28 protein-coding genes, 4 tRNA genes, 1 pseudogene and 1 riboswitch are annotated in these 41,758 nt (G+C 74.8%); of the genes and pseudogenes, 10 read left to right on the top strand and 23 right to left on the bottom strand.

The features are described from left to right. Window positions 1–24: 24 nt before the first annotated feature. Window positions 25–228: a hypothetical protein gene (locus tag ACFV04_RS25950; RefSeq protein ID WP_360253789.1), complete on the bottom strand. Its 204-nt coding sequence runs from the start codon at window positions 226–228 to the stop codon at window positions 25–27. A 154-nt stretch (window positions 229–382) separates the two neighbouring features. Here ACFV04_RS25950 and ACFV04_RS25945 point away from each other — a divergent pair. After that, window positions 383–1,282, top strand: a pseudogene (locus ACFV04_RS25945) (aldo/keto reductase); the annotation flags it as partial. Between the two features lie 144 nt (window positions 1,283–1,426). Here the strand turns inward: ACFV04_RS25945 and ACFV04_RS25940 are convergent. From ACFV04_RS25940 to ACFV04_RS25915, 6 genes are all read right to left on the bottom strand, one after another. After that, complete coding sequence (locus tag ACFV04_RS25940; protein WP_380336855.1) at window positions 1,427–2,440, bottom strand: C40 family peptidase; 1,014 nt, start codon at window positions 2,438–2,440, stop codon at window positions 1,427–1,429. After that, on the bottom strand, window positions 2,437–3,720 hold the full coding sequence (locus ACFV04_RS25935) for an SPFH domain-containing protein (protein ID WP_380532726.1): 1,284 nt from the start codon (window positions 3,718–3,720) through the stop codon (window positions 2,437–2,439). The genes ACFV04_RS25940 and ACFV04_RS25935 overlap by 4 nt, the downstream gene beginning before the upstream one ends. A gap of 193 nt (window positions 3,721–3,913) precedes the next feature. After that, entirely contained in the window at window positions 3,914–6,433 is a 2,520-nt protein-coding gene (locus ACFV04_RS25930) for an Ig-like domain-containing protein (protein ID WP_380532723.1), read from the bottom strand. Between the two features lie 796 nt (window positions 6,434–7,229). Further along, window positions 7,230–7,305, bottom strand: a tRNA-Arg gene (locus ACFV04_RS25925). A 31-nt stretch (window positions 7,306–7,336) separates the two neighbouring features. Then, window positions 7,337–7,412, bottom strand: a tRNA-Arg gene (locus ACFV04_RS25920). Between the two features lie 251 nt (window positions 7,413–7,663). After that, window positions 7,664–7,757, bottom strand: a tRNA-Ser gene (locus ACFV04_RS25915). A 178-nt stretch (window positions 7,758–7,935) separates the two neighbouring features. Here ACFV04_RS25915 and ACFV04_RS25910 point away from each other — a divergent pair. Further along, complete coding sequence (locus ACFV04_RS25910; RefSeq protein ID WP_380532721.1) at window positions 7,936–11,487, top strand: PAS domain-containing protein; 3,552 nt, start codon at window positions 7,936–7,938, stop codon at window positions 11,485–11,487. 95 nt (window positions 11,488–11,582) lie between these two features. Here the strand turns inward: ACFV04_RS25910 and ACFV04_RS25905 are convergent, their stop codons facing one another. From ACFV04_RS25905 to ACFV04_RS25895, 3 genes are all read right to left on the bottom strand, one after another. Further along, window positions 11,583–13,244, bottom strand: coding sequence for a long-chain fatty acid--CoA ligase (locus tag ACFV04_RS25905; RefSeq protein ID WP_380532719.1), 1,662 nt, complete (start codon window positions 13,242–13,244; stop codon window positions 11,583–11,585). A gap of 271 nt (window positions 13,245–13,515) precedes the next feature. Then, window positions 13,516–14,865, bottom strand: a complete 1,350-nt coding sequence (locus ACFV04_RS25900) for a hypothetical protein (RefSeq protein WP_380336869.1) — start codon at window positions 14,863–14,865, stop codon at window positions 13,516–13,518. A gap of 62 nt (window positions 14,866–14,927) precedes the next feature. Beyond that, complete coding sequence (locus tag ACFV04_RS25895) at window positions 14,928–15,806, bottom strand: DUF1906 domain-containing protein (RefSeq protein WP_380532717.1); 879 nt, start codon at window positions 15,804–15,806, stop codon at window positions 14,928–14,930. Window positions 15,807–15,958: 152 nt separating this feature from the next. On the opposite strand from ACFV04_RS25895, the gene ACFV04_RS25890 reads away from it, so the two are divergent. Then, window positions 15,959–17,053 carry a DMT family transporter gene (locus tag ACFV04_RS25890; RefSeq protein WP_380532714.1) on the top strand — a complete coding sequence of 365 codons (1,095 nt, stop codon included), beginning with the start codon at window positions 15,959–15,961 and terminating at the stop codon, window positions 17,051–17,053. A gap of 130 nt (window positions 17,054–17,183) precedes the next feature. Here ACFV04_RS25890 and ACFV04_RS25885 read toward each other — a convergent pair whose 3' ends face one another. The 7 genes from ACFV04_RS25885 to ACFV04_RS25855 all read right to left on the bottom strand — a co-directional run bounded on the left by ACFV04_RS25885 (window position 17,184) and on the right by ACFV04_RS25855 (window position 25,112). Further along, window positions 17,184–17,969 (bottom strand): pyridoxal 5'-phosphate synthase, encoded by a 786-nt coding sequence (locus tag ACFV04_RS25885; protein ID WP_380336876.1) that lies wholly within the window; start codon window positions 17,967–17,969, stop codon window positions 17,184–17,186. Window positions 17,970–18,521: 552 nt separating this feature from the next. Next, window positions 18,522–18,851 (bottom strand): hypothetical protein, encoded by a 330-nt coding sequence (locus ACFV04_RS25880; RefSeq protein WP_380336879.1) that lies wholly within the window; start codon window positions 18,849–18,851, stop codon window positions 18,522–18,524. A gap of 454 nt (window positions 18,852–19,305) precedes the next feature. Beyond that, a complete protein-coding gene (locus ACFV04_RS25875; RefSeq protein ID WP_360253813.1) occupies window positions 19,306–20,670 on the bottom strand; it encodes an FAD-linked oxidase C-terminal domain-containing protein in 1,365 nt (454 codons plus the stop codon). A gap of 133 nt (window positions 20,671–20,803) precedes the next feature. After that, window positions 20,804–22,045 carry an MFS transporter gene (locus ACFV04_RS25870; protein ID WP_380532710.1) on the bottom strand — a complete coding sequence of 414 codons (1,242 nt, stop codon included), beginning with the start codon at window positions 22,043–22,045 and terminating at the stop codon, window positions 20,804–20,806. Between the two features lie 75 nt (window positions 22,046–22,120). After that, complete coding sequence (locus ACFV04_RS25865) at window positions 22,121–22,948, bottom strand: MerR family transcriptional regulator (RefSeq protein WP_380336884.1); 828 nt, start codon at window positions 22,946–22,948, stop codon at window positions 22,121–22,123. A 127-nt stretch (window positions 22,949–23,075) separates the two neighbouring features. Beyond that, a tRNA-Ser gene (locus ACFV04_RS25860) sits at window positions 23,076–23,166 on the bottom strand. Between the two features lie 77 nt (window positions 23,167–23,243). Further along, window positions 23,244–25,112, bottom strand: a complete 1,869-nt coding sequence (locus ACFV04_RS25855; RefSeq protein WP_380532707.1) for a S1C family serine protease — start codon at window positions 25,110–25,112, stop codon at window positions 23,244–23,246. Between the two features lie 210 nt (window positions 25,113–25,322). Next, window positions 25,323–25,469, top strand: a riboswitch (TPP riboswitch). Between ACFV04_RS25855 and ACFV04_RS25850 the strand changes: the two genes are divergently transcribed. The 4 genes from ACFV04_RS25850 (at window position 25,462) to ACFV04_RS25835 (ending at window position 29,789) form a co-directional block, all read left to right on the top strand. Beyond that, on the top strand, window positions 25,462–26,901 hold the full coding sequence (locus ACFV04_RS25850; protein ID WP_380336890.1) for a purine-cytosine permease family protein: 1,440 nt from the start codon (window positions 25,462–25,464) through the stop codon (window positions 26,899–26,901). Its footprint overlaps the riboswitch before it by 8 nt. Window positions 26,902–27,038: 137 nt before the next feature. Then, the gene (locus ACFV04_RS25845) at window positions 27,039–27,863 is read left to right on the top strand and encodes a glycerophosphodiester phosphodiesterase family protein (RefSeq protein ID WP_380336893.1); all 825 of its coding nucleotides are present in this window, start codon (window positions 27,039–27,041) and stop codon (window positions 27,861–27,863) included. Between the two features lie 417 nt (window positions 27,864–28,280). Then, window positions 28,281–28,700, top strand: a complete 420-nt coding sequence (locus tag ACFV04_RS25840; protein ID WP_380336895.1) for an ATP-binding protein — start codon at window positions 28,281–28,283, stop codon at window positions 28,698–28,700. 114 nt (window positions 28,701–28,814) lie between these two features. Further along, window positions 28,815–29,789 (top strand): DUF5926 family protein, encoded by a 975-nt coding sequence (locus ACFV04_RS25835; RefSeq protein WP_360253827.1) that lies wholly within the window; start codon window positions 28,815–28,817, stop codon window positions 29,787–29,789. Window positions 29,790–30,007: 218 nt separating this feature from the next. On the opposite strand, the gene ACFV04_RS25830 is transcribed toward ACFV04_RS25835, so the two are convergent. Continuing rightward, window positions 30,008–30,643: a bifunctional DNA primase/polymerase gene (locus tag ACFV04_RS25830; protein WP_380336897.1), complete on the bottom strand. Its 636-nt coding sequence runs from the start codon at window positions 30,641–30,643 to the stop codon at window positions 30,008–30,010. Window positions 30,644–31,259: 616 nt separating this feature from the next. Here ACFV04_RS25830 and ACFV04_RS25825 point away from each other — a divergent pair. Together ACFV04_RS25825 and ACFV04_RS25820 are read left to right on the top strand one after the other, a co-directional pair. Next, window positions 31,260–32,732, top strand: coding sequence for a PP2C family protein-serine/threonine phosphatase (locus ACFV04_RS25825; protein ID WP_380532702.1), 1,473 nt, complete (start codon window positions 31,260–31,262; stop codon window positions 32,730–32,732). 168 nt (window positions 32,733–32,900) lie between these two features. Beyond that, window positions 32,901–34,400 carry an aminopeptidase P family protein gene (locus ACFV04_RS25820; RefSeq protein WP_380532700.1) on the top strand — a complete coding sequence of 500 codons (1,500 nt, stop codon included), beginning with the start codon at window positions 32,901–32,903 and terminating at the stop codon, window positions 34,398–34,400. A 91-nt stretch (window positions 34,401–34,491) separates the two neighbouring features. Here the strand turns inward: ACFV04_RS25820 and ACFV04_RS25815 are convergent, their stop codons facing one another. From ACFV04_RS25815 to ACFV04_RS25805, 3 genes are all read right to left on the bottom strand, one after another. Beyond that, a complete protein-coding gene (locus ACFV04_RS25815; RefSeq protein ID WP_380532697.1) occupies window positions 34,492–35,727 on the bottom strand; it encodes a hypothetical protein in 1,236 nt (411 codons plus the stop codon). Window positions 35,728–35,983: 256 nt separating this feature from the next. Next, window positions 35,984–37,441, bottom strand: a complete 1,458-nt coding sequence (locus ACFV04_RS25810) for a hypothetical protein (RefSeq protein WP_380532694.1) — start codon at window positions 37,439–37,441, stop codon at window positions 35,984–35,986. Next, a complete protein-coding gene (locus ACFV04_RS25805) occupies window positions 37,438–38,115 on the bottom strand; it encodes an RNA polymerase sigma factor (RefSeq protein ID WP_380532691.1) in 678 nt (225 codons plus the stop codon). The genes ACFV04_RS25810 and ACFV04_RS25805 overlap by 4 nt, the downstream gene beginning before the upstream one ends. 235 nt (window positions 38,116–38,350) lie before the next feature. Between ACFV04_RS25805 and ACFV04_RS25800 the strand changes: the two genes are divergently transcribed. Next, window positions 38,351–39,427 carry a helix-turn-helix domain-containing protein gene (locus ACFV04_RS25800; protein WP_380532688.1) on the top strand — a complete coding sequence of 359 codons (1,077 nt, stop codon included), beginning with the start codon at window positions 38,351–38,353 and terminating at the stop codon, window positions 39,425–39,427. Between the two features lie 20 nt (window positions 39,428–39,447). Here the strand turns inward: ACFV04_RS25800 and ACFV04_RS25795 are convergent, their stop codons facing one another. After that, on the bottom strand, window positions 39,448–40,221 hold the full coding sequence (locus ACFV04_RS25795; protein ID WP_380532685.1) for a MerR family transcriptional regulator: 774 nt from the start codon (window positions 40,219–40,221) through the stop codon (window positions 39,448–39,450). 176 nt (window positions 40,222–40,397) lie between these two features. Beyond that, a complete protein-coding gene (locus tag ACFV04_RS25790) occupies window positions 40,398–41,627 on the bottom strand; it encodes a hypothetical protein (protein ID WP_380336918.1) in 1,230 nt (409 codons plus the stop codon). Window positions 41,628–41,758: the final 131 nt, after the last annotated feature.

Here is a 41,758-nt window from a genome sequence, read left to right as displayed (position 1 = left end):
GGACGAGGGTCACCCGCGCGAAGGTCACTTGACCGCCAGCCAGATGACGGCACCGAGGACGGCCACCGCGACGACGGCGATCAGCGTGACCACGCCGGTCCGGCTGCCGCCGCCGCTGCTGCGGCCGTAGGTGGAAACGTTGCCCGGCTCCTGGCGTGCCGGGGTCTCGTCGACGAACGCCCGGAACATCTGAGTGCTGCCGGCGGGGTCGTAGTCGTTGTCAGCCATGGCAGGGACTCTAACGAATCGGCCCACCTCAGGCACAGCCCGGACCCCCTTCCCGGCCGACGCCCCACCCCGACGTGCGACGGTGGTGCGACGGGCTCGTGAACACCCGGCGGCGGCCGGAATGCCCCACCACGGGATCGGGTTGACTGCGATCATGACCGGAACCCACAGCCGGGTGCGCCTCGGCACCTCCGACCTGTCCGTCTTCCCGCTCTCCCTCGGCGGCAACGTCTTCGGCTGGACGGCCGACGAGCAGCAGTCCTTCGCGGTCCTGGACGCCTACACCGCCGCCGGCGGCAACTTCGTCGACACCGCCGACGTCTACTCGGCCTGGGCCCCGGGCAACACCGGCGGCGAGTCCGAGACCGTCCTCGGCCACTGGCTGCGCAGCCGCGGCAACCGCGACGACGTCGTGATCGCCACCAAGGTCGGCATGCACCCCGACGCGAGCGGCCTCGGCGCCGCCAACATCAAGGCCTCGGCCGAGGCCTCGCTGCGCCGCCTGGGCGTCGAGCGGATCGACCTGTACTACACCCACCGGGACGACGACACGCCGGTCGAGGAGTTCGTCACGGCCCTGGACGAGCTGGTCCGCGAGGGCAAGGTGCGCGCCGTCGCCGCCTCCAACATCGGCGCCGGTCGGCTGACCGAGGCGCTGGCCTTCGCCGAGCGCGAGGGCCTGGCGAAGTACGTGGCCGTCCAGCCGCACTACAACCTGGTCTCCCGCGACACCTTCGAGGGCCCGCTGGCCGACGTGGTCGCCGAGCACGGCCTGGCCACCGTGCCGTACTACGCGCTCGCCTCCGGCTTCCTGACCGGCAAGTACCGCCCGGGCGGGCCGGGCGTGGACAGCGCCCGGGCCGAGGGCGCCGCCCGCTACCTCGCCGAGCCGCGCGGCCCCAAGGTGCTGGAGGCGCTGGACGGCGTCGCCGCCGAGCACGACGTCGAGGTCGCCACCGTCGCGCTGGCCTGGCTCGCCGCCCGTCCGACGGTCGCCGCCCCGATCGCCAGCGCCCGCACCGTCGAGCAGCTCCCGCCGCTGCTGGCCGGCGCCCTCTGCAGCGTCCCCCCGTCGCTGACCGCCCGCCGGCCCGCGGCCTCCCGCGCCAGCGCACCGTCAAGGTACCCCACCGGCCCCCCGCCCGGGCGATGGGGTGGGGGGCCCGGTGGTGTCGGCGGGGGAGTGGTGTCCGCGGGGTCACGGCCGCCCGAAGTGGGTCGGGTAGTAGCCGGCGACGAGGGTCGAGACCCGGACGGTCTTGCCCGGCCGGGGCGCCTCCACGAACGTGCCGCCGCCCAGGTATATCCCCACGTGGTGGATCCCCGAGGCGCGGCCGCTGTCCGACCAGAACACCAGGTCGCCCCGGCGCAGCTGCCCGGCGGTGATCGGCGTGGTCGCCGCGTACTGGTCGTCGGCCACCCGCGGCAGGCTTATCCCCGCGCGCCGGAAGGCCTGCTGCACCAGCCCCGAGCAGTCGTAGCCGGACGGGCCGTCACCGCCCCAGACGTACGGCTTGCCCAGCTGGGCGAGCGCGTAGTCGACGGCCGTCTCCCGGCTCCCGGAGGCCGGCGCGGTGTCCGAGGACGGACGGCCGACGGGCTGGGCGGGGGCCGGGGCCGAACCGCCGCCGGACTGCCCGGTGCGGTCCAGGTAGACGTCGTAGTGGCTGGTCCAGCGCCACTCGCCGCTGCCGTTCTTGAACCAGTACTTCGACCCGTCCCAGCCCTGGCGCGGGCCCGCGGAGGCGGCCGGTCCGTTGGAGACGGCCTTGGCACCCGACCCGCCCGACCCGGCCGAGCCGCCGGTCCGGCCCGTGCGGTCGGCGTAGACCTCGTAGTGGCCGGTCCAGCGCCACTCGCCGGCACCGTTCTTGAACCAGTACTTCGACCCGTCCCAGCCCTGCTTCCCGGCGGCGGCGTGCGCGGACCCGGCTCCGGCCGTCAGCCCGACCACGCCGGCGCCCGCCAGCACGGTGGTCGCCAGGCAGGTGCTCCGCACGGCACGGTGTATTCGGCTGCCGCCGGCCGCCGCCCCGGTGCGGGCGGTGCGCGGCCGGGGCGCGCAGTTCGGGCAACCGCAACCGGCGATCGCGGGGACGCTGCCGAGAAGCTCCTCGAAGCCGATCAGGCCTGGATCCTCCTCCGGACCGACCGAGCCGGCCGGACCGGCCGTGACGGCGGGTCCGGCGTACGAGCCGGTGGCTATCCTCATGCGGGTCGTCCTTCCTTCCGCCCGGCACGGACGGCCGGGGGCGGTACCGAGGCGGCCACTCCGGCCGGGGCGACGAAGGCGACCAGCAGCTGCTCCATCAGCGCGCTGCGGGCGGCCTCGTCCAGTTCGTGCGCGGTCGCTCGCTCCAGACGGCGGACGGCGAGCGCCGCCGCCTCCACCGCGTCGTCCACCAGCACCGTCCGCAGGCCCGCGTCCAGTTCGGCCAGCCGCCGGCGGCGCATCGACTCGGCGACCTCGGGCGCGTAGTCCAGCCCCAACGGCTGCACCGAGTAGACCTCCAGGCCCGCCGGGGCGACCTCGGCGGCCAGCGCCCTGGTCAGCTCGTCGGCGAACCACTGCCCGTCGCGCAGCGCGGGGCCGGGCGCCGCGTTGCTGTCGCAGGGCAGCGTGGACGCGGTGCGGGTGAGCACCGCCTGGACCTGCTCGCGCAGGTAGCCCTCGTGGTCCTCGATCGCCAGCAACGCCCGTGCGGTGTCCTTGACCCGCCAGACGATCAGCAGCCGAACCACGATCGGCGTGCCGGTCCGGTCGACCACCTTCACCGGCTCGCTGCGCCAGTGCCGCAGCCGCACGTCCACCCGGCGGCGGCGCAGCAGCGGGTTGACCCAGACCAGGCCGGTCCGGCGGACGGTGCCCCGGTAGCGGCCCCAGCGGGTCAGCACCCGGGTCTCGCCGCCCGGGTTGGCCAGCAGCCCGGCGAGCGCGAGCACCACCAGCAGGCCGGCCGTGCCGACCCCGGCGATCGCCGCGGTGTCCGCCTCGGCCCGTCCGCTCGCCCGCGCGGCGGGGCCGCGCAGGTCCGCGAGACGGTCCCAGTGCGGAACGACGCCGGTGCGCAGCAGCAGGAACACGACCCCGGCCAGCCCGAGCAGCACCACCAGCAGGGCGGTCCAGCCGGGCAGCGCGGTGGCGCCGTGCTCGCGCAGCGCCTGGTCGGCGCGCGGCGGACGCCGGGACGTGGCGGCGGCGGGGGCCCCGGCCGAGGCGGCGTCCAGCAGCTCGACGGTCTCCGGGGCGGCCCTCTCCAGCGGGTCCCGCAGGTCCGCCGGGCCGGCGGAGGACGGCCCGGGGACGATCGCCAGTGGGGTGGTCGCCGGTCCGCCGTCGGCCGGGCCGACCGGCTCGGCGGCCTCCGCCGTTCTGACCGCCGTGACCCTGGCCAGCGGGCTGGCTCCGGAGGCGGAACGTTCCGGCAGTGCCGGCGGGAGGCTCTGGGTCAGGTTTTCGGGTCGCTGCGAAGAGTCGCGGGTGACGTCCATGCACGGGTCCTCTGGGTCGGTGTGTCGCGCAACGGGCGGCCCGGATCTGACGGGCAGTGCCAGGGTCAGGCTAAGTTCATACGTCATCAAATGCGACATTTGAGTCGAGGTGTGTCGACATTTACTGACGAATCGTCCAAAGCCGACCTGACGCGCAGGCACATGAATGGATGGTCGGACGGTTCGGCGCAGGTCAGCGCCGTCGAGCACCGGGCCCACGGGCGAACACCCGACGGGTGATCAGCCCGATTCCGGCGAGCACCAGCAGGATCCCGGCGAGTCCGGCGCGCCGGCCGACCTCCCCGGACCCCGCGGCCGCGCTCTGCGAACGCTCCACCGGCGGCACGGCCAACGGCCGGGCCGCGCCCCTCCCGGATTCGGCGGAACCGGCGGAACCGGCGGCGGAGCCGGCCCGGGACGGGCTGACGGCAGAGGTCAGAGTCGGACTCGGGCTCGGGATCGCGGTCGGCGAGGCGGTCGCACCGCTCACCGTGGTCGCAGCGGTCGAGGGATTCGGAACGGCGGGCACGGCAGGACCGGACGGATCAGCGGACACCGGCGGAACGATGATCGGCAGCACCCCCGGCGGCACCGGTACCTCGGGCACCGCCGCGACGGACGGACCGGGACTCGCCGCGACCGGGGCGGAGGCCGACGCGGAACCCGTGGCCGCGCCCGACGCGACTGGTACCGACGCGACCGGCACCGTCGTGCTCGACACCACCGGGCTCGGCGGGACCGAGGCCGACGGCGACATCGACGGCGCCACCGACGGCGCCACCGACGACGACGGGCTCACGGCCGACGGGCTCGGAGCGGCCGGACTCGGCACCACCGGAGTCGGCACCACCGCCCCGACGGCGACCCGCACCCGCACCGCGTCCGCCGACGTCCCGTTCCCCGCCTGGTCGGTGGCCGTGACGGTCAGCCACTGCTCCCCGTCCGTCAGGTCCCGGTTGGCGGTGCAGGTCCAGCTCCCGTCGAGCGCCGCCGTCGCCCCGCACAGCACGGCCCGCTGCTCGGAGCCCGCGCTCGACCCGGCCGTGACCAGCACGTTCGCACCCGGTTCCGCCCGCCCGCCGAGCGTCGGGCGGCTGGTTCGCAGGGTCTCCCCCGGAGCCGGCGAGCGGAGCACCGGCCGGTCCGGCGCGACGGTGTCGACCACCAGCGTGACCGGCTGCCCGGCCGTCCGGTTCCCCGCCGCGTCGACGGCGACGGGGGCCAGCTGGTGCTTCCCCTCCGTCAGGCCCTCGACCGGCAGGCAGGACCACCGGCCGGCCGGCCGCACCGCCGTGCTGCACAGTTCGCCGCCCGCGGTGCGGTCGGTGACCGAGACGGTGCTGCCCGCGTCGCCGGTGCCGGTGAGCTGCAGCTCGGGGTCGTTGGTGTACGCGGGGAGGGTGAGCGCGGGGGCGTTCGGCGGGGCGGTCTTCACCGCGACCCTGACCGGTTCACCGCGCAACACCACGCCGCCGCTGGTGGTCTCCACCGGGGTGAGGCCGTGGGTGCCCGCGGCCAGTGCCGCGGCGGGGTGGCAGGACCAGTCGCCGCCGCGCCCGACCTTGGCCCGGCAGAGCGCCGTGTCGCCTTCCCTGACCTCGACCGTGGCGCCGGCCACCGCGCCGTCGCCGCTGATCTCCGGGCGGGCGTCGGCGAGGACGGTGCCGTCGACCGGTTCGGCGATCTCGGGCCTGGCGGCTCCGACGGTCAGCTTGATCCGCTGGTCGGAGACCTGCCCGGAGTCGGCGAAGCCGCCGGAGGAGACCAGCTGGCTGGTGTCCCGGGCGATCCGCAGCCGGGCCCAGGTCTCGCCGGACGCCGCGCCGGACGGGACGGTCCACTCCAGGGTCGCGGTGTCGGCGCCGGGCTGGACCTCGGTCTGCACCCGCTCGGCGGGCTCGAAGCGACCGGTGTGCCCGAAGTCGATCCAGCCGGCGAGGGTGGCGGGCTGGTCGCCGACCTCGACCGGGACGGTCAGCCGGTAGTAGCGGCCGATCGCGGCCTCGGCGGGGAAGCTGATCGACGGGTCGGCTCCCGGGTACTCGCCGCGGCCGGGTTGCAGCTTGGGCGGCGGGCCGGCGAAGGGGCTGCGCAGCGAGGCGCCGTGGTCGAGCCGGACCAGCGGCTCGTCGCCCGCGGCCCCGGCGGACCGGTCCCCGGCACGCCGCGTCGGGTTGGTGGCGTCGGCGCCGAGGAAGAGGTCGGAGACCACGTGCGAGGCGTTGCCGTAGGCCTGCGGCGCGGTGCCCACGCCCTCGTCGACGGTGACGGTGTACGCCTGGCGCAGGACGGGCGGGGCGGTGGTGCTGCCGGCCCGGGCGGTGGAGCGCTGCTCGACCCGGAACGCCGCGGTGCGGACGGTCCCGGCGAGTTCCAGGGAGCCCTCGGCCGCGGAGCCGGGCGCGCCGTCGGAGGTGCCGTCCCGCCCCGCGGGGGCGAGGGTGCTGCCGTCGACCGTCCAACCGGTCCAGTCGGTGCGGCCGACCAGGGCGGGGGCGGCGGGCGAGCCGTCGGTGAGGCTGAGCCGGGTCGCGGTGCCGGTGGTGCCGGATTTCCCGGTGGCGGTCGCGGCGAGGCCGCTGAGGTGCAGCCGGGGATTGCGGACCGGCCGGGAGAATGTCAGCCGGAGCGTTCCGGCGGTGTGCCAGGAACCGTCCGGCTGCGGACCGGCCGGAGTGATGTCGAAGGTCTGCGCGGGATCTCCGGGGTGCATTCCGTCCGCATAACGGGGTCCGGCTTGCCCCCCTCCCGGCCGTTCCGCCAATTCTCCCGCTCCGGCGACGGAACCCACTCCGGGAGAGGCGTCGAAATCGATCCGGACGGAAAGTCCCGAGGGCAGCACCGCGCGGTGTTCCCCCGACCAGGCGTCAGGGGATTGGCGGGCCGCCGAGAGCGGAGCGTTCCAACCGGTCAGCAGCCCGGCCGTGAGGACGGCCAGGGAGGCAGCGGTACGGGGGAACTGTCGGCTCATCCGGCTCTCCTTCACGGTCGGCTGCCGGGAGGCAGGTGTGGACACAAGATCCGACAAAAAAATCACGGTGTCGGAGCGGCCGAACAACGACACCGGCGCTTTCAGCCGCGTCCCACCCGTTCGGCGGTCATCCGGGCGGCAGGACGGGATGTACCCGAAACGGCTGCATTTCATCCGTTGGGAGGCGCTCGATACCACCCGGACGGACGCGGGAATGGGAATTCCCGGCCTATCCGACGGACACCGGCGTCCGGCACCTGACCATTCATCGGGGAACTCCGTACGAATGGCTCGTCTCACCGGGGGGAGCGCCCCGGAACGGGTGGCCGCCGCACCCGTCGGGAACGGTCCGGGCCCCGCCGCTCGCCCGTCACCTCGACCGCGGGTGCCGCCGGCCCTTCCGGCGGACTCGACGGGACCACCGGGACGCACCACGCACCGCGCACGACGGGCCGGCGCAGACCGGCCGGCCGGGCGGACCCGGAAGGAGGAGCCGGAAAACGGAGAAGCCCCCGGCCGGTGGCCGGGGGCTTCTCGTTGGTGCGCTCAGCAGGATTCGAACCTGCAACCTCTTGATCCGTAGTCAAGTGCTCTATCCGTTGAGCTATGAGCGCAAGGAACGGGCGAACCCGATCTTGCAGTGGTTGGTGCGCTCAGCAGGATTCGAACCTGCAACCTCTTGATCCGTAGTCAAGTGCTCTATCCGTTGAGCTATGAGCGCTCGCCCCGGTGAACCGTGCCCCCGGGGCGTTGCGGGGACAACATTACATGACCTGCGACGTGGGGCGAAATCGATTACCCCGGGGCCGCTCCTGGCCTGCTCCCGCCCGGTCCGCGACCGGTCCGCGACGGGGCCGCGACGGGGCCGGGGAGAGGGGGAACGGGGCGCGGGAGCAGGTGCGGGCCGGACCCGACCTGCCCCGGGAATGCGAAGAGCCCCCGTCGACGTGATCGTCGACGGGGGCTCCCGACTGGCGGAGGCTGAGGGATTTGAACCCTCGATCAGGAATAACCCCGAAACCGCATTAGCAGTGCGGCGCCATAGACCGGACTAGGCGAAGCCTCCCCACATGGACCGCACCCGCGCGAAGCGGAGCCGTTCCGTGTGTCAGTGATGATGCCACAACCCTGGGGCTCGGCACCAACCACCGCCAACGTTACTAGGCGGGTCGTCCCCGCCGCAAAGAAGAATGAGATACTGCCGTCTCCGGAGGAGCTGCCCCGAGCCGAGGAGACCTGTCGACGTGAGCAGCAGGCCGATCCGAGGCGCTGCTCGCCTCGCCGCCATACTCGACGCCCTGCCCGACGCGTTGTTGCTGGTGAACAGCAACGGCACCGTCGTGGACGCCAACAGCGCGGCCGTGCAGGCCCTGCAGGCGCCCGGCACCTCACTCGTGGGCATGGGCGTGCTGGGCTTGCTGCCCGAGTTCGACCCCAGTCGGATCCCCGGCTCGATGCGCCCGGCCACCCGCGACGGCGACGCCCTCGACCGCCCGGTCCGGATGACCGCCCACCGCACCGACGGCACCACCTTCCCGGTCGAGGTCTCCGGCAACGACTTCGCCGACGACAACGACACCAGCCGCGGCTACGCGCTCTCCCCCCTCGTCCCGTACGACCCGTACCGCGAGGGCTCCCGTTCGCCGTCCTCCTCCGACCTGCTCCTGCTGCTGGTCCGCGACCTCTCCGGCCGGCTCGGCGTCGAGGCCGAACTGCGCCGCCAGCACAAGCAGACCGAGATGATCCTGCGCGCCGCCGCCGAGGGCGTGCTCGGCGTGGACCTCGAAGGGCGCTGCGTGCTGGTCAACCCGGCCGCCGCGCACATCCTGGAGTACCGGGCGAGCGAACTGGGCGGGCGTGAGCTGCACCCGCTGATCCAGCACTCCCGGGCCGACGGCAGCCCGCTGGCGCTGGAGGAGTCCGCGCTGCTGGACACCCTGACCTCCGGGCGCAAGCACCGGGTGCGCGGCACGGTGCTGTGGCGCAAGGACGGCCGTCCGGTCACCGTCGACCTCACCACCGCCCCGGTCCGGGACGGCGACCAGCTGGTCGGCGCGGTGATGACCTTCACCGACCGCAGCCGCGAACTCGCCCTGGTCGCCCGCAACGAGCACCTCACCGCCGTCCTGGAGAGCGAACTGGGCGGCGCGCTGACCGCGCTGAACCAGCGGCTGGACGCGCTCGCCGCCGACCCGGCCGGACAGCTCTGGCCGGAGGCCAACTGGACGCTGCGCCGGCTCGCCGCCGAGTGCCGCCGCTTCGGGAAGCTGATCGACGGCGTCCTCGACCACCAGCGCTCCGAGGCCGGCGAGGGCGGCACGGCGGAGGCCAAGGACGGCAAGGAGTCCGGGGACGGCAAGGAGTCCGGTGCCGCCGAGCCGGGCAAGGACGGCAAGAGCCGGCGCAAGGCCGCCGCCCGGGTGCCGGTCGCCCTGGACAAGGTGGTCCGCCGGGCCGTCGAGGAGGCCGGCGAGCTGGTCGGCCCCGGCCGGGTCCGCTTCTCGGTGCACGCCGCCGCGGTCGAGGTGATCGCCGACGAGCGCCGGCTCGCCCAGGCCCTGGCCCACCTGGTCGCCGACGTCAGCGGCGCCCGCCTCGACCTGGACCCGCCCGCCGCCCCCTCCCCCGGCCTGACCGTGCCCGGCCTGGCCGGCGGCGCCCCCGCGCTGCCGCCGGCCCCCGAGGTGCCGACCGTCGTCCTGGCCGCCGCCCAGCGCGGCGAGGTCGCCCGGGTCGAGATCCGCGGCCCCGGCGTCGGCGGCAGCCCCGTCCACCTGCCGATAGCCCGCTCGGTGGTCGAGCGGCACGGCGGCGTGCTCCAGCCGCACGAGCTGCCCGGCAAGGCCGGCACCACCTACGTCGTCGAACTGCCGCTGGACCCGGCCGCCGCGAAGGCCGCCGCCGAACGCGCCACCGCCGAGGGCCGCTCCGACCGGCCCAAGGAGAGCGACAGCGCCGTCCTGCCCGAACTGCCGGGCATCCCTCAGCTGCCCAGCAGCGGCGAGACCGCCGACACCGCCGAGTCCGGCCGACAGCCGGGCCGCGAAGCCCCGGCCGCCGAGCGGACGCCCGCCGAGGAACCCCCGGCCACCGAGCGCCGCGGCCGCCGCGGCCGCCCCGCCGGCGAGACCCCGGCGCCCACCCCGCCCGCCGCTCCCGACGTCCCCGCCGACCAGTGGCCGAACGCCCCCGCCCGGGTCGAGCGGGCCGTCCCCGAGCAGTGGAACGGCACCGGCAACGACCCCGCGTACGGCCGCCAGGGCCTGGCCGGTCCGGACGGCGCGCAGAGCGACCCGTGGGGCAAGGACGACGGCCGCTCCGGCCCCGCCTACGCCGTGCCCGTCCAGGGCGAGCGGGCCCAGCAGAACCGGTCCGGCGGCCGCGAGCCGCTGGCCCTCGGCCCGGGCCCGACCGCGTCCCAGCCGGCCACCCCGGCCGCCACCCCGGCCGCCGCTCCGGCCGACGCCCCCGCCGCCGACGGCACCCCACCGGGCGGCACCCCCACCGACGGGACCGCCCCGGACGGGTCCGCCGGCGAGCCCAAGCCCCGCCGCCGACGCGCCCTCCCCTCCACCGAGGACTCCTCCGGCGGCTTCGCCCTGCCCGGCGCGACCGACACCCCGGTGTACCCCGGCCTGGAACACGCCCTGCCGGCCGGCCCCGCACCCGCACCGCCCGAGCAGGCCGCCGCCGCGCCCACCGGCCGCCGCCGCCGGCTGGCCGTCCCGCCGGGCCCCGGCCCGGACGCGTCGACGGGCGCCACCGCCCCGTCCGCGCCCCCCGTACTGCCCGCACCGTCCGGTCCGTCCGGTCAGGAGACGGGTGCGCCCGGCACCGCGCTGGAGCCCGCCCGGCCCGCGCTGCCCGCCGCCGAGGAACCGCAGGCCCCGCGCCCGGTCGGCACCGGCCTGGGCGAACTCACCCCGCCGCGACCGCTCGGCGCCCCGCCACTGCCCGCCGTGCCCGCCGAGGCCCGGACCGCCCCGCGCGCGATGGCCGAACTCCCGGCCGCCGACGAGCGGCCCGTCCCCGAGCAGTCACCGACCGGCGGCGGCGAGCTGGCCAACACCCGGCGGCTGCTGGTCTGGCCCGAGCCCGACCCGGCGACCAGGCAGGCCCTCCAGGCGCGCGGCTACCTCCCGGTGATCGTCAGCTCCCGCGAGGAGGTCGACGCCCAGGCCTCCGGCTTCCCCGCCGCCCTCTTCGTCGACCCGCTCACCGGCCCGATCACCCGCACCGCACTGCAGTCGCTGCGCACCGCCGCGCTCAACCGCCGCGTCCCGGTGCTGGTCACCGCCGGCCTCGGCCAGTCCACCCGGGACGCCGTGTACGGCGCCGACCCGGCCGTGCTGCTGCGCGCCCTCGCCCCGCGCGACGGCGAGCACCACGCCCCGCGGGTCCTGCTGGTCGAGGGCGACCCGGACATCGCCGCCGCCATGATCAGCAGCCTGGAGCGGCGCGGCATGCACGTCGAGCACGCCGTGGACGAGAACGACGCCGTGGCCCGCGCCAGCAGCGTGCAGCCCAACCTGGTGGTGATGGACCTGCTGCAGATCCGCCGCCGCCGGGTCGGCCTGCTGGACTGGCTGCGCGCCAACGACCGGCTGCACCGCACCCCGCTCGTCGTCTACACCTCGGTCGACCTCGACCCGCGCGAACTGCCCCGGCTGCGCACCGGCGAGACGGTCCTGTTCCTCGCCGAGCGCTCGACCAGCGAGGACGTCCAGGGCCGGATCGTCGACCTGCTCGGACGCATCGGCGCGATGGGCGAGGCAGGCGTCGCCGCCGCGGGCTGAGCCGCGCCGGGACGCGCCGCGCCCCCGGGAAACGTCGAAGGGCCGGTCACCCCCGTTCCGTACGGGAGTGACCGGCCCTCCTCACGGGCCCGCGGCTACTCCTTGCCGAGCACCGTGACGTCCAGCTCGTCCGCCGCGTAGCCGGCCCGGATCACCTTCTTGTCGAACTTGCCGACCGAGGTCTTCGGCACCGACTCCACGATCGACCAGCGCTCGGGGAGCTGCCAGGCCGCGATCCGCTCGGCCAGGAAGGCCCGCAGCTCCCGCAGCCCGACGGTCGCGCCCGGACGCAGCACCACGGTGGCCAGCGGGCGCTCGCCCCACTTCTCGTCCGGGACGGCGACCACGGCGGCCTCGGCCACCTCGGGGTGCGCCATCAGCTGGTTCTCCAGCTCGACCGAGGAGATCCACTCGCCGCCGGACTTGATGACGTCCTTGGCCCGGTCGGTCAGGGTCAGGTAGCCGTCCGCGGTGATCGTGCCGACGTCACCGGTGCGCAGCCAGCCGTCCTCGGAGAACTTGTCGTCCGGGCGCACCGGGTCCTGCCCGGCGCCGCCGTAGTACGCCCCCGCGATCCACGGTCCGCGCACCTCCAGCTCGCCCGCCGAGACGCCGTCGTGCGGCATCCGCTCGCCGCCCGGGCCGATCAGCCGGGCCTCGACGGAAGCCGGGAAGATGCCCTGGGTGACCCGGTACGGCCACTCCTCCTCGGCGGTGAGACCGCCCGGCGGCTGGGCGAACGAGCCCAGCGGCGAGGTCTCGGTCATGCCCCAGGCGTGGATGACCCGGATGCCGTGGCGCTCCTCGAAGCCCTTCATCAGCGACGGCGGACAGGCGCTGCCGCCGATGACCACCATGCGCAGGCTGGAGGTGTCGTAGTCGCCCGCGTCGAGTTCGTCCAGCAGGCCGCTCCAGATGGTGGGGACGGCGGCGCTGACGGTGGGGCGGACGGCGGCGATCATCTCGGCCATCGGCTTGGGCTGGAGGAAGCGGTCCGGCATCAGCAGGCCGGCGCCGGACATGAAGGCGGCGTGCGGGATGCCCCAGGCGTTCACGTGGAACATCGGGACCACCGGCAGCGCGATGTCGCGCGGGGTGAAGGCGAAGTTGTCGCCGGTGTTGACCTGCAGGCAGTGCAGGTACACCGAGCGGTGGCTGTAGAGCACGCCCTTGGGGTCACCGGTGGTTCCGGAGGTGTAGCAGAGCACCGCGGCCTGCCGCTCGTCGAGGTCGCCCCGCCACGGGAACGCGGTGGGCCGGCCCGCGATCAGCTCTTCGTAGTCGTGCACGCCGCCCGCGAAGCCGGCCAACAGCGACCGGTCACCGGGACCGCTCACCACGATGTGCCTGAGCGTGGGCGCGAGGTCCGGCAGGACGGCGGCGAGCAGCGGGAGGACCGTGCCGTTGACGATGATCACGCGGTCGGCGGCGTGGTTGACGATGAACGACAGCTGCTGGGCGGGCAGCCGCAGGTTCAGCGTGTGCAGCACGGACCCCATGGCGGGGACGGCGAGGTACGCCTCCAGGTGCTCGGCGTTGTTCCACATCAGGGTGGCGACCCGGTCGTCCCCGGTGACCCCGAGCTCGTCGCGCAGCGCGCACGCCAGCTGCGCGGCCCGCGCGCCCACCTCGGCGTACGTGCGGACGACCGGTCCGGTGCCGTCCCAGGTGGTCACGGTCGAGCGGCCGTGGATCGTGGACCCGTGCTCCAGGATTCGGGCGACGGTGAGCGGGACGTCCTGCATCGTGCTGAACACGGGTCCTCCTTGACCTGGCGGCACTGGCGGCTTCGCCTGCGGCACCTACCGGGCGGTAATGCGCGCCGACCTGCCCGATTTTGCCGCCCCGCGCCACCCCTGTCAGCATCCCGGCCCCGTTGCACGGATCACGGATTCGCGCCGGACCCGCCCTCCGCCCGCCGTCGCAGGAGCTCCGGGAGCCGGGAACGCACGTCGGCGGGGATCTCGCCGTACCGCGTCGGCACCGGATCGTCGGAAGAACGCAAGGCGGGTCCCGGTGCGGCCGGGGTCAGCGGTGGTCGCGGCGGCAGAGGCGGAGGGAGTTGGCGGGGTCGGGGGTGTAGGCGGGGTCGAGGGTCCAGCCCTGTTCGGCGGCGAGGCGCAGGGCCCGGTGGGCGCCGGCGCCGCGGTAGGTGGCGCGGTGGAGCCGGATGCGGCGGTGGAAGGTGCCGTCGGGGGCGGTGACCGTGCGGTAGGTGTCGGCGGCGCGGGAGAGTTCGCGCTTGGTGTCGCGGTCGAGGATGCGGCGGATGTGGCGGTCCCAGGCGGCGGGGCTGTCGGTGAACTCGGCGCGGAAGGCGCGCGGGCCGACCGTCCAGCGGGCACCCCAGCGCTCCCAGTAGTCGGGCTCGGGGCGGTCCACCCAGAAGGTCGCCAGGCCGTACACCGGGACGTAGAGGACCTGGAGCACGAAGACGAACGGCAGCAGCAGGGCGGAGCGGGTCGGCTGCGGGCCCCACGGGGTGCCGGGGGCGGCGGGCGGGTCCTGCGGGGCGGGGGCGTTCAGGCCGGTCGGGGCGGGGAAGTGGCGGACCAGCCGGACGTGCTCGCCGCCGGTGCCGGAGGGCCGTGCCCCCCGCCAGCCGTACCGCTCGCCGATCCGGACCACGCCGGCCGCGCCGAGGCCCCGGTAGAGGCGGTCGGCGAGCCCGAACGACACCTCCCGGCCGAGGTCGGCCCGCACCTCGCCGCCGCCGGCCGCGTGCTTGGCCTCGGCGGCGGCGATCCGGCGCTCGATGATCGGGGTGACGTAGCGCTCCCAGTCCTCCGGGCGGCCGGTGAGCTCGGCGCGCAGGCGGCGCGGCGGGATGAAGCTGCGGTTGACCCTCAGCCAGCCGTCGGAGTCGGGACCGCCGCCGTTGTAGTCCGAGAGGATCAGGACGGCGAAGAGGATGACCAGTCCGACGATCCAGAGCGGGGCGTAGATCCACTGCAGCAGGAACTGCAGCAGCACCGCGAAGCGGTTGCGGCGGGGCAGCGGGCCGGGGAAGCCGCCGGGCTGCGACGGCACGCCCGACTGTGGTGCGGGGACGGGCTGTCGGGCGGCGTCCGGGCGGGCGGCGGACGGCTGCCGGGTGCCGTACGGCGACGTGGCGGCGGGCGGCGGCTGGGCGCCGTACGGCTGCGGTGGCGTGGGCTGGGCCGGGTACGGCTGCGGGGGCGGGACGGGCTGGGCGTACGGGTTGTGTCCGTACGGCGCCGGCTGCCCGTACGGATTCTGCGGCGGCACCGCGCCCTGGCCGCCCGCGGCGCCGTGGCCGTGGCCGTGGCCGTTCGCGGCGCCGTGGCCGTGGCCGTAGCCGTTCGCGGCGCCGTGGCCGTAGCCGTTCGGGCCGCCGTGTTCCTGGTCGTTCGCCATTTCCGCCCCCCTGTGCCGGATCGGGGGCCACCCTATCGGCGGGGTCAGCCGTATCGGCGGGGTCAGCCGTATCGGCGGGGTCCGCCGGCGGTCGGGCCGTCCACCTGGTCGCGGTCGACGGTGAGGGTGGCGCCGCCGTAGGACTCCGCGACGTTGCCGCGGTACTGGTGGACGCGCTGGTGGACGCTCCACAGGTCGGGGTCGAGGCCGCCGGAGCCGGCGGTGTCGGCGTGGTCGTCCCAGCGGGCGTACCAGAGCGCGTCGGGCAGCGGCGAGCTGCCGGCCCGGGCGGCGGCGGCCAGGTCGGCGATGCCGGAGTCGAGGCTGGAGTAGAAGCCGGAGCGGTAGCCGGCGGAGTGCAGGGCCTGGGTCCAGCCGAGGGTGAAGTCGACCACGGCCTGTCCGCAGGCCGGGTCGCGCATCGGGTAGGCCTCGATGTCCAGGTAGACCGGGTTGCCCGGGCCGAAGCCGAGTGACCGCAGCGCGCGGACGGCTTCGGCCGCCTCGTCGCGGCCCTGCTGCGCGGCCTTCGCCGGGTCGATCCGCCGGGGTTTGCGGCCCGGGTCGCTGCACGGCGCCTGCAGTCCGACGTGCACCGGAAGGAAGCGCCAGCCCATCGCGCGCGCCTGGCGCACCCACTCGGCGGTGAGCCGGGGCTGGCCGCAGCCGCGCTGGGACCCGCTGGGGTAGATGCCGACCGCCCCGTACGGGGAGGCGGTGCGCCAGGCCCGCAGGGCGTCGAGCGGGGGCGCGCTGCAGGCGTCGAAGGCGGTGCCGCTCCAGCTCTCGCTGAAGTGGAGCGGGCCGGGCCGGTCCGGGAGGGTGACGGCCCGGATGCGGGGGACGGCGACGGCGGCTCCCGCGCTCGCGCCCGTCCCGTCGGTGGCCAGCAGGAGCACGAGGGAGGCGGCGAGGAGGGCCGCAGGGCGGAGATAGCGCACCACGCCTTGGTACTGACGGATCGTCGGACGAATGCGGAAGCCACGCCGCCGAGCCCGCGCGCGTCCACCTTTTCGGACGCACCCGTCCGCATCCGTCCACATTTTGGTAACGAGCTTGCTGACTTATCACTCCTTACGGCAAACTCGCCGCTATGCCCACCTCCCATACCAGCGAAACCTCCGCAGCCTCGTCGTCGGCCACCGCCGTCGCCGAGGCCCTCGCCATGCCGCCCGCCCCCAAGGGCGAGCCTGCCGGCGAGCGGGGCGGCTGGCGACGAGGTGGGGCGTCCGGACCCGCGGCGCCGCCCGGAACACGGTCCGGCCCGTCCACCGGCCGGTTCGGCAAGGTCCTGCGGCGCCCGACGGGGGGCTCCGCGGCCGAAGGCCGGAGGAGGATCCCGGCGCCGCTTCTCTGCCTGACCGCGATGTTCCTCGTGCAGACCGGCATCGCGCTGTCCAAGCCGCTGTTCGGCCCGCTCGGGGTCAGCGGCACCACCTTCCTGCGGCTCGGCTTCGCCGCCGTGATCCTGCTCGCCGTCACCCGCCCGAAGCTGCGCGACAAGAGCCCGCGCGACCTCGGCGCGGCCGCGCTGCTCGGCATGGCCTCGGCCGGGATGACCTGCCTGTTCGCCGGGGCGATCGACCGGCTGCCGATGGGCACCGCCGCGACCATCGAGTTCCTCGGCCCGCTCGCCGTCGCCCTGGTCTTCGCCCGCCGTGCCAGCCACCTGCTCTGGGCGCTGCTCGCGGCCGCCGGCGTGGTGCTGCTGACCCTGCTCGGCGAAGGGGACGGCGGCGGCTCGCTCGACCCGGTCGGCCTGCTGTACGCCTTCGGCGCGGCCGCCTGCTACGCCGCGTACATCCTGTTCACCGACAAGGTCGGCGCGGCCTTCCAGGGGTTCCAGGGGCTGGCGGTGTCGATGACGGTCGGCGCGCTGACGCTGGCTCCGCTCGGGCTCGGCGAGGCCTGGCACGGGCTGACCGCGCCCGGCGCCTCGCCGGTGGTGCTGCTCGCTTCGGTGGCCGGGGTGTCGCTGCTGCTGCCGGTGATCCCCTACGCGCTGGAGATGACCGCGCTGCGGCGGATGCCGCAGCGGGTGTTCAGCGTGCTGGTCAGCCTGGAGCCGGCCGTCAGCGCGCTGGTCGGCCTGGTGGTGCTGGGCCAGCTGCTCGGTGTGCCGCAGCTGGCCGGGATCGGCTGCGTGGTGGCGGCCAGCGTGGGCGCCACGCTGACCGGGCGACGATAGGCGCGCCGGCGCACGGCGGCCGGCCGTAGCCGACGGTGGCCACGGCCGGCTCACGGCCGGTGCGGGCTCACGGCTGGTGCGGGCTCACGGCTGGTGCGGGCTCACGGCCGGGCCGTGGCCACCGGCCGGCTCACGGCCAGAGCAGGGAGCGCGACCAGTCCGGGGAGCTGACCGGACCGCTGCGGGTGTAGCGCAGCCGGACGTGCCGGCGCTGGGAGTCGCCCTGCCAGAACTCCACCTCGTGCGCCCACAGCGTGTAGACGGCGTGGCCGGGCGGGACGACGTCGGGGTGCGCCTCCAGCCGACGGCGGGCGACCGCCACCGCCTCGTCGTACTCGGTCAGCGAGGCCAGCGGCTCGCTCTGCCGGCCGACCAGCGAGGAGGCCCGGGCGGCGGGCGAACGGGTGGCGAACTCGGCGGCGGCGACCAGGTCCAGGGCCCGTTCGACGCTGCCGCGCACCCGCACCTGGCGGCCAAGCTGCGGCCAGTAGACGGTCAGCGCGGCGGCCGGGTGGTCGGCGAGCTGACGGCCCTTGGGGCTGTCGGCGGCGGCGGAGAAGTTCCAGCCGGTGCCGGCCGCGTCGACGTCGCGCAGCACGAGCACCCGGGCGTCCGGCATGCCGTCCGCGTCGACGGTGGAGAGGGTGAACGCCTGCGGGTCCAGCACCCCGGCGTCCAGGGCGGTGGCGAGCCAGTCCACGAACAGCGGGCCGGGCTCGGCGGCGGCGGCCTCGTGGTCGAAGAACGGCAGCGGGCGGGCCATCGGCGGGCGACCCAGCAGCAGCTCCGGGACGGACCGGGGCTCGGGCCGGCGCTCGCCGGGCGGCGCGGCCACCGGCTCGGGGCGTTCCGCCGCCGGCTCCGGTGCGGGCCAGGCCTCGTCCGGGCCGGTCAGGCCCTCCTCCTCCGCCGCCATCGCGCGCCCTCTCCTCCGGTTGCCGCGGTCACCACCCCGGCCGGGCCCTCCTTTCCGGGCTCCGGCGCGTGGTGCGCTGTCGGAGCGCAACCGTACCGCCGAGGGCCGACGGCTCCGGGCGCGGGCCCTCGGTGGACGGATCACGGCCGGTCGGCCCGGGGACGGCGCCGGACGCACTCGTGGGCGGTGCCGATGGTGGCACCGCCCACGGGGCCGGTTTCGCGGTGACCCTTTCCGCTGGCCGGTCATGCGCTGTTCCCTCGGTGATGCGCGGTTCCCTCCGGTTGTCGCGGTCGTTTCGGTCGTCGTTCCGGCTGTCCGGCTGTTCCGGCTGTTGCGGTCGTCCTGGTCGGATCGACCGGTCCGGTCCGGTCCGGAACGGCCCGGGCCCGTCCTCGGGTGCTCAGCTCACCCGCGGCCACCCACCTCCGGCGCCCCCGCCCTCAGTGGTGCCCGGTAGGACCCGGCGCGGTCGCACGGCCCTGCGGCCCTGCGGTCACGCGGTCGTGCGGTCGTGCGGTCGTGCGGTCGTGCCGTCGTACGGCCCCGTGGTCAGGGGAAGATCGGCGCGAAGATGACGTTGACGTTCTTGTTGCCCTGACCTGCCAGGATCGCGCCCGCGTTGTCCTTCACCGCGAGCGTGTTGTTCTGGTTCGAGGCACCGGAGCCGGTGGCCGTCTGCTGCGTGGAGACGTCGTTGCCGTCGACCCCGCCGAAGACGTTGCCGGTGCCGACGTCGGAGACCACGCCGGCATTGGAGCCGGCCGCGGCGCCCGCGCCGTTGTCGGCGGCGGCGATGCCGGCACCCAGCAGTAGCAGACCGGCCGCGAGCGGACCGGCGAGCAGGAGTCCGGCCACCCGCCGGGGGTGGATGCGAGCCATGAAAGCCTCCAGAAAGCTGTTGATCGCGCAACGGTCGAGCATGGTGTGCGGGTTCGCCGGCCAGACGAACACCTGGTGGCTGCGACGCCGGGAGACAGACTTCCGCAACAAATCGACAAAGCACTAGCTCGTCCGGCAGTTTTCGCCCGTTAGCGTGATATCCGCCCGGGCCGCGCATGACGTCGGGGAAACCGGAGAGCGCGCCGACGCACCGCTACCCACCTGGGACGTTGCCCGAACGGCCGTCGATTCGAGCGCGATGTGACGCGGCGCTTCGACGCCACACGAACCACCGAGCGCACCACCCCGGCGCGGACGGATCGCGGACACGCCCCGGAAAGGTTCGACCACCCTCCCGTGTCGACTTTTTCAGCCATTCGCAGACCATCGGAAAGTCACACCGAAACGGCGGGCGCAAGAAGACGAACAATCCACCGTCGGTCGCCGGAGAGGATCAGACCATCTTGCCCGGGTTCAGGATCCCCAGCGGGTCGAAGACCGCCTTCAGCTGCCGCTGCAGGTCGAGCGCCACCGGGCCCAGCTCGCGGGCCAGCCAGTCCCGCTTGAGCAGCCCCACCCCGTGCTCGCCGGTGATCGTGCCGCCCAGCTCCAGCCCGAGCGCCATGATCTCGTCGAAGGAGCGCTGGGCGCGCGCGGTCTGCTCCGCGTCCCCGGCGTCGAAGATCACGATCGGGTGGGTGTTGCCGTCCCCGGCGTGACTGACCACCCCGATGGTCAGCCCCTGCCGCTCCGCGATCGCCGCGACGCCGTTCAGCATCTCGGCCAGCCGGGACCGCGGCACCGCCACGTCGTCGATCATCGTGGTGCCCAAGCGGTCCAGCGCGGGCAGCGCAAGCCGCCGGGCGGCCAGCAGCAGATCGGACTCCGCCTGGTCCTCGGCCGGCACCACCTCGGTCGCCCCGGCCGCCCGGCACAGCTCCGCGACCCGCGCCAGCTCGCCGACCCGGTCCGGCCCGTCGAAGGCCACCAGCAGCAGGGCCTGGGTCGACTCCGGCAGCCCCATCTGCCCCAACTCGTTGACGGCCCGCACCGAGACCGCGTCCATCAGCTCCATCAGCGACGGGGTCAGGCCCCGCGCCATCACCTCGCAGACCGCCGCACCGGCCGCGTCCGCGCTGGGGAACTCCGCCGCCAACGCCAGCTGCGGGGCGGGCGCGGGCCGCAGCGCCAGGACGGCCCGGACCACCACGCCGAGCGTCCCCTCCGAGCCGACGAACAGGCGGGTCAGGTCGTAGCCGGCCACGCCCTTGGCCGTCCGGCGGCCGGTGGACAGCAGCCGCCCGTCCGCCAGCACCACGTCCAGGCCGAGCACGTACTCGCTGGTGACGCCGTACTTCACGCAGCAGAGCCCGCCCGCTCCGGTGCCGATGTTGCCGCCGATCGTGCAGGACTCCCAGCTGGACGGGTCCGGCGGGTAGGCCAGGCCCGACTCCCCCGCCGCGCGCGAGAGTTCGGCGTTCACCACACCGGGCTCGACGACCGCGATCCGGTTCACCGGGTCGATCTCCAGGATCCGGTCCAGCTTCACCAGCGACAGCACGACGCAGCCGTCCACCGCGTTCGCCGCACCGGAGAGGCCGGTCCTGGCGCCCTGCGGCACCACCGGCACGCGCAGCCCGGTCGCGGTGCGCATCACGTGCTGCACCTGCTCGACCGTCTCCGGGAACACCACCGCGGCGGGCACGCCGGCCGCGCAGAACCCGGCCATGTCGCGGCTGTACGCGGCGGTCACGTCGGGGTCCACCACCACGGCCCCGGCCGGGAGGCCCAGCGCCAGTCGGTCCGTCAGATCACTCATCGCCGCCTCCGCCCGCCGCCCGACCAGCTCCGCACTCCGCACTCTGCCCGCGTGCCGGTGGTGCGGCAAGTGGGCCTCGGGCCCGACCGGGAGCCCGTGGCGGGCGGCCCCGGCCGTGGGCGTCCGCCATCGGTCAGGCGCGGCGGAGCGTGCGGGTGGCCAGCGCGGCGACGGCGGCGGTGGCCGTGGCGAGGGCGCAGAGCAGGGTGGGCAGGGCCGCGCCCGTCGCGTCCGCAAGCAGGCCCAGCAGGGCGTTCGACACCACCAGGGCCACGCTCTGCACGAGCGTCGACAGCGCCTGTACCCGGGAGAGGTGGGACGGCGGAGCGCCCGTCAGCACCAGCGGTCCGATGTGGCAGGCGAACAGCCCCGATCCGATGCCCGTGACCGTGCTGCCGGCCACCGCCGTCACCGGCCCCGCGGCCAGCGCCAGCAGCGCGATCCCCGCCGACGCCGTCCCGAGTCCGGCCGCTGCCCCGACCCCCGTCCGGGGCAGCGCGCCGCACCGGGCGACCAGACCGGCCACCGCGAGCACCCCGGCCGCCTGACCGCCGGTCACCAGTCCCGCCGTGCCCGCCGTCCAGCCGTGCGCCCTCGCCAGCAGCGGACCGAGCAGGGACACCACCGGCAGCAGTGCCCCGGCGGCCGCGCCGGTGAGCAGCAGCGCGGACCGCAGCAGCGGGTCGCCGAGGGCGAGCCGGATGCCGGACACCGCCTCCCGCAGCAGGCCGGCCGACGCGGCGGACGGCGCCCCCTCACGTGGCCGGACCCGCAGCAGGACCAGCAGGACGACCCCGAAGCTCGCCGCGTCCGCCGCCGCCGCACCGGGCAGCCCGCCGATGGCGACCAGCAGGCCGCCCAGCGGTGCCCCGAGCAGGACGGCGGCCTGCCCGCCCGCCTGGCGCAGCGCGAGCGCCCGGGGCAGCCGGTCGGCGGGCACCAGGCGGGCGGGCATCGACCCGCTCGCCGGGAGGTGGAAGGCGTCGACGGTCCCGATCACGGCCGCCGCCGCGACCAGCAGCCACAGCGGCGTGGCCCGCCCGCCCGCCGCGAGGGCCAGGGCGGCGGTCGCGACCAGCATGACCGTGTCCCCGACGAGCATCACCCGGCGGGCGCCGAACCGGTCCGCGACGGCGCCGCCCAGCAGGACCAGCACCGTCCGCGGCACGGTGACCGCGGTCAGCACGAGGGCCGCCGCCCCGCCGCCGTGCGCCGAGGCGGCCCAGCCGAGGGCGAAGTACAGTGCGGCGTCGCCCAGCAGTCCGGCCTGGGTCCCGGCCAGCCAGAGCAGGTACGGCGCGGGCAGCGGTGCCCGCGGGCCGGTGGCGGGGTCCGTGGCGGTGCCGCCGGCGCCGCGGGTGGCGGTGGTCGTCATGCCGGGCGACGCTAGGACCCTCGACCCGGTCGAGGGCAAACGCGCGCGGGCCCGGCAAGATCGGCCGGACGGGGCCTACCGGCGGACCACCGGCTCCTGGAGTTCGGTGACCCACCCGGCCGGGTCCTCCGGGCACTCCACGTACAGCTCCCGGGCGTAGCCGTCCGAGCGGTAGCCGTTCTCCTCGATGAACCGGGCCAGTTCCTGGACGGTGCCCAGCACCCCGTCCATCGGGCCGCGGTGCACGATCGTCGCCGCCTCCCCGATCGGCGGCAGGTCGAGCACCTCGAAGTCGTGCCCGGCCGGCCGCACCGACGGTCCGACCGGGACGGCGACCAGGACCAGCACCGAGCCGTCGCCCTCCGGCGCGTCCTCGTACCGGGCGATGGACGGGCCGGTCGCCTCGACCCCGGCCGCGGCCATCCGCCGGCACAGTTCGGCGAACAGCGGGCCGATCACCGGCGTGATGTCCTCGGGCTCGTAACTCGCGGCCACACCGGCCAGTTGGGCCGCCCGGACGGACGGCACCGGCTTCACCACGACATCGTGTGCGGACATGGTCCCCTCGCTCTCGATCGTTCGGAGCCTCGCCTCCACCCGGGCCAGCCGCAGCTCGTCCGCCGCGATGGCCTCGGCGAGTTGGGCCCGCCGAAGCCGCAGCATCCCGCGCAGTTCGGCCGCGTCCACCTCGTCGTCCAGGACGGCGCGCACCTGCTGCAGCGTGAAACCGAGCTCCTTGAGCGCGATCACCCGGTTCAGTCGGGCGAGTTGGGCCGCCTCGTAGGAGCGGTAGCCGCTGACCGGGTCCACCCGGGCGGGCCGCAGCAGTCCGATCGCGTCGTAGTGGCGCAGCATCCGCACCGACACCCGGCCGTGGCTGGCGAAGTCTCCGATGGTCAACATGGTGGCTCCACTCCATCGCCTCCCACGGTGTCAGGGTCAACCCCGGCCGCCGGACCCGACCCCGGGAACGCAAAGGGCGGGTGCCGAATCGATATCGGCACCCGCCCTGAGCAGGTGGTTCTCCTACTGGCGGAGAGCGTGGGATTCGAACCCACGGTGACGGGTCACGCCACGACAGTTTTCAAGACTGTTCCCTTAGGCCGCTCGGGCAGCTCTCCAGGCGGAGGTCAGCCTAACGGGTCCGGCGGGGTTCGGCGCACACCGTTTCGCGGCGTCGCGGGTCAGCGGGCGGGGGTCACTGGTCACCGTCGCGCTGGCCGAGGGTCACCTTGGTGGTGAGGGTCTGGCCGTTGCGGGTGTACTCGACGTCGACGGTCTCGCCGGGCTTGTGCGTCCAGATCCGGCTGACCAGGGCGGGGCCGTTCTCGATCGGCACGCCGCCGAGCTTGGTGATGACGTCGCCCGGCTTGAGGCCGGCCTTGTCGGCCGCGCCGCCGGGGGTGACGGCGGGCTGGCCCTGGATGTCCTTGGTCTGGATCTGCGCGCCGTCGCCCTTGTAGTCGTCGTTGCGCAGCACGTCGAGCTTGGCGTAGACCGGCTTGCCGGTCTTGATCAGGGTGTCCGCGACCCACTTGGCCTGGTTGATCGGGATGGCGAAGCCCAGGCCGATGCTGCCGGCCCGGCCGTTGGCAGAGGCGTTGGACTGGATCGCCGAGTTGATGCCGACCACCGCGCCGCCGGAGTCGAGCAGCGGGCCGCCGGAGTTGCCGGGGTTGATCGAGGCGTCGGTCTGCAGGGCGTTCATGTACGAGGCCTGCGAGCCGGTCTCGTCGCCGGAGGCGACCGGGCGGTCCTTGGCGCTGATGATGCCGCTGGTGACGGTGGACTCCAGGCCGTACGGCGCGCCGATCGCGACGGTGGCGTCGCCGACGTTGACCTTGTCGGAGTCGGCCAGCGGCAGCGGGGCCAGCTTGCTCTTCGGCGGGTTGTCGATCTTGACCACGGCGACGTCGTAGCCCTCGGCGTGGCCCAGCACCGACGCGTTGTACGAGGTGCCGTCGGCGAACTTGACGGTCAGTTTGCCGCCGTTGAGGGTCGGCGCGACCACGTGGTTGTTGGTGAGGATGTGGCCCTCGGTGTCGAAGACGAAGCCGGTGCCGGTGCCCGACTCGCCGTTGCCCTGCGCCTTGATGGTGACGACGCTGGGCAGCGCCTTCTGCGCGATGGCGGCGATCGAGCCCGGGGCGGGCTCGTTCTTCTGAGTGTCGCTGGCCTGGACGGTGGTGCTGCGGTGGTCGTCCGCGGAGGTGCTGCTGCTGTTGCGGTCGGCCACGGTCACGCCGAGCGCGCCGCCGGCCACGCCGGCGACCAGGGCGACGGCCGCGATCAGGGCGACCAGGCCGCCGCGCTTCCTGCGCGGGCCCCCGCCGTTCGGGCCGCCGGGGTACTCGGCCGGGTAGCCGAGCGGGCCGTTCGGGCCGCCGGGGTGGCCCGCGCCGCCGGAGGCGGCGTCGTGGGACGGTCCCCAGCCGCCGAGCGGCTGGCCTGCGCCGAACGGGTGGTGGCCGTGCGCGGCGGGCGCACCGGGCGCCGCCGGGGTGCCCGGCGCGGGCGCGGCGGCACCGTACGGGTCGTGCGCGCCGGCGGCGGGGACACCGTGGGTCGGGGTGGCGTAAGGGTTGGCGGCCGGCGGCAGCGCCGGGGCCACGGGCGCGGCAGCCGGGGTGGCGGGCGGCAGGACCGGCGGTGGCGCGTCGATGTACCCGGTGACCGGGTCGACGGCGTGCTGCTCGGCGACGGCGGGGACCGGCGCGGCGGGCGCCTCGGACGCGGCCGGGGCCTCCGGCGCGGGGACCTTGGTGAAGGCGACGGTGGGCTTGTGCCCGCCCTCCGCCGGGGCGTCGACCGGGGCGGCCTCGGCAGCGGGCGCCGCGGGCGCCGCCTCGGGCTCGGGCACCCGGCTGAACGCCATGGTCGGCTTGTGCCCGCCTTCCGCCGGGGCGTCGACCGGGGTGTCCCCGGCGGCCTCGGGGACCCGGCGGAAGGCCATGGTCGACTGGTGCCCGCCCTGAGCGGGGCCGTCGGAAACGGCGTCGGCCGCTCCCTGGCCGGCGGGCTGCTCCCCCTGCGGCCCGGTGGGCCCAACCTCGCGCTCGGTGCTCACGGACGACCTCCATAGCTGGCAGAACCAAGGACCATAGTTTTTCGCACTGTCGATTCGATTGCCGTAAGGACCCCTCTGAAGAACTCATAAGAATCCTTAGCCGGTGCCGACGGCCGTGGGCTCCCCACCCCCTGCCGGGCGTCCCGCGATGCGGACCGCGCACGCCCTGGCCTTGGGTGTTCGCCCCCGTGCCGGTTAGCCTGTCGCTCCAAACTGACACGCGGGAGCTTGGACCGACCAGGCTGAGAGTGCGCATGTCGACCGTACGCCACGCGAGCGAGGCGGACGTTCGAGGGGGCGCTGACCGCCGGAACCTGTCCGGGTAATGCCGGCGTAGGGAGTATCGGCCATGCCGCCTGCTTCGCCATCCTCCTCTTCGGGCGCCCCCGCGCCCGAGGGCTTCCCCGCCCCCGCGGAGTCCCCCGACCCGTCGGCCGGGGCCACCGCCGTCCTGGACCGCCCCGACCGGGCCGGCCGGGTCGAGGCGCCGCTGGTCCTGGACACCGAGCCGCCGCGCACACTGCGCTTCCGGGACCACTTCGCGCTCTGGATGAACCTGGGCGTCAGCCTGATCGGCTTCTCCACCGCCGCCACCGTGCTCGGCGCCCCCGGCAGCGAACTCTCGCTGGCCGCCGCAGTGACCGCGATCGCGGTCGGCACGGCGGTCGGCACCGCGATGCTCGGCGTGGCCGCGCTGATCGGCGCCCGGACCGGCGCCCCCGCGATGGCGAACCTGCGCGGGCTGTTCGGCACCCGGCTGTCGTACCTGCCGACGGTGCTGAACATCGTCCAGTGCATCGGCTGGGGCGTGTTCGAGCTGCTGACGATCTCGGCGGGCGCCCAGACCGTCGCCCACACCAGCGGCTACCGCTGGCTGTTCGTGCTGCTCGCGGGCGCGCTGACCACCGCGCTGACCATCTGGCCGCTGGGCTCGATCGCGGTGCTGCGCCGCTTCGTGGCCGGGGCGGTCGCCGTCGCGATGGTGTACTTCACCGTCCAGCTGGGCCGCCAGGGCGTGCCGGACCCGGGCGCCGGCAACTGGCACGGCTTCCTCGGCGCGACCGACGCGATGATCGCGGTGTCGGTCTCCTTCGTCCCGCTGGCCGCCGACTACACGCGGCACTCGCGCACCGCGCGCTCGGCGTTCTGGGGCAGCTTCTCCGGCTACACGGTCGCCCAGGTCTGGTGCTACGTGCTCGGCCTGATGGCGCTGCTGCAGTCCGGCGGCGACCCGGACAAGATCTTCGACTCCTTCCTGGGCGTCTGGGCCGGCTGGCTGTTCCTGCTGGTCCTGGTGCTGCGCGAGACCGACCAGTCCTTCGCCAACGTGTACTCGACCGCCATGTCGGTGCAGAACCTGCTGCCGAGGGCGGACCGCCGGGTGCTGAGCGGCGCGATCGGCGTGCTGACCACCGTGCTGGCGCTGCAGATCGACAAGTTCACCGACAGCTACTACAACTTCCTGGGCCTGATCGGCTCGGTGTTCGTGCCGCTGCTGGCGGTGCTGGCGGTGGACTTCTTCCTCGGCGCCGGACGCCGCGGCTGGGACCTCTCCGAGGACGCGCCGTCCCGCTGGACGATGCTGCTGCCGTGGGTGCTGGGCTTCGCCGTCTACCAGTTCATCGCGCCGACCAAGGTCGCCGGCTGGTGGACGGACTTCTGGACCTCCGCCCAGGAGGCGCTGCACTTCACCCCGCAGGAGTGGACGTCCGCCTCGCTGTTCGCCTTCCTGGTGCCCGCCCTGGTCACCTGGGCGCTCGCCCCGCTCTCCCGCCGCGCCGCGCGCTGACGCCCCGCGGCCCGGGCACCCGGCGGCCCGGCACCGCCGGCCGCCGGGCCGTTCGACCGCGCGGCACCCCGCAGACGGCCCCACGGGTTGGGGCCGTCTTCGCCCCCGCTTCACCTCCGCCGCCTATCGTTGGCCCTGTGACCAGCCCAGACCTGTCCTCGGCGGCGGCGCGCACCGCGCCGCCCGTCCAGGTGATCGCCCACCGCGGTTCCTCCCACGCCCTGCCCGAACACACCCTCGCGGCCTACCGCCGCGCCCTCGACGAGGGCGCCGACGCGGTCGAGTGCGACGTGCGGGTGACCGCCGACGGCCACCTGGTCTGCGTGCACGACCGGCGGATCGGCCGGGTGTCCGACGGCCGCGGCACCGTCTCGGCGATGACGCTCGCCGAGCTGGAGGCCTACGACTTCGGAGCCTGGAAGACCGGCCGCCCCAGCACCGACCCCGAACTGCGCGGCGTGCTGCGGCTGGACCGCCTGCTGGAGCTGGTGGTGGACTGCGGCCGCCCGGTGGACCTGGCGATCGAGACCAAGCACCCGGTGCGCTTCCGCGGCCTGGTGGAGGCCGAGCTGCTGCGGACGCTGGAGCGGTACAAGATCGGCACGGCCCCGGAGGGCGACCGTCCGTCCGCCCGGATCATGAGCTTCTCCTCGGTCGCCCTGAACCGGGTGGCCGCCGCCGCGCCGGAGTACCGCCGGGTGTTCCTGTTCGAGCGCACGCTCCCGCTGCTCGGCCGGCTGCGCGAGGGCGCGCCGCTGCCGGGCGGGGCGCGGATCGCCGGTCCGGGCATCGATCTGGTGCGGGCCCGCCCGCAGCTGGTGACCCGGCTGCGCGAACTGGGGCACGCGGTGCACGTGTGGACGGTGGACGACCCGGCCGACGTCGAGCTCTGCCTGGAACTCGGGGTGTCCGCGATCATCACCAACCGGCCCGCCGAGGTGCTGGCGCAGCTCGGCCGGTGATCCGCGGGTGATCCGCCGACGCACCGACGACCGTACCGGTGCGGACTGATCACTCTGGTCGGCAGTCAAACCTTCCTCGCTCGGTATTGCCGGAATTCTTGCGCCCGGGCGACGGAGGGTGAGCACGGAATGACCTCTTGCCCACCCTCGGTCGCCGTGCTCGAAATGGGCTCGCGGGATCGTCCGGTGCTCGTTTCCGACGCATTACCAAGGGGCATCTCTCCCTCGGCATACGCTGAAGGAGGTCCGGGGGTGGCGTTGATGGTGGCGCGTGAAGTGCCGACTTCATCGACCATGGCAGTGCCGCACGGCCCAGCGAGTGTCGGGGTCGCACGGCGCCGACTGCGTCGAGATCTGGGTGACCGGCAGATACCGGAACCGGTCATCGATGATGCTGTTCTGATCCTTTCCGAACTGTTGAGCAATGCGTGTCGCTACGCCCGTCCGCTCGGCCCGCTGCCGGCGCTCGGCCGCAGCGCCCGGGCCGAGGTGCTCGGGCAGGTGCTGGTCGGCGTCCCGTCCGGGACGCACCCCGCACCCGGCGGCCGGGAGCACGGCGAGGGCACGGCCGGGCCGGACGGCGGCGTGCTGGTCCGCTGGCAGATGCACACCGACGGCGTGCTCACCCTGGAGGTCACCGACGGCGGCGCGACCACCCGGCCGCTGCCCGCCGGTCCCTCGCTGACCTCGCGCGGCGGCCGCGGCCTGAGCATCGTCGACCAGCTGGCCAGCGACTGGGGCGTGCGCGACTCGCCCGGCGAGGTGACGGTCTGGGCGGCGCTGCCCGCGCGCGCCCGCCACGCCCGGCGCTCCGGGGGCGACGCCCGCAGCGCGTAGGGCGGCACCCGCCCGCCCCGGCGCGTTCGCGCGCGCCGGGGGTAGCGCGGGTGCCGGAGGAACGTCAGTAGGCTTCCCGGGACACAGGACCACCGTTCCCGGGAGAGCCGCACCATGGGCAAGAAGGCCGCCAAGAAGGCGCCGCAGCGTCAGTCCACCACCGCCGTCACGGGTGAGGTCCCCGTGGTCGGGGCCCGCGAGGACTGCCCGTGCGGCTCGGGCCGCCGCTACAAGGCCTGCCACGGCCGGGAGGCCTCGCACGCGGTGCAGGAGCTCGTGCACCGCCCGTTCGAGGGCCTGCCGGGCGAGGCCGACTGGGTGGCGCTGCGCGAGCTGGTGCCCGCCGCCACGGTGCCGCTGACGCTGGCCGCCGGGGTGGCCGAGGGCGACGTCCCGTCGGTGACGCTGGCGACCGTGCTGCCGCTGGCCTGGCCGGCCCTGCGCCGCCAGGACGGCTCGATCCTGCTCGGCCTGCAGACCCAGTCCTCCTCCGGAGACCTCAGCCGCGACCTCGCGGACGCCCTGGAGCTGGCCCTGGCCACCGAGCCGGGCACCCCGGTGCCGGCCCGCCGGACCGTCCCGGGCGGGCGCCGCCTGCAGGACCTGCTGGACACCACCGCCGCGTTCGAGCCGGTCGTGCACACCGGCTTCGAGTTCTGGCTGGAGGACGCCGAGACCGCCACCGGCGAGGTCGCCGCCTCCCTGGAGCGCGCCAACGCCTCGGCCATCCCGACCGAGAAGCTGGGCAGCGTCGACGCCGCCTACTGGTGCGGCACCCCGGACAAGAACCACCTGCGCTGGGTGATGACCGTGCCCGAGGAGCAACTGCTGGACGCGCTGGCCCGGCTGAACGCCGCCGGCGAGGCCTCGCTCGGCCCGGACACCCGCCTGGTCGGTTCCTTCCGCGCGCACGGCCTGACCGTGCCGGTGTGGGACCTGCCGCTCGCGATGACCGCCGCCGACTGCGAGAAGCCGGCCGCCGAGTTCGGCGAGCGGCTCGCCGCGGTCCTCGCCGACGCGACCCCGCTGACCGCCGAGGAGCGGCGCGCCCGCGCGAACCTGGTGAACCGTCAGGTCACCTTGAACTAAAGCACGCAGGATCCGCGTGATACGCGTCACATTGTCGCGGTGAACGCGCAATTTCCGGGCGTGGAGGGCGTCTTGGAAATTGGCGCGGGCGCGGATCCTTGTTACTGTCTAAAGAGTCCGGCCGCTGGTGCATCCCCCGTCGCCAGCGGCCGGATCTTTTCTTTTTCCGGAGCGCCCCGCCGGTCGCCGCCCCGGCACCCGGGGACGGCACCCGGTCTTCAGTACGCCGAGCGTCCGCTGTCCAGCCGGACCGTCGCCTCCACCAACTCGCCCAGCAGCGGCCCGACCTGCGGCAACCAGACCCCGCCACCCGCACCCGGTCGCGGCGCCAGCACCCAGCGCACCCGGCCGGCCGTCCCGCCGGGCGGCAGCGGCAGGAAACCGCCCGGCCCGTGGTAGCGCAACGAACCCGGCACCCAAGGGAGTTGGGCGAGCATCTCGCCGAGCGCGTCCAAGGAGTACGGGGCCACCAGCAGCGCGTAGCGGCCCGGCATCGCCAGCACCGGCCCGAGCGGCATCCGCAGCGCGCCGAGGTAGACCAGCGCCCGCGCCCCGGCCGCCGCGGGCAGGCTGACCGCCGAGACCGTGGAACCGGTGGCGGCCAGCACCGTCGCGTCCGGGCTCTGCCGCTCCCACCACCAGCGCACCATCCGGGCGTCCGTGGTGGCGGCCAGCAGCGAGGGGTCGTGCGGGTGCGCGCCGGGAACGGTGCAGTCCCGGTCGCCGCAGGAGCAGCGCCCGCCGCGCAGCACGGCGCCCGGCACCACGGGCCAGCGGTGGTCGACGGCGGCCTCCAGGGCCGCGGCCAGCCGGGCGGCACGCTCCTCCGACCGGTCCTTCGGGTTCTCACGCATGGCGCTCGTTCCTTTCCCTGACCGCTCGGTTCGCTCCGCCCCGTCGGCATCCACCGGAACCCTCCGCGGGGCCCACCGCGGCACGGTCCGTGCGGCGCGGAGCGGGGCGGGCGGCATGGCGGACGGCGCGGCTACGACGTGGAGCACGGTGTGGAGCACGACATGAGAAGGGCCGCGGACTGGAACAGCCCTTGGAACGAGAATCCCGTACGCGACCGGATGGACGCCGCCCGGGCGCGCTTGGTTCCACCGTACGAGTGAGGGACTTCCGGCCGACCCGGCTCCGGGGCGGCACGGGCATACGATCCGGACGGCCGCCCGGTCCGTCCCCACGGTTCTGCCCGCTCGCGCCTCCCTCCATGCCTCCGGCCCGAGCGGCGCGCGCACGAACCACGCACGCCCTCCGACCGGGTCGCGACGGCCGCGGAACCGGCCCCCGCGCCGTCCTGGATCTGGACATGCCCCGAATGGCCTGTGTAGAAGTGGTGGCATTGCTGTCGATCAATGACGAGTAGTAGCGAAACGAGGCGAAACGCGCTCTTTGGCCGTACTCGCTCCACATCGGCCGTACCTGGGGGTTCCGCATGGCACGTAGCACCGCGTCAGGAGTGGCGGCATGACCGAGTCCCACCCGTCGACGGCCCTCCCGTCGACGACGACCGCCGAACCGGGCGAACCCGGCTGCGCAGGCGGGCTCACCGTCCTCGACCCGCCGGGACTCCCCGGCCCCGCCGACGCGCCGGACGACCCCGCGGACGCACCGGACGACCCCGTGGACGACCCCACGGCACCGTCCGCCACCGTGCAGGACCGTTTGGCCGGACGCCTGTCCGACCTCACCAGCCTGCACGAACACACCGAACGGCTCGCCCGGGCCCGCGGCCTCACCGCCACCCTCGACGCCGTCCTCGCCTCCGGCGCCGCCCTGCTCGGCGCCCGCCGCGGCGTCCTGGTCACCCGGACGCCCGGCGGCAGCCCCGGACAGCCCGTCGGCCTCGGCCTCGACCGCGCCAGCCTCGGCGCCCTGGAGACCGTCCCGACCGAACAGAGCCTGCTCGCCCGGCTGCTGCGCGAACGGGACCGGCCCGCCCAGCTGCACTCCCCCGACCTCGCCGAGGACCCGGCCATCGGCGCCCGGCTGCGCGAACTCGCCGTCCACCTCGGCCTCGGCGGCGCCTACGGCCTGCCGCTCGCCACCACCGAGGACGGCCCGCTCGCCGCCGCCCTCTGGTTCTACGACGAGCCCGCCGTGCCGGCCGACTGCCGGCGCGCACTCGCCCGCCGGTACTGCGAGGTCGCCGCCCCGCTGCTCGCCAAGCAGCTGGAGGCGGACCGGACCCTGCGCACCACCGAGGCGCTGCGCCGCGGCCTGCTGCCCGACCACCTCCCCCGTACCGACGGCCTGCGGCTGGCCGCCCGGCTCGTCCCGGCCGGGCTGGACCACTCCTGCGGCAGCGACTGGTACGACGCCATCCCGCTGCCCGACGGCACCGTCGGCCTCACCGTCGGCTCCGTCTCCGGCGACGGCCCCGGCGCGGGCCCCGGCTCCGCCGCCGGCGCGGCCGCCGCGATGGGCCGGGTACGGGCCGCGCTGCGGGCGTACGCGGTCCTGGAGGGCGAGGACCCGGTCTCCGTCCTGGGCGACCTGGAACTGCTGCTCAAGACCACCGAGCCGACCCGCACCGCCACCGCCGTCTACGCCTGGATCGAGCCCGAGGAGCGCCGGATCACCCTCGCCGGCGCCGGACACTGCCCGCCGGTCCTGGTCGGCCGGCACGGCGCCGAGTTCGTGGAGACCTCGCTCTCCGCCCCGCTCGGCATGCTGGCCTGCTGGGAGGCGCCCGGGGTCGAGCTCACCGCCGGGCGCGGCGACACCCTGCTGCTCTACACCGAGGGCCTGGCCCGCCGCTGCGGCCCGACCCTGCACGCCGGACAGGCCAACCTGCGCCGGGCCGCCGCCGACGCCCCGCGCGACGTGCGGATCGACCCGGACCGGCTCTGCGCCCACCTGCTGGCCGTCTGCCCGGACCCGGCCACCGCGGCGGCGGCCACCGACGACCTGATGCTGCTGGCGGCCCGCTTCGACTGACCGGCACCGGTCCGGACGGAGGCACCGGGCCCATGGAGTCCCCCGGCCGAGGTCGGGTGGAGGGCGAACGGCCGGGCGTCCGTACCATGGACGCACGGCCGCCCGCGCGTGTCGCGATCCGACACTCCCCCGAGGGGCGGCGGTACCACCCCCAAGGAGGCGTTGCACGTGACCGAGGACCGCACCCCCGCGGTGGCCGAGAACCCCGAGGCCGAGGGCGGCGAGGAGCCGCAGGAGTTCAAGGGACGCAAGAACGGCCTCTACGGCGACATCTCCGACGAGCTGGCCGCCTCCATGAAGTCCGGCTGGGCCGACACCGAGCTGCACGGCCTCGTCCCCGTCGCCCAGGCCCCGTACGCGGCCGAGCGCCGCGCCCGGCTGTCCGCCGCCCACCCCGGCGAGCGCCTGGTCGTCCCGGCCGGCAACCTGCGGGTCCGCTCCAACGACACCGACTACGCCTTCCGCGCCTCCAGCGAGTACGTGCACCTCACCGGTGACCAGACCGAGGACGCCGTGCTGGTCGCCGAGCCGACCGGCGACGCCGGCCACGAGTTCACCCTCTACCTGCTGCCCCGCTCCGACCGCGAGAACGGCGAGTTCTGGCTGGACGGCCACGGCGAGCTGTGGGTCGGCCGCCGGCACAGCCTGACCGAGCAGGAGCAGCTGCTCGGCCTGCCCGCCCGCGACGTCCGCAAGGTCGCCGAGGAGCTGGCCGCGCGCGCCGCCGCCTCCGCCGCCCCCACCCGGATCGTCCGCGGCTACGACGCCGGTCTGGAGGCCGCGCTCGCCGACGTCCTCGACGCCGACAAGGATGCCGGGTTCAAGGAGTTCCTGAGCGGCCTGCGGCTGGTCAAGGACGAGTGGGAGATCGGCGAGCTGCGCGCCGCCTGCGACGCCACCGTCAAGGGCTTCACCGACGTGGTCCGCGAGCTCGGCCAGGCCGTCGCCACCTCGGAGCGCTGGATCGAGGGCACCTTCTGGCGCCGCGCGCGGGTCGAGGGCAACGACGTCGGCTACGGCACCATCGCCGCCGCCGGCCCGCACGCCACCACCCTGCACTGGGTCCGCAACGACGGCGACGTGCGCCCCGGCGAGCTGCTGCTCCTGGACGCCGGCGTGGAGACCCACACGCTCTACACCGCCGACGTCACCCGCAGCCTCCCGATCGACGGCCGCTTCACCGACCTGCAGCGCAAGATCTACGACGCGGTGTACGACGCCCAGGAAGCCGGCATCGCCGCGGTGAAGCCCGGCGCCCGCTTCCGCGACTTCCACGAGGCCTCGCAGCGGGTGCTCGCCGAGCGCCTGCTCGCCTGGGGCCTGCTGGACGCCTCCGTGTACGACGTCGAGAAGGTCCTGGAACTCGGCCTGCAGCGCCGCTGGACCCTCCACGGCACCGGCCACATGCTCGGCCTCGACGTCCACGACTGCGCCCACTCGCGCCGCGAGGAGCACGTCGACGCCCTGCTGGTCCCCGGCATGGTCCTCACCGTAGAGCCCGGCCTGTACTTCCAGCAGGACGACCTGACCGTGCCGGAGGAGTACCGCGGCATCGGCGTCCGCATCGAGGACGACATCCTGGTCACCGCCGACGGCAACGAGAACCTCTCGGCCGGCCTGCCCCGCCGCTCCGAGGACGTCGAGGCCTGGATGGCCTCGCTCGCCTGAGCCACCGCGCCCCGAAGGGCCCGGCCCCGCGCGACGGGAGGCCGGGCCCTCGTGCGTCCGGCAGCGGGCCGGGCCCTCGTGCGTCCGGCGGTCAGCGCCGGACGGCGGGCCGGACCGCGACGGTCTCGCCGGCGTGGCCGTCCGAGTCCCCGCCGACCTGGATCTCCACCGGCGCGGCGCTGCCGGTCCGCTTCAGGCCGACCCGGAACGTGTACTCGACCGGGTTGCCCCGCAGGACGCCGACCAGCTCGGCCGGCGCCACCCCGAGCCGCCCGTTGCAGTCCGGGGTCACCTCGAAGGACTTCCACTCGTTGCCGACCTTCGCCTCCATCGTGACGTCCGCCCCGGTCAGGCCCGCGCCCGCCGGGAGGGACAGCCGCACCACCGGGCGCAGCAGGGCCGACCCGTCCGGCGACGAGACCCCGAAGGAGAACTCGGTCGGGGCCCCGCCCACGACCAGCGCGGTGGGCCCGGACACCGAGGTCACCACCGGGCGGTGGCGGTCGACGACCGACGCGGTGACCACGCTCTTCGTCATGACGGTGAGGGAGGACGGCTGCACCGCGTCCGCCTCGACGGCCAGCCGGCCCGGCTGGTTGCCCGCGTCGAGGACCATCCGGTACTGGACGGTCCGGCTCTCGCCCGCCGCCAGGGTGAAGGCCGCGTCGTCACCCGTGCCCGCGTAGTCCATCCCGCCGCCCTGGCTCAGCGCCGGCATGGCCTTCCAGCCCGAGGCGTCCTTTCGCTCCAGCTTGCCCTGCGCCATCGCGAGCCCGCGCTGGCACTTCGCGCCCTCGAACTCCTGGGTCGCCACCACCGGCGCCACCGCGCGGCTGCCCGAGGAGTCGTTGTTCCTCCAGGTCACCGAGAAGGCCACCTGCTCGCCCACCTGGACCTGCCGGCCGTCGTTCAGGCCGTCGAAGGTGATCCCGATGCCGCCGTTCCCGCTGACGGGGTTGGCGACCGGCTTGGCGACCGGCTTGGCGACCGGCTTGGCGACCGGCTTGCCGGAGGACTGGGCGGAAGGCTTGGCGGAGGGCTTCGCCGTTGCCCCGACGGCCACCGCGGCGGGCGACCCGGCCTCGCTCGGGGTGGTGGCGGCGGCGGAGGGGGTGGCGCTCGGCTCGGCCGGGACGGGCGTGGCCGACGCGGCGGGGGACCCGGTCGGCGCGGCCGGGGCGGTGGTCACCACGCTCGCGGCGGACCGCGTGGCGCTCGGGGCGGCCGAGGAGCCGGGCTCCGCGGGGCCGCAGGCGGCGACACCGACGGCGGCGATGACGGCCAGGGGGACAATCTTCGCAATACGGGCAACAACGGACGTGCTCATGGAACGGTCCCCCAGGACATGGTGATGGTGATGGTGGTTCCGGGCGAACGAACGGCTCGTCGGCGCCCCGGGGAGTCGGCCCGAGCCCCGGCCCCGCCGGCTCGCTCTCCCCGCCTCTCACCCTGATAGACGTCCGACCCGCCGGGGGGTTGCAGGTGGATCCGAAAGTTTTTCGCGGCCTCGGCCCGGAACGCCGAAAGGCGCCGTGACCAGGGGATTTCCTGGTCACGGCGCCTCGGGGGCCGTCGCCGACCGGCTACTTCACGACGTTCTCCCGAACGATCGCCTCACCGATCACGGTCAGCCGGCCGCTGCCGTCGTACGGCAACGTCGCCTGCATCCGCACCGGCATGATCCCCGGCCCGTCGGCGGGGTCGACGGTCAGCCGGTACGTCACCGTGCGACTCGCGCCCGGCGCCAGGGGGAAGGTGGCCGACTTGCCGCCCGTCGCGTAGTCCATGCCGCTTCCGGGCGACATGCTCAACTGGGTCCAGGTGCCGCCGTCCTGACGCTCCAGCTTGCCGGCGTTCATCGGGATCGGACTGTCCGGCGTCCCCGGGTACGGATCGGTGAAGACCAGCGGCTGGACCGACGGCAGGTTGGCCGTGCCGGTGTTCCGGTACGTCACCGAGAAGGTCACCGGCCCGTCCTTCGCGGACACCATCCCGCCCGGCAGGAACCCGCTCTGCGTGACGGCGACGGTCGTGCTGGTCACCGGATCCGCCGACGGCGTCGCCGCCCCCGGCGCCTTGTGGCCGCTGACGTCCAGGCTGTTGACGATCGACTGCAGGCCGGCCTGGTAGTCGTCCTTGAGGCCGTTCGCCACCACGAACACCTGGTCCGAACTCAGCCCCCACATCTGGGCCGTGAACGAGTCGCCGGGCTTGCAGGTGGCCTTCCACTGGGTCTTGTCGGCCGTCTTCCCGGCGACGGTGGGCCGGGTCCGCACGGCCGCGCCGATCGACGTGTAGGGCGCGGTGGGGATGTAGGGATGGCCCCACACCGGGCAGCTCGGCTCATGACTGAAGCCCGAATCCGACGCCAGGTCACCCGTCGTGGGCCAGATCGCGTGCTCGCTCTCGTCCGGGCCGTTGTAGGCGACGACCAGGACGCCGTAGGGCACGCACCTGCCCTGGGGCCAGCCCTGCTGCGGGTCGGTGGGCGCGCCGGGACTCAGGACGCAGACGCTGTCGGCCGCCGTCTGCACCGCCTTCCAACCCGCCGGGACCTTGAACTTGACGCCCCGGAACGTGTACGGCGTCGACGGGCCCACCGGGGGTGCGGTGTTGGTGGCCGACGCGGAGGACGTCGGTGTGCCGTCGGCGAGCGGGACCTCGGTCTCGGGGTCGCCCGTCGGGGTGCCGGTGTCGGTGGGGGTGGCCGACGGGGTGGGGGTCGGCTCGGCGGTCGGGCTGGGGCTCGGGGCGGCCGTCAGGGTGGCGGCCGGGGGCGGGACCTGGTCGTGGGCGACCGGTTCGCCGTGGAAGGTGAGCACGCCGAGCGCCATCGCGGCGGCCAGGCCGAACGGGACGGCGACGGTGTACACCGGGCGCAGCCGGCGGATCCGGTGCTTCGGGGGCGCGGCCGGGCGCAGGCTGTTCGCCGTCACCAGGGCGGCGCGCGCACCCAGTGCCTCGCGGAGCAGCCGTTCCGTCGGTGTCTCGGCCGGCTCGTCGCCGTCGCCGCCGCTGCGGCGGTGGAGCTTGTCGGTCATCGAACCTTCTCCAGGTGCTTTTCCAAGGCGTCCAGGGCGCGACTGGCCGTGGACTTCACGGCGCCCCGGGACAGTCCCAGGGTCTCGGCTATCTGCGCCTCCGACAGGTCGGACCAGTAGCGCAGCACCAGCACCTCCCGCTGGCGTGGAGTCAACTCCTGCAGGGCCACGAGCACCCGCCGGTGCTCGTCGTTGAGGACCGCGTGGTCCTCGGCGGACGGGGCGTCGGCCTCGTGCGGCGGCACGTACTCGCGGGCGGTCTTGCGGCGGCGCAGCATCGAGCGGGCGCCGTTGACCACCGAGGTCCGCAGGTAGCCGAGGGCGTTGTCGAGGTCGTCCAGCTCCTCGCCGTGGCGCTGGTACAGCTGCGTGAAGGCGTCCTGGACGACGTCCTCGGCCAGGTCCTGGTGGTCGACCAGCATCACGGCCATCCGGACCAGGCCGAGCCGGTGCGCGTGGTAGAGGTCGGTCAGGGTGGGCCGGTCCTCGGCCGGCTTGCGCCCGCCGCGCAGCAGCCGGAAACCGGACCGGCGCTGCTTGGCCTCCTGCTCGGTGGTGGGGCCGACGAGCGGCTCGCCGGCCTCCTGGGCGCCGAACAGCGCGGTGACCACCCCTCGGATGGTGAATCCGCGCGCCCCCTTCGGCGCAACGATCGGCCCGATGGCCATGGACATCTGCGTTTCCGCTTTCCCCCGGGACGGTGACGGCGTTCGCCGGACCGTCGTATCACCTGATCAAGATCGTGATCGGAGGGATCTTCCCAGTCGCCCTCGGCCCGGTTCTCTCCGCCCCCGTACCCATGGACGTGTGGCGGGGGTGGAGGTTGCAGGTGGGTTCGAAGAAATTTCCGAGGTGGCCGGGACGGCTACACTCACCGGCAATTCCGCCACCCGTGAGCAGGGGGTTCGCATGGCCGAGCAGGACGTCGAGGGCCCGGTCGGCACCGACGCGGAGGCCGGGCCGGGCCGGCGCCCGGTGTCCGTCGCCATCGGGCGGCGGCCGGAGCCCGTGCACGACGTCGCGGTGTACGCCTTCGAGGGCATGGCGCCGTTCGAACTCGGCGTCGTGGTCGAGGTCTTCGGACTGGCCCGGCCCGAGCTGGCCGGGCTGCTGGCGACGCCCTGGTACGGGCTGAAGGTGTGCGCCGACCGGCCCGGGACGGCCCTGGACGCGGTGGGCGGCTTCACGCTGACCGCCCGGCACGGGCTGGACGAGCTGGCGGCGGCCGACACCGTGGTGGTGCCCGGGGTGCCGAACGCGTTCGGCGGCACGGTCTCCCCCGGGCTGGTCGCGGCGCTGCGCACCGCGCACGAGCGCGGCGCCCGGATCGTGTCGATCTGCTCGGGCGCCTTCGCGCTGGCCGCCGCGGGACTGCTGGACGGTCGGGACGCGACCACCCACTGGCGGTACGCCGAGCTGCTCCAACAGCGCCACCCGGCGGTGCGGGTCAATCCGGACGTGCTGTACGTGGACAACGGCGACGTGCTCACCAGCGCGGGCAGCGCGGCCGGGATCGACCTCTGCCTGCACCTGGTCCGCCGGGACCACGGCGCCAGGGTGGCCAACGCCGTGGCCCGCCGCTTCGTGGTGGCGCCGCACCGGGACGGCGGGCAGGCCCAGTTCATCGAGGCGGCGGTCCGGCCGGTCGAGGAGGACGACGACGGCGTCGCCCGCAGCATGCAGTGGGCGCTGGACCACCTCTCCGCGCCGCTGACCGTCCCGGTGCTGGCCCGCGCCGCCCGGATGTCGGACCGCTCGTACCTGCGGCACTTCACCGCCCGCAACGGGACCAGCCCGATGCGCTGGGTCGTCACCCAGCGCATCGCGGCCAGCCTGCCGCTGCTGGAGTCACCGGACGGGACGGTCGAGGAGATCGCCGCGGCGGTCGGCTTCGAGAGCTCCGCGACCTTCCGGCACCACTTCGGCCGGGTGATGCGCACCTCGCCGACCGCCTACCGGCGCTCCTTCGGGCGCGGGGTGGCGTAGTCCCTGCGCGGTCCGGCGGCTCAGGCCTGCTCGCGCCGGTCCGCGTTGGCGACGATGGCGTCGTGCAGCCACTGCGCCAGGCCCGGCGCGATCTCCTCGTACATGCTCGTCCAGCGCGGGTCGGAGACGTACAGGCCGGCCAGTCCGCGGTGGATGGTGAACGTGCAGTCGTAGAAGTTCCGGCAGATGTGCTGCCGGTGCGCCTCGGCGAGGTCGGTGGCCACCCGGCCGTCGGCGGGCTCGCCGGCGGTGAGCGCCTCGGCCAGGCGGGTGTTGAGCCCGGTCATCTCGGCCTGGATCCGCTCCCAGTCGGCCTTGGAGTAGCTGCCGGTGCGGCGCTGCGACTCGGCCCAGGCCTCGGTGTCGCCCCAGCGCTGCTCGGCCTCCTGCTCCCAGTCCTCCTGGTAGCCCTCGCCGAAGATCTCGAACTTCTCCTCCGGGGTCAGCTGAATGCCCATTCTCCGTGCCTCCATGGCGTGTTCGACGGCTGTGGCGAGGTCCTGGAGGTGCCTGATCCGGTCGGTCAGCAGTCGGTGCTGCCGCCGGAGGTGCTCGCTCGGGCTGACCGAGCGGTCGTCCAGGATCGCCGCGATCTCCTCCAGGGGGAAGCCGAGCTCGCGGTAGAAGAGGATCTGCTGCAGCCGGTCGAGGTCGGAGTCCACGTACCGGCGGTAGCCGGACCGGGTACGGCCGGCGGGGGACAGCAGACCGATCTCGTCGTAGTGGTGCAGGGTGCGGACGGTCACCTTGGCGATCTTCGCCACGGTGCCGACCGAGTAGCCCTCAGCGGTCATCGGAATTCCTCCCTGGTGCTGACCACCACCCTCGGCTCTCACGTCGCGTGAGGGTCAAGCCGCCATCGCGGGCACCTTCGACGGTGCCCCGGCGGGCCGCTTCGACGGTGCCTCGGCGGACCCCTTGGCGGACCCCTTCGCGGACCCCGGCACCCGGCTTCCCGGGCGCCGGGTCCTCAGGCGTCGGCGCCGACCAGCTCCCGCTCGCGCCGCCGGGCCGACCGGCGTCCGCCGCCGTCGCCCTGGGCGCCGGCCCGCGGCCGGCGGGGCTGCTGGGTGGGCCAGAGCAGCACGTAGGCGGCGGAGACCACCACGAAGGCGAGCCGGACGAAGCCGCGGGCCGAGTCGGACGGGAGCAGCAGCGTGCCGCCGTACAGCGCGGCCAGCGCGATCCAGCTCCACCAGGGGACGAGCCGCTTCTGCCCGACCGCGTCCCAGAGCAGGGTGCCGAGCAGGATGGAGGCCGTGTAGTAGGTGTAGACGCTCGGGTCGAGCAGGATCCGGGCGTCCGCGCCGAGCAGCACCACGGCCGGCCAGCGGCCGCGCCACACGGCGATGCTGCCGAGGCCAAGGCCGAGCGCGAACTGGGTCGGGCGGTCCCACCAGGGGGTGGCGGGGTCGGTCACCCCGAACCAGCGCAGCGCGGACGCGGGCTGGTTGGGGATGGTGAACTTGGCCGCCGCCATGGTGTCCAGGTTGCCCAGGTAGAACGGCAGCCAGGCGATCGCCACCAGGGCGGCGAACCAGAGCGCGGTGCGCAGCCAGGCGGGCCGGGGCAGCGCCAGGATCAGCGGGGCGAAGGCGATCGCCCAGGGCTTGGAATCGACCGCCAGCGCCAGGAAGATCGCGACCTGGGTGGGCTTGCCGCGGGCCAGGGCGTGTGCGGCGAGGGTGGTGAAGAACAGCGCGAGGACGTCGTCCAGGTGCGCGAAGCGGACCGACACCTCGACCCACATCGGGATGAAGGCCAGTCCGGCGATCAGCAGGCGCTGCTGGAGCCGACGGTGGTTGGTGCCGGTGCCCAGGTAGTAGAGGGCCGCGGTGCGGCCGACCACGACCAGCATCACCAGGCCGAGCGCGGCGCTCGCCGCCTCCGCGACCAGCTGGCCGGTGTGCGGCGAGAACGGGGCGGTGAGCCGGGCCGCGGCCAGGCTCACCGGGCCGATCTGCAGCTCCGGGTGATGGGCGTAGAGCGACAGTCCACCGTCGGACTGGCCGCTGAAGAGCAGCTGCTCGCCCTGGCGCAGGTAGTGCCAGGAGAAGCCGCCGCTCGGTTCGACCAGGAAGAACCAGAGCACCGTCCAGGCGACCAGCAGGACGTGGTGTCTCCGCAGTGGGAGACCCGCGATGCGCCCGGTCGTCGCCTCGTAGTCGGTGGTGGTCCGTGCCGTGCGTACTTCCCGCACCTGTCCTCTCCCCGCCGGTTCCGCCCCCCCTCCGGCCGGACATCCTATGTGACGCAGGAGTACCGCCCGTGCCGCCCCCGGGTACCTCGGGTGGACGGTGGGGGGGGCACGGGGGCCCCCCGGAAACGGTT

The sequence above is a fragment of the Kitasatospora sp. NPDC059599 genome (genome assembly GCF_042735125.1).
Classification (GTDB): Bacteria; Actinomycetota; Actinomycetes; order Streptomycetales; family Streptomycetaceae; genus Kitasatospora.
The sequence above is the reverse complement of the archived record's forward strand: the minus strand, read 5'-3'. Positions and strand labels throughout refer to the sequence as shown.

Excerpts from the sequence above, each read along its gene's own strand:
- ACFV04_RS25810 (WP_380532694.1), bottom strand. The coding sequence starts at position 37,441 with ATGACCGACAAGCTCCACCGCCGCAGCGGCGGCGACGGCGACGAGCCG.
- ACFV04_RS25875 (WP_360253813.1), bottom strand. The coding sequence starts at position 20,670 with ATGAGTGATCTGACGGACCGACTGGCGCTGGGCCTCCCGGCCGGGGCC.
- ACFV04_RS25815 (WP_380532697.1), bottom strand. The coding sequence starts at position 35,727 with ATGAGCACGTCCGTTGTTGCCCGTATTGCGAAGATTGTCCCCCTGGCC.
- ACFV04_RS25850 (WP_380336890.1), top strand. The coding sequence starts at position 25,462 with ATGCCGCCTGCTTCGCCATCCTCCTCTTCGGGCGCCCCCGCGCCCGAG.
- ACFV04_RS25880 (WP_380336879.1), bottom strand. The coding sequence starts at position 18,851 with ATGGCTCGCATCCACCCCCGGCGGGTGGCCGGACTCCTGCTCGCCGGT.
- ACFV04_RS25870 (WP_380532710.1), bottom strand. The coding sequence starts at position 22,045 with ATGACGACCACCGCCACCCGCGGCGCCGGCGGCACCGCCACGGACCCC.
- ACFV04_RS25950 (WP_360253789.1), bottom strand. The coding sequence starts at position 228 with ATGGCTGACAACGACTACGACCCCGCCGGCAGCACTCAGATGTTCCGG.
- ACFV04_RS25930 (WP_380532723.1), bottom strand. The coding sequence starts at position 6,433 with ATGCACCCCGGAGATCCCGCGCAGACCTTCGACATCACTCCGGCCGGT.
- ACFV04_RS25825 (WP_380532702.1), top strand. The coding sequence starts at position 31,260 with ATGACCGAGTCCCACCCGTCGACGGCCCTCCCGTCGACGACGACCGCC.
- ACFV04_RS25805 (WP_380532691.1), bottom strand. The coding sequence starts at position 38,115 with ATGTCCATGGCCATCGGGCCGATCGTTGCGCCGAAGGGGGCGCGCGGA.
- ACFV04_RS25890 (WP_380532714.1), top strand. The coding sequence starts at position 15,959 with ATGCCCACCTCCCATACCAGCGAAACCTCCGCAGCCTCGTCGTCGGCC.
- ACFV04_RS25885 (WP_380336876.1), bottom strand. The coding sequence starts at position 17,969 with ATGGCGGCGGAGGAGGAGGGCCTGACCGGCCCGGACGAGGCCTGGCCC.
- ACFV04_RS25835 (WP_360253827.1), top strand. The coding sequence starts at position 28,815 with ATGGGCAAGAAGGCCGCCAAGAAGGCGCCGCAGCGTCAGTCCACCACC.
- ACFV04_RS25830 (WP_380336897.1), bottom strand. The coding sequence starts at position 30,643 with ATGCGTGAGAACCCGAAGGACCGGTCGGAGGAGCGTGCCGCCCGGCTG.
- ACFV04_RS25865 (WP_380336884.1), bottom strand. The coding sequence starts at position 22,948 with ATGTTGACCATCGGAGACTTCGCCAGCCACGGCCGGGTGTCGGTGCGG.
- ACFV04_RS25795 (WP_380532685.1), bottom strand. The coding sequence starts at position 40,221 with ATGACCGCTGAGGGCTACTCGGTCGGCACCGTGGCGAAGATCGCCAAG.
- ACFV04_RS25935 (WP_380532726.1), bottom strand. The coding sequence starts at position 3,720 with ATGGACGTCACCCGCGACTCTTCGCAGCGACCCGAAAACCTGACCCAG.
- ACFV04_RS25940 (WP_380336855.1), bottom strand. The coding sequence starts at position 2,440 with ATGAGGATAGCCACCGGCTCGTACGCCGGACCCGCCGTCACGGCCGGT.
- ACFV04_RS25800 (WP_380532688.1), top strand. The coding sequence starts at position 38,351 with ATGGCCGAGCAGGACGTCGAGGGCCCGGTCGGCACCGACGCGGAGGCC.
- ACFV04_RS25900 (WP_380336869.1), bottom strand. The coding sequence starts at position 14,865 with ATGGCGAACGACCAGGAACACGGCGGCCCGAACGGCTACGGCCACGGC.